Annotated in this window: 51 protein-coding genes and 2 pseudogenes (1 of these 53 running past the window's edge); 7 read left to right on the top strand and 46 right to left on the bottom strand. The window is 41.3% G+C overall.

The window, feature by feature from the left end; all coding sequences use genetic code 11:
• From HGD79_RS24590 to trhI, 22 genes are all read right to left on the bottom strand, one after another.
• Positions 1–84: the beginning of a DNA replication terminus site-binding protein gene (locus tag HGD79_RS24590; protein ID WP_000119427.1), read on the bottom strand. It extends 879 nt beyond the left edge of the window; the window shows 84 of its 963 coding nt (coding positions 1–84); it begins with the start codon at positions 82–84; its stop codon lies beyond the left edge, outside the window.
• Between the two features lie 90 nt (positions 85–174).
• Positions 175–621: a hypothetical protein gene (locus HGD79_RS24585; RefSeq protein WP_000549069.1), complete on the bottom strand. Its 447-nt coding sequence runs from the start codon at positions 619–621 to the stop codon at positions 175–177.
• 16 nt (positions 622–637) lie between these two features.
• Positions 638–1,174 carry a hypothetical protein gene (locus HGD79_RS24580; protein ID WP_000107168.1) on the bottom strand — a complete coding sequence of 179 codons (537 nt, stop codon included), beginning with the start codon at positions 1,172–1,174 and terminating at the stop codon, positions 638–640.
• Between the two features lie 73 nt (positions 1,175–1,247).
• The gene (locus HGD79_RS24575; protein ID WP_001371933.1) at positions 1,248–1,505 is read right to left on the bottom strand and encodes a hypothetical protein; all 258 of its coding nucleotides are present in this window, start codon (positions 1,503–1,505) and stop codon (positions 1,248–1,250) included.
• A gap of 7 nt (positions 1,506–1,512) precedes the next feature.
• Complete coding sequence (locus HGD79_RS24570; protein WP_000578892.1) at positions 1,513–2,103, bottom strand: hypothetical protein; 591 nt, start codon at positions 2,101–2,103, stop codon at positions 1,513–1,515.
• A 44-nt stretch (positions 2,104–2,147) separates the two neighbouring features.
• Positions 2,148–2,423 (bottom strand): hypothetical protein, encoded by a 276-nt coding sequence (locus HGD79_RS24565; protein ID WP_001004201.1) that lies wholly within the window; start codon positions 2,421–2,423, stop codon positions 2,148–2,150.
• Between the two features lie 263 nt (positions 2,424–2,686).
• The gene (locus HGD79_RS24560; protein WP_046788424.1) at positions 2,687–3,643 is read right to left on the bottom strand and encodes a hypothetical protein; all 957 of its coding nucleotides are present in this window, start codon (positions 3,641–3,643) and stop codon (positions 2,687–2,689) included.
• Positions 3,644–3,814: 171 nt separating this feature from the next.
• Positions 3,815–4,753: a hypothetical protein gene (locus tag HGD79_RS24555; RefSeq protein ID WP_000472043.1), complete on the bottom strand. Its 939-nt coding sequence runs from the start codon at positions 4,751–4,753 to the stop codon at positions 3,815–3,817.
• Between the two features lie 66 nt (positions 4,754–4,819).
• Positions 4,820–5,740: a hypothetical protein gene (locus HGD79_RS24550; protein WP_000991699.1), complete on the bottom strand. Its 921-nt coding sequence runs from the start codon at positions 5,738–5,740 to the stop codon at positions 4,820–4,822.
• Positions 5,741–5,808: 68 nt separating this feature from the next.
• Positions 5,809–6,744 carry a hypothetical protein gene (locus HGD79_RS24545; RefSeq protein WP_000691118.1) on the bottom strand — a complete coding sequence of 312 codons (936 nt, stop codon included), beginning with the start codon at positions 6,742–6,744 and terminating at the stop codon, positions 5,809–5,811.
• A 70-nt stretch (positions 6,745–6,814) separates the two neighbouring features.
• The gene (locus tag HGD79_RS24540; RefSeq protein ID WP_000762004.1) at positions 6,815–7,693 is read right to left on the bottom strand and encodes a hypothetical protein; all 879 of its coding nucleotides are present in this window, start codon (positions 7,691–7,693) and stop codon (positions 6,815–6,817) included.
• A gap of 78 nt (positions 7,694–7,771) precedes the next feature.
• Positions 7,772–8,293 carry a hypothetical protein gene (locus HGD79_RS24535; protein WP_001010933.1) on the bottom strand — a complete coding sequence of 174 codons (522 nt, stop codon included), beginning with the start codon at positions 8,291–8,293 and terminating at the stop codon, positions 7,772–7,774.
• A gap of 270 nt (positions 8,294–8,563) precedes the next feature.
• Positions 8,564–9,796 carry a toprim domain-containing protein gene (locus HGD79_RS24530; RefSeq protein WP_000220381.1) on the bottom strand — a complete coding sequence of 411 codons (1,233 nt, stop codon included), beginning with the start codon at positions 9,794–9,796 and terminating at the stop codon, positions 8,564–8,566.
• 113 nt (positions 9,797–9,909) lie between these two features.
• Positions 9,910–10,131: a hypothetical protein gene (locus HGD79_RS24525; protein WP_042634307.1), complete on the bottom strand. Its 222-nt coding sequence runs from the start codon at positions 10,129–10,131 to the stop codon at positions 9,910–9,912.
• Positions 10,132–10,202: 71 nt separating this feature from the next.
• Entirely contained in the window at positions 10,203–12,215 is a 2,013-nt protein-coding gene (locus HGD79_RS24520; RefSeq protein ID WP_046788423.1) for a VWA domain-containing protein, read from the bottom strand.
• Positions 12,216–12,292: 77 nt separating this feature from the next.
• Positions 12,293–13,420 carry a DUF3150 domain-containing protein gene (locus HGD79_RS24515; RefSeq protein WP_000174395.1) on the bottom strand — a complete coding sequence of 376 codons (1,128 nt, stop codon included), beginning with the start codon at positions 13,418–13,420 and terminating at the stop codon, positions 12,293–12,295.
• 63 nt (positions 13,421–13,483) lie between these two features.
• Positions 13,484–13,657 (bottom strand): hypothetical protein, encoded by a 174-nt coding sequence (locus HGD79_RS24510; RefSeq protein ID WP_001176647.1) that lies wholly within the window; start codon positions 13,655–13,657, stop codon positions 13,484–13,486.
• A gap of 131 nt (positions 13,658–13,788) precedes the next feature.
• A complete protein-coding gene (locus tag HGD79_RS24505) occupies positions 13,789–14,847 on the bottom strand; it encodes an AAA family ATPase (RefSeq protein WP_000063335.1) in 1,059 nt (352 codons plus the stop codon).
• 57 nt (positions 14,848–14,904) lie between these two features.
• Complete coding sequence (locus HGD79_RS24500; protein ID WP_042634278.1) at positions 14,905–15,882, bottom strand: hypothetical protein; 978 nt, start codon at positions 15,880–15,882, stop codon at positions 14,905–14,907.
• A 60-nt stretch (positions 15,883–15,942) separates the two neighbouring features.
• On the bottom strand, positions 15,943–16,320 hold the full coding sequence (locus HGD79_RS24495) for a hypothetical protein (RefSeq protein ID WP_000120822.1): 378 nt from the start codon (positions 16,318–16,320) through the stop codon (positions 15,943–15,945).
• A gap of 57 nt (positions 16,321–16,377) precedes the next feature.
• On the bottom strand, positions 16,378–17,250 hold the full coding sequence (locus HGD79_RS24490) for a hypothetical protein (RefSeq protein WP_000041927.1): 873 nt from the start codon (positions 17,248–17,250) through the stop codon (positions 16,378–16,380).
• 394 nt (positions 17,251–17,644) lie between these two features.
• On the bottom strand, positions 17,645–19,429 hold the full coding sequence (gene trhI, locus HGD79_RS24485; protein ID WP_042634277.1) for an IncHI-type conjugal transfer helicase TrhI: 1,785 nt from the start codon (positions 19,427–19,429) through the stop codon (positions 17,645–17,647).
• Between the two features lie 179 nt (positions 19,430–19,608).
• Here trhI and HGD79_RS24480 point away from each other — a divergent pair, with 179 nt between their 5' ends.
• Positions 19,609–20,481, top strand: a complete 873-nt coding sequence (locus HGD79_RS24480) for a hypothetical protein (RefSeq protein WP_000771832.1) — start codon at positions 19,609–19,611, stop codon at positions 20,479–20,481.
• A gap of 28 nt (positions 20,482–20,509) precedes the next feature.
• Here HGD79_RS24480 and trhN read toward each other — a convergent pair.
• The 10 genes and pseudogenes from trhN to parM form a co-directional block, all read right to left on the bottom strand.
• Positions 20,510–23,699, bottom strand: a pseudogene (trhN, locus tag HGD79_RS24475) (IncHI-type conjugal transfer protein TrhN).
• Between the two features lie 18 nt (positions 23,700–23,717).
• Entirely contained in the window at positions 23,718–24,773 is a 1,056-nt protein-coding gene (gene trhU, locus HGD79_RS24470) for an IncHI-type conjugal transfer protein TrhU (RefSeq protein WP_181196458.1), read from the bottom strand.
• A 144-nt stretch (positions 24,774–24,917) separates the two neighbouring features.
• A complete protein-coding gene (locus tag HGD79_RS24465; protein ID WP_001256133.1) occupies positions 24,918–26,429 on the bottom strand; it encodes a TrbC family F-type conjugative pilus assembly protein in 1,512 nt (503 codons plus the stop codon).
• Positions 26,416–26,928, bottom strand: a complete 513-nt coding sequence (gene trhF, locus HGD79_RS24460; protein ID WP_001286759.1) for an IncHI-type conjugal transfer protein TrhF — start codon at positions 26,926–26,928, stop codon at positions 26,416–26,418. Before trhF ends, HGD79_RS24465 begins: the two co-directional genes overlap by 14 nt.
• Positions 26,929–27,205: 277 nt before the next feature.
• Positions 27,206–31,510: an IncHI-type conjugal transfer protein RSP gene (rsp, locus tag HGD79_RS24455; RefSeq protein ID WP_001232107.1), complete on the bottom strand. Its 4,305-nt coding sequence runs from the start codon at positions 31,508–31,510 to the stop codon at positions 27,206–27,208.
• Positions 31,511–31,629: 119 nt separating this feature from the next.
• A complete protein-coding gene (locus HGD79_RS24450) occupies positions 31,630–32,184 on the bottom strand; it encodes a hypothetical protein (protein WP_000235777.1) in 555 nt (184 codons plus the stop codon).
• A gap of 8 nt (positions 32,185–32,192) precedes the next feature.
• Entirely contained in the window at positions 32,193–32,618 is a 426-nt protein-coding gene (locus HGD79_RS24445; protein WP_000836980.1) for a hypothetical protein, read from the bottom strand.
• Entirely contained in the window at positions 32,608–33,060 is a 453-nt protein-coding gene (hdtA, locus tag HGD79_RS24440; protein WP_000952689.1) for a H transfer determinant A, read from the bottom strand. The genes HGD79_RS24445 and hdtA overlap by 11 nt, the downstream gene beginning before the upstream one ends.
• Positions 33,061–33,463: 403 nt before the next feature.
• Entirely contained in the window at positions 33,464–34,102 is a 639-nt protein-coding gene (locus tag HGD79_RS24435; RefSeq protein ID WP_001107537.1) for a hypothetical protein, read from the bottom strand.
• A gap of 11 nt (positions 34,103–34,113) precedes the next feature.
• The gene (gene parM, locus HGD79_RS24430) at positions 34,114–35,151 is read right to left on the bottom strand and encodes a plasmid segregation protein ParM domain-containing protein (protein ID WP_000818955.1); all 1,038 of its coding nucleotides are present in this window, start codon (positions 35,149–35,151) and stop codon (positions 34,114–34,116) included.
• Between the two features lie 363 nt (positions 35,152–35,514).
• Here parM and HGD79_RS24425 point away from each other — a divergent pair, with 363 nt between their 5' ends.
• From HGD79_RS24425 to HGD79_RS24410, 4 genes are read left to right on the top strand one after another with little or no spacing between them, the layout of a single operon-like run.
• Positions 35,515–36,462, top strand: coding sequence for a metallophosphoesterase (locus tag HGD79_RS24425; protein WP_046788422.1), 948 nt, complete (start codon positions 35,515–35,517; stop codon positions 36,460–36,462).
• On the top strand, positions 36,459–37,295 hold the full coding sequence (locus tag HGD79_RS24420) for a hypothetical protein (protein WP_042634275.1): 837 nt from the start codon (positions 36,459–36,461) through the stop codon (positions 37,293–37,295). The genes HGD79_RS24425 and HGD79_RS24420 overlap by 4 nt, the downstream gene beginning before the upstream one ends.
• Positions 37,288–37,809 (top strand): hypothetical protein, encoded by a 522-nt coding sequence (locus HGD79_RS24415; protein ID WP_168848542.1) that lies wholly within the window; start codon positions 37,288–37,290, stop codon positions 37,807–37,809. The genes HGD79_RS24420 and HGD79_RS24415 overlap by 8 nt, the downstream gene beginning before the upstream one ends.
• Positions 37,806–38,195, top strand: coding sequence for a hypothetical protein (locus HGD79_RS24410; RefSeq protein ID WP_001572421.1), 390 nt, complete (start codon positions 37,806–37,808; stop codon positions 38,193–38,195). Before HGD79_RS24415 ends, HGD79_RS24410 begins: the two co-directional genes overlap by 4 nt.
• A gap of 61 nt (positions 38,196–38,256) precedes the next feature.
• Here HGD79_RS24410 and HGD79_RS24405 read toward each other — a convergent pair whose 3' ends face one another.
• The 3 genes and pseudogenes from HGD79_RS24405 to HGD79_RS24395 form a co-directional block, all read right to left on the bottom strand.
• The gene (locus HGD79_RS24405; protein ID WP_032192066.1) at positions 38,257–39,261 is read right to left on the bottom strand and encodes a ParB family protein; all 1,005 of its coding nucleotides are present in this window, start codon (positions 39,259–39,261) and stop codon (positions 38,257–38,259) included.
• Positions 39,258–40,511, bottom strand: a complete 1,254-nt coding sequence (locus HGD79_RS24400; RefSeq protein WP_032084678.1) for a ParA family protein — start codon at positions 40,509–40,511, stop codon at positions 39,258–39,260. The genes HGD79_RS24405 and HGD79_RS24400 overlap by 4 nt, the downstream gene beginning before the upstream one ends.
• A 3,836-nt stretch (positions 40,512–44,347) precedes the next feature.
• A pseudogene (locus tag HGD79_RS24395) lies at positions 44,348–45,145 on the bottom strand (AAA family ATPase); the annotation flags it as partial.
• A 114-nt stretch (positions 45,146–45,259) separates the two neighbouring features.
• Here HGD79_RS24395 and HGD79_RS24390 point away from each other — a divergent pair.
• The gene (locus tag HGD79_RS24390) at positions 45,260–45,448 is read left to right on the top strand and encodes a hypothetical protein (protein WP_000957857.1); all 189 of its coding nucleotides are present in this window, start codon (positions 45,260–45,262) and stop codon (positions 45,446–45,448) included.
• 9 nt (positions 45,449–45,457) lie between these two features.
• Positions 45,458–46,657, top strand: coding sequence for an IS91 family transposase (locus tag HGD79_RS24385; protein WP_000948429.1), 1,200 nt, complete (start codon positions 45,458–45,460; stop codon positions 46,655–46,657).
• A gap of 155 nt (positions 46,658–46,812) precedes the next feature.
• Here the strand turns inward: HGD79_RS24385 and HGD79_RS24380 are convergent, their stop codons facing one another.
• The 11 genes from HGD79_RS24380 to HGD79_RS24330 all read right to left on the bottom strand — a co-directional run bounded on the left by HGD79_RS24380 (position 46,813) and on the right by HGD79_RS24330 (position 57,671).
• Complete coding sequence (locus HGD79_RS24380) at positions 46,813–48,717, bottom strand: TraC family protein (RefSeq protein ID WP_282100596.1); 1,905 nt, start codon at positions 48,715–48,717, stop codon at positions 46,813–46,815.
• Between the two features lie 8 nt (positions 48,718–48,725).
• Positions 48,726–49,676, bottom strand: coding sequence for an IncHI-type conjugal transfer lipoprotein TrhV (gene trhV / locus HGD79_RS24375; protein ID WP_001022587.1), 951 nt, complete (start codon positions 49,674–49,676; stop codon positions 48,726–48,728).
• Positions 49,677–49,685: 9 nt separating this feature from the next.
• A complete protein-coding gene (htdT, locus tag HGD79_RS24370; protein ID WP_183079335.1) occupies positions 49,686–50,438 on the bottom strand; it encodes a protein-disulfide isomerase HtdT in 753 nt (250 codons plus the stop codon).
• Between the two features lie 118 nt (positions 50,439–50,556).
• Positions 50,557–51,039, bottom strand: a complete 483-nt coding sequence (locus HGD79_RS24365; protein WP_000377633.1) for a hypothetical protein — start codon at positions 51,037–51,039, stop codon at positions 50,557–50,559.
• A 7-nt stretch (positions 51,040–51,046) separates the two neighbouring features.
• Positions 51,047–52,402: an IncHI-type conjugal transfer protein TrhB gene (trhB, locus tag HGD79_RS24360; protein WP_000351841.1), complete on the bottom strand. Its 1,356-nt coding sequence runs from the start codon at positions 52,400–52,402 to the stop codon at positions 51,047–51,049.
• Entirely contained in the window at positions 52,392–52,853 is a 462-nt protein-coding gene (htdO, locus tag HGD79_RS24355) for a plasmid transfer protein HtdO (RefSeq protein ID WP_000521240.1), read from the bottom strand. Before htdO ends, trhB begins: the two co-directional genes overlap by 11 nt.
• Before the next feature lies 1 nt (position 52,854).
• Positions 52,855–54,126, bottom strand: coding sequence for a type-F conjugative transfer system secretin TraK (locus tag HGD79_RS24350; protein ID WP_000592090.1), 1,272 nt, complete (start codon positions 54,124–54,126; stop codon positions 52,855–52,857).
• Positions 54,126–54,914: a TraE/TraK family type IV conjugative transfer system protein gene (locus tag HGD79_RS24345; RefSeq protein ID WP_000783153.1), complete on the bottom strand. Its 789-nt coding sequence runs from the start codon at positions 54,912–54,914 to the stop codon at positions 54,126–54,128. The genes HGD79_RS24350 and HGD79_RS24345 overlap by 1 nt, the downstream gene beginning before the upstream one ends.
• Positions 54,915–54,925: 11 nt before the next feature.
• On the bottom strand, positions 54,926–55,243 hold the full coding sequence (locus tag HGD79_RS24340; RefSeq protein WP_000043357.1) for a type IV conjugative transfer system protein TraL: 318 nt from the start codon (positions 55,241–55,243) through the stop codon (positions 54,926–54,928).
• Positions 55,244–55,293: 50 nt separating this feature from the next.
• Positions 55,294–55,647 carry a hypothetical protein gene (locus HGD79_RS24335; protein ID WP_000423602.1) on the bottom strand — a complete coding sequence of 118 codons (354 nt, stop codon included), beginning with the start codon at positions 55,645–55,647 and terminating at the stop codon, positions 55,294–55,296.
• A 1,148-nt stretch (positions 55,648–56,795) separates the two neighbouring features.
• Positions 56,796–57,671, bottom strand: a complete 876-nt coding sequence (locus HGD79_RS24330; RefSeq protein WP_000594612.1) for a RepB family plasmid replication initiator protein — start codon at positions 57,669–57,671, stop codon at positions 56,796–56,798.

Genomic DNA, 57,671 nt, shown 5'->3' with positions numbered 1-57,671 from the left:
GGGGGTGTTCGAAAGAAAACACTTAAGCGAGTCGATACGTTCCAGAATCTGGTCACGAAAATAGGGCAAATCGTCATAACTCATACGTTTCTCCAGGCTCATGTTATTTCAAATCAATTTTGCTGCCCTGGCTGACCTTGCAGAACATAAATGTCATGTAAACCTCTAAAGAAGTCATTTTGAAACAGCTTTCACAGCATGCGATTTATGTTCGATAGGGCTCATGAACAAAGGATGATAATGGAGACGCCATGGATAGTGGATAGTCTTACCCACCTGGGTGATCCGATTGAGGCGAAAACGACCATTTATACAGTCAACTGACCAAAGCCCGGGAGAAACTAACCTCTTCCAGCGGTAAAAAGAGAAACCTGCAACACAGAGGTCATGCTCCAGGAAATGTTGAGTTTCGACGACGCGAACTTTTATCAAAAACCCCAGCATTGGCGAAAACCAGATCAACAACCATGTTGGCGGCAGGATGACTTTGTTCAGGAGATGATCTGTCATAAGCAAGGCAGATAACATCAGAAAACTGATAGTCAACCACAGGGCCATCCAACCGGCCCATACGCGGCTCTGACAGGGTTTCCATTCGAGAAGAAAAAGTTTTTTATGCATTCTGCCCCGCCTAATTTTAATGTATTGCCGAAGTATGCTGCATCATGATGGTGGTGCGGGGAAAGATTTCAAACTTCCACAATTCTGAAGCCGTGTTCCAACCATGAAAGATCCCGTCTCCACAGCGAGTGTTAAAAGCAAGAATTTCATCCCTGACCTGGTAAGCGAGCACTTCTGGCATATCAATAAATTCAGGTAAGGAAAGAAGAATCCCATGGATAACTTCTCCGGTTAACTTACTCATAACCTCTTCCTCAGACAGGGCAGCGTCCGGGAACAAACACGACGGAAGTGAAAAACAACATAGGTCAAGACCAAGAGCAGCCCTTCCTGCGTCGTAGCCTTCTTCATTAACGACAAAACGAAAGAATTTTTCAGCCTCACCCAGTAATGTTGACGGTCCTTCAGACGGAACTTCAATACCACTGAAGACTTTATCGGTCCAGTTGGTAAATGGACTGGTGAAAACCCAACAAATTAAGGATAACGCCAGCTCTTCCTTAAACATACGTTCAGTGCCGGTTGTTCTGGAAAGTTGCTTTTGAGTACTCATGTTTTACCTGTTGCATGAAATTATTGATGTTATATAAACACAACCGGCATTTTATCTAATAGGTTTGAAAACACTAAAAATCGCAAATGCTGGTACCTTTCTGTTTTAAGAGATTTTCAAGGTAAAGTGAGGCGAGATCAATTGGCTGGTTCTCTTCAAGACAGGCTCGCACAAGATCTTCAATAGAGACCGAATCAACCCCCCTTCCCTGTAAAATTTCTTTAGCAGATGCCAGCGTTTTATGAACGCTTCGACTTAGTTGTAATCTGACTTGTGTGCGGGTATCAAAAAGACAATCTTCTGTGACACTTTGTGAAACGGTTCTACTCATTGAAAAATCACTCCATTTCTGGGATCGAATGAAAATTAACAGCTATAGATGTATCAGGTTTCCCATTTTCTACGATACTCAACCACGTACGCGCTGAGATTTGTTGTTCACAGACGAGTATGTAACCTGTTCCCTGTTGATGATGTAGCTCAAGAGCTTTTAGGATAGGCCCTGAATGAGGTCCGAGAGCATCACGCGTGTGAATAAGCGTTTGCTCTGGCAATACGTTGCTAAGCATAGACAGCAGAACATTACGCTCATCCTCATTATCCGACAAAACAAGAATTATACGAAAACCCGTTTTTATACGAAATCTGATCTCTGAAACTAACTTTCTTAATCTTAATTTATATATGACCAGGCGGAATCGAGTCATCAGTAAAGAAACCACTGTGAAGATAACGATTACTGCGCCATATTTTGACCTGTAGAACCACCAGTTAAGGCCTCCAGCAACTATCAGGATTAACATTAAAATTAAACTCCCATAGAAAAAAAGTGCTGGGTAGCGAGTTGTCTTTCCTTCAATTAGTGCTGAGGCAAATATCAAAATGGATATTCCGTAAATTACCCAGTCAAAAATACTTTCTCCAATCATTCTTTAGTGAACATCCTTAAAAGTGGAAATGTAGGTTTATGGGTTTATGCATTTTCCTGATGGCCTTGACAACCAAGGATTTCACAGAAATTGTCACAGTGTGAAGCTGTAACAAAGCGCTCTCCACGTTCGAATCGCTCAACCAAATCCTTTCTTACTTCACTTCCAGGTTTCTGGAAGATGTACTCAAGCTGGAGATCCTCGGCCGTAGAAAGTAGTCGTTCTATGCTGAAATCAACATGGTAAAAGCAAAACTGATTATCAACCGGGGGAAAGTTGCTTTTGGTACTGTTCTCGTTTTTGGATTTTAGTTCATTCATGAGCTCTCCTTGGTTGAGAACAGTATACAAATCTCTTTAGGGATTTTTTTTCGTTAATAGCACTTTTTTGAGTTTAAAGAGTATGTTCATACCAGAGCATTAGAGGCTACGAAAAGGATAATGGAATTAGAAAGATAGATTTTAAGTGGTGATGTAAGGTGGGATAGGTAGAAGAGGAGTAGACGCTTGTAAGCGAGGCAAAAAAAAGGCACGGAAACCGTGCCATAAGAGTATGTGAGAAAAAATCAAAATCAGGGAAAGAATCAAGCAGCTTGTGAAACTGAATCTCCAACTGCAAGATTTAAATTTCTTAGGTTATCGAAAACTTCAGATACTAAGTCATTACGGTCGTGGATTTTAATCCGCCCACCGGTTAACTCTGAAACATAAACGGTATGGCAGAGGTCAGTAACCACTTCGCCGTATTCATCAACGACTTCCAAAGATGCAATCATCGGAATATAAGAAGCCGCAGCATAGCTCTCATAAATACTTATTATGGAGTCATTGTTGCGTCGAGAAATTACCCTACCAGAAGGTAAAGCCTCATCTTCCATATAGCAATCAGATAGGTCCTCACAGAAGTCATTTTCTTTAAGTGAAATATTAAGGGTCAATTCACTGTTGATAGAGCGTGAATAAGAATATTCACTCAGTTTATAGCAAGCCAAACTAATATCACTAAAAGTTTCATAAGCTTTATAGAGGCTCGATGTTATAGACTCAGATACAAATGTTATTAGTCCAATAAAATGAGTATCCCAGAACTGTTGCAAAGCAAAACGGGCAATCATAACCTGACCATCAACCTGCATCAGTCTGTTATATTCATCCCGGTCATAACCTTTCGACTGAGAAACATCATTAGACATGCTAAGAACTTCACTACAAACATCATCATATTCAAAACGACTAGTTGCAAAGTGTTTTCCTGAAATTTCAAGGTACTGACCAGAGACTGCGTCAAACACCTCAAGAAAGTAACAGAGTCGCGATTTTAAAGATTCTCTGTTTAAAGCTTCTATTTCATTCTCAGAGATACTATCGACATATAAATCAACAACATTCTTGAGTTCAATAGCTTTGATATTACAGGTAAAAGAAAGCTCGTCACTTTGACAATGGCAAACACTTAATACTATATCCGCCTCATCAAAATCTATGCCAAGATAACTCAGAACTGCTCGGACATAGTTTTTATCATCAGATGAATGTGTCATATACACTACCTCGAATTTGAGAGGAAGTGCCCCAGAAGGGAAGCGACTTCCCCACTGGGTTAGATAAAAATTTGGTTAAGCTAAAAGAAGATGCCAGCGACAGATTTTACATTGTCATAGACAAGTGTCTTCAGCCAACCAAAGTTACTTTTTTGGACTGAAGCAAAAGGATCATTGAGACGCGTTACGAAAATCGTCAAAAGCTTCAGTTATTAGTAATGTGCGATCAGTTACTCTGTATCGGTCATTACTTTCGAGAGATACGTAAGTTGAATGCGAAGAATCACAGACAACACGCCCTCTTTTATTGATCAATCTTACTTCCATCATCACCGGCACATTGATAATTGAAGCAACATCGGTATAGAGGGATATGAGGGCATCATTGTCACAATATAACGCCCCGTTCCCATCAAATGTATCGTTAAACTTAATATATATATCTGGCATATTTGCCGGATAATCATCAGTATTGAAATCAATGCATAACTTTAAGTCATCATTAATACGGCGATTAATCTTATGCTGCCCTACACGTACAAAGCCATGTTCAACAGCTTTGATAATCCTTAAAGTTTCATTAAGACAATCTGTAATTCTTTTCTCGACAAATGAGATAAAGTCACCAAAGTCGGAATGAAAAAACTGTTTAAGTGCAAATTTCGCAACTAACACTTTCCCATCCACCTTCATTTTATCGAGATAAAGATTTCTTATAGCATCAGTAGAAGAATTAGCTTTAGATAACTCTTCACAGTCATTAATAATCATTGAAACAATATCAATAACTTTAACTGGGCTTAAAGTATTACTATATCCGCGAATATCAAACGTAAAAAATCCGAAATTCTTAAATACTCCAAGAAAATAAATTATTTTTTGTTTCAAAAGAATAGAATCGGAGTAAGATGCGTTGTGCTTTATTAGCTCAGATATGTAGAGATCCAACATACAATTTAAATTATCGATATCTACATCGTAATCAAAGGTTACTTTGTCGAACGAAGTATCAGATAATTGAACGGTTATATCGTCAGCGGAAACATTAAGGCCTAAATTTTGATAAAGAAAGGCACTAACAAATTCCACGTGGTCAGATTCTTTAAACATTTACACTACCTCATGACTAAAAAGGAAGTGCTTCCCACCGGGAAGCAGGTTCCCGGATGGGTTAGATTAATTATAAAAGAGTTCTTCAGAAGGTACATGCATTTCTGGTTTGAACTGTTTTAAGGAGTTGTTTATAGCTTTTCGATATAACCCTGAAGAGTGTGGCTTAAACATTTGATATTCCGTAACGAGCAGAGGAGACGTAAAGCATCCTAAGTTCACTAGTGAAATACTTGATGTTTCTTCACAAACATCTAATTCAGCGTATATCCGCCTCTTCATTACCCTGCCTGCTAAATAGCGACGAACATGATTTATAAACTTGTCCGCATCTGATATAGAATTAACTATATAATCAGATGTGACTATCTGATTAGATACAGTTTCAGGTATAGCTTCGGCTATTATTTTTACGTTCATTTCATAATCAACACTATGGAAGCAAGCAAGAATTTGTGGCTTCGCGCTTTCTAAAATCTTTTCAAGAACAGAAAAAATCAGAGAGAACTCGTTTAAAATTCGCTTTTGTATAAGTCCATGTAGATGTTTTATGAAAGGAGAACCGTGTTCAACAAGGCCTAGTATAAGATCCTTAGAGGCCAAATCTGAGCGGTAATAAACGTATTCTAGATTATCCCGGTTAAATCCTTTGAAAAGCAAATCAGGCTGCTCTGAGACCAGTCGTAAATGAGTTGAAGCTATAGAAACTTCAAAACGAAAGTTCGCGAGATTTACAGGACCTGCTTTTAATGTAGCCGCTTCGGAAAAATAAATGAAAAGAGGATGCAAATCATCGTTACCACTGTAAAGATGGTCTGCACCCTTAAGATATTTCACCAAATGAGGTAGAAAAGATATTACTGGAATATCAGCCACAAATCGAATATGCCGAAATGGTTTTGAATCCAAATATATATTTTCCACTACAGCGCCAACAAAACCCATTTTAACAAGAATAGATTCAACTAACTTTTGTATAGCATTCATTTCAATACCCTCTTAATAGAGGGATTTCTCCCATAGGGAGAAATCCCTATGGGAGAAAATAATTTTAATTAATAATTATAGCGAAGCGCATGTTCTTTTTCACTAAGATGGTTTTCATATTCCGACTTACCAGAACTTAAACACTCTTTGAAAAAGACCTTTGAAAAATTCTTCAAGTCACTTCGGTTATTAATTTCTTTGTCAGACATCAACTTAGCTGAGTGTGAGGTATCAACAGGCCCCAACCACCATTCATATTTAATATAAACACAATTGGTTTGTGTATGTCCATTTAGAAATCGTTTTGCATTTCTAAGTATTTTTCTACAACCGTTAAGGTCTGAAAGTAAGATATCTGGAGCAATGAGCTCTTCCAGAATATGACCAGGTAAGCCTTTCCTAAAAAGCTCAACATCGTAACTACAATACCAGTCACGATAATTAAAAGCTTTAATAAGTCTTTCAGGTGTATCCAAAGATATCTTATTCAGGATTTTTAATGCAAAGCATACAGCATCTTTTAACAACTCGTGCACCTCAACATTGATAAATGAGAAAAACGAGCTTAATTCTTTCTCTAAGGAATTATACAACTTACCGTAAATATCCTGAGAAAAAAGATACTGCAATCTTTCTTTATTATAAGTGCAATTCGAAATTGAATAGACTTCTCCTCTTTCGATTTTGCACCCTTCCCTTAAAACTATAGGAAACCTCAAATGGTTAACAAAGAAAGAATGATTCTTTCTTTGCTTCAAAGCATCTAATTGAAATTTCGTAATTTCCTCCAGATTTGCATCTTCAAAACCTGGAAAGGGAATATCACAGAAACAAGAACTATATGCTTTTGCTGATTCATACATAAACTCCAGTGAAACATCAGCATCAAAAGACATACCAGAGAACATGCCCTGCCCATTGTCTAAAAATGTAATGTTTTTAACCTGTATTTTTTTATGTTGAACAACCAAAAAGGCATTAATGATTTTTTCGATAATTTTCATGTGATCCTCTCTCAATAAAAAAAGGGATCACTCCCATATGGGGTGTGATCCCCACATGGGTATAATTTAATTAAAAATCTGTAAGACCTAAATCTTTATTTCTACCACAAACTGTAGAAGATATAAGACGTTTTACTCGCTTTCGAGCACTTCGGCCTGACGTATCTTTCAAGTACATCGGTAATGACAATGATGAAATTTGATTACTTCGCTTATGATGGCAGACTATATAGCCCTGCCTCCACCCCGAACGCACAAACTCACGGATGCGGTTAATATATGCCGAAGCTTGAGATTTTGTACTTATCGATTCAGAACACTTTAAGTTCTGTTCGATAGAGTAAAGCTCAGCCGCCATGAATTTCACCTCATACAGCTCATCGCCATAACTTATAGTTTTCAACAGCTCTTCCTTTTCCCGAATGAAAAATACTTGCTGCATTCCAAGGATCAGGTCATAGGCCTCTCGAAAGAGGTCGATAAGCTTATTACGAACATAAATCATAAACTCCTCAAAGTGCTGAAGCCAGAAATAAGCCGCATTACTTATTTGTGAATTGTGAGAACAAACAAGCCCTTTAGCAAGCTCGACCTCTTCCTCCCGAAAAGTAAAGTTACTTTTCTTAAACCGACTTTGTTCAAAAATGCTTTGATGCATTTCTATCCATACAGAAACAAAACCGAGGGATTCAAATTCTTCGTTTAACAAATGTAAACTTTCGAAGATTTTCTGAATTTCGATCCCGATGTCATATGACAGTGGACATTCTTTTATAGAATAAACATAACCGGGTAGGAAGTGAGATAAATGCTCAGTTCGCAAATATAAACTGAATTTAAGTTCTGTCAGTGGTTGTTTCAAAGATAACTTAGATGATTCGCTTATATTTACTGGTTCAACGCCATTTCTAATCAAAATAGCTTTTACCAGGTCCGTAGCTAACTTCATACAGCCTCCATTCGTTATTGAGGCCTCCCTGATGCAGGTTGGCCATCAGGGAAAATATGTAAATCAATTAGCAATCAATCAGACCGTTGCCATGACATTGTCAATGTATCTGACAAGGGATGGGCGGTCGTCCTGTAAGGCAAAACGGCGAAGGTCATCAAGATTATACGCAGGAAGATAATCAGCGTAACCTCGAATACGAAGGTCCTCAACCACAACTTTTATATACTCAAATCGTCCAAGATTCCCTTTTAATGGGGGTTTTCCTGGACTAGACAGCATATCGTCTGCTTGCTCCCATGTGATTTCTTTAGCTTCACCACTATGTAGATCAAGATGGACATATATGAATGACTTATAATCTCCACGGCAACGAAGATAATATTTCGGATAGAAATATTTGTCACAACGCAACAAACACGTTCCTGAAGGACGAACTACGTACAACAGGTTTCTGTCATTTTCTAATATGCTATGTTTCAAAATCGTTATATCTATCTCATTATCATGCAGCAAATAGCATGACGATGGTTCATTGACGATGCGCGATTTTATAACAGCAGCAAATTTATTAAAAACTTCGTTAATTTGAAAATTCATTAAAATGCTCTCCGATGTAAAACGACGAGCATCACCATAACGGTAATACTCCCGTTATGGGTTTTAATAGTTTATGGAATAACCATGTCATACAACCGACCATAGCCAGTAGTACCGCACATTTATTTAACTGAGCAAGCATCTCAGCCGTGAAAAGACCTTAAAGGCAGGTAATTATCACGAAGGAAAGCGGTTATCTTATCAATACAATTTTAAAATATAATATTGATAAGATAACCCCCCCCGCAAAAAGCGGGGGAGTTATCGTTGTTACAGCTGATTAAGACATTCAGGAGCCCAGTGAATCGGGAATCCATCCTGCCCTGTTAACTGGAGAACATCGTTCCAGTCGATACCCTTTTTCCCATCAGGAATATCTTGTGCTGGTTCGAAGACTTCAATTGTCAGCTTTGATGCGGGATATCGTTTAGCCAAAAACTCAACCATGCGGCTTTGAAGTCGCTGAGCAGCTTCAATACCGGCACGAGTGCCTTGTGAGTTAGCAATATCCTTATCCGCCCAGATATAAAAGTTTATAGATTTTACATCCGGCGGAGGCAGTAAAAAATCAGGAACAGTAACGTTTTCAAGGCACCATGCGGAGCTGGCTGCCCAGCATGGTGTTGAAGTCGCTTCTACAACAGAAAGCGCGTTCTCGATCCCTTCAGCCACTCCCAGTGTCCAGGTCGAACTACCTGAATCATAGTGAGGGTCAAACAACTGAATTGAGCCACCTGTCATATCGGCAGGAGGCTTCATCATCAGCTTTGGATTTTCTACAGGTGCCTTATCACCATTTTTGTCTACGTATGTTCTATGAATAGTCAGAGGCCGACCTCGGGTGTCACGATAGATCGCAATCATTCCCGGATAGATAATCGATTTCTGCTTATCTTTATCCCAATAGTAGATCCGGTTATTAAAGCCTAAATCCTTTGGTAAGTGACTCAGTAAGCGGGAGATCCCACGATTACGGAGGTACAAAGCAACAGGAGTATTAGGCTTGATTTCACCGGTATAGTGATACATCACATCAAGTTTTCGCATTCGCTTTGCCACTTCCTCTCGGTCAAGAGTTTCTGTGGCACGAACTGCTGATTTATAGCGTCGTTCATTTTCAATGTCGGCGTCAGTTAACGGAGCATGCAGATCCATCCCGAAAAAATCTGAGAGAATCTTTTTGCAAGTCTGCGTTTTACTTAATTCATAATATTTCGCCAGAACATCAATTCCGTCGCAAAACTCATTTACCGGAAAGTCATTATGGATCGCACATCCGGTATAAAGGTCTTTTTGTCGGAAACGAAACTTCGATTTCCCTGCGCCAGTAAACGGGCAAGGAACCTGGCTCGGGGCTTTTGCACAAGCGTCTTTGAAAGCAGGTATTCTTTCGAATATATACTTCCAGCCAGACACTTCAGCAATTCGAGCATGAACGAGTTTAATAAAGTGTTCAGATACTTCCTGTGGATTACGACGAAGAGCCGGGGATGCATAAGTCATGATGATCTCTCTTATCTGGCATTGTGAGTTTCTCAATGCCTTCTGCGGTGCAGAAGACAGGGAGAAACCCACAACGCAGAATTTAAGAAAGAGGGCCCGGGGGCCCTCAACATTTATGCTTCAGTCGTGAAGCCATTATTCTCAAGACACTGTATGTAGTTATCTACAAGTAACGCAGCCTGCTGGCTATTACCCTCCGCTATAGTGACTTCGCGGAAGATTCTTTCCTGAGGGCTATCATTGCTTATAACTTCACCAACACGTCCGAAAATACGGACTTTATGCATCGCACCGACTTTTTCATGTTCTACACGGTAAGTTTTTATCTGAGTCATATTTTGCTCCTTATTCCTTCATGGAGCAAAAAGACCCACCGGGGCCTTTTGCCCCGATTGGGTAGAGTTTATTAAGAAAGTATTTGATGAACTAGCTTACTGACTTCAATAGACAATAAAGAAGTATCATCAACTGTTACGAAAGTGTCCGTTTCAAAACCAATTATTTCATCAGTCTTAATACCAACACCAACGATTTCTATTCCATTACATTTAGCCTTTTCCATAACTTCGCCGATAGTAAATTCCGATTTATTCGGATAACCATCAGTTATAAGAAAAATTATTTTCCTATCGAATTGGCTGTCAAGTAACAGATCAACAGCTGCCATTAAAGCCGATCCCGTAGGGGTATAATAACCCTTACATCCAAGAGTGAATTTCGATAGAGATTCCTCAACGCTTTGATCAAACGTTTTGATAATCTCAAATTCACTTTCCTTGAAGGGAAAGACTATATTGGAGACATGCATTTTTGACAAACTTTCAGCGGCCATCGATAAAGCAAGATCTGACTTAATGGCATGAATATATCTTTCATCATTAGCCATTGACGCTGAAATATCACGAACTAATACGAGGCCAACATGCCCTCTATTTTTAGATTCGCTTTGAGCTCTGAAGACATCACGAACTCCCATTGGTGACAGAATTAATCGATTTCCATCGAAGGTAATTCCACGCTCATGAGTTTTGTTTCGGCCACGCATTTTAACCTGCTGTAAAACAGACAAGTCGCTACCGATTGAATGACTCAGAGACAAAGCCTCATTGTAAACATTCAAATCGATAAGGAGATCAGGGATATCCCATTCAGAAGCACCGAATTCGGCTTTCACGTCATCGGATACTTTTGATGCAATACCTTCAATCTCTTTAGCCAAAGCATCGTGATAATCTTCGCTATCCTCATCACTGCCAAGAAAGGCATCCAACAAATCTGCCAGTATCTCCCATTGAGCCGATGAAAAGTTACTTTCATCTTCAACGTTAGTCGAACTGGCTTCATCTGATTCACTCTCGGAAGGGTTAATCGCATCAGTATCGTCTTCAATAATGTTATCACCTGTGGGATTGCCACCGGTGGGTTCATTATTTCCCTCGTTATCTTCAGCAAGTTCTGAAGGCTCAGAACATCCCTCTTGAGCAAGATCAGAGTTATCGGAAGTATCTGCCTGACCTTCACTATCGTCCTCAGAATCATCCTCACGACTATCAGTCGACTCAAGCGATTTATCTTCTGATTCGGTATCGGTATCGGTATCGGTCTCGGATTCATCATATGCCTCCTGCTCCTCCTGCTCTGTCTGCTGCTGTTGTTCCCTTGCCTCATCCCGCAGTCTCTCTAAAAGAGCCAGGGTCTTACGAGCAAGGGATTCACAGCCCTGAGTATTTTCACAACCAAGAGCATCATGAAAAATTTCCTCAACATCAGAAATTACTGGAGAAAGTATCTTTTGGGCATAGTCAAAAAACGGATCGAGTGTTTCTTTGTGACCTGCCTGCTGAAGGACTTTTACTCGCAATGAGTTAAGCAGATACCACTCAATAAATAGGACAGGATTTTCCGGACGAGAAGATATATCAGGAGTCATCCTTCCGGCTTTAACCATCAGTGCGTAAGTGGCTGCAAGCCGCCGCTTTGCATCCGGATAATCGTTACCAACCTTCTCTTCCATCTGTACATCATCGAACAGATTTATAAGCCCGGTAAGACGTTTTGCCCTGCTATAAGCTTTACGTTTCTCAGCGAGGCTCTCAAACTCTGCATTCATTCCGTCATCGAAGCGTGTAAACCCTTCAGATGACTTGAGAACACTATTAAAGGCGTCACTGTAAACCTCGCTGTCGGTATAGCGACCATGACCAGCTTCATGACAGGTAAAACCTTCAATCAGACTGACAAAGTCATCATCGCTATAATCGCCGTTTGGTAAAACACAAACTTTATTTACAGGATCAAAATACGGTCCTTTGGTATTGTCGTCTATTACAACTCTTACATCGCCTAAGCCGCTAATGACTTTTGCTATATTCTGTAAACGCTTAATATGGCGCGGTGATGATTTAAGATCTAATTTCATAGAATACCTCTTTATAAAAAAGGGGTACTCACCCAGATGGTGAAGTACCCATCTGGGGTTTTTAATAAAGCAAACAGTTACCAGCCTTTGAGCTCGATATCAAAACCATTTTCAACATTGTCTTCCTGTTGCGAAACTGATTTCTCAGGTTCAGCTACAGGATCAGTGTTTGAAAACGTGCTGTTATTTATATCGTTCTCTACGACAGGTTCAACCTGGAACACATTTGTTGAATCTAAAATAGCTTCAATACCTGTGTTCTGTAGCGCGTTCGGTTCTGTTTGTGAGCTTTGATTAAATGATCTGGTAATAGATTCCAACCAGTCAGTAACCTTTTGCTCTCCTGAAATAATACGCTTTAACATTGAAGCATCACTCATGAAATAAAACCACTGCTGTAACACCGCAACGTCGCGAGGTTCAGAAATGGCACCTTTAGGTAAATTATTCATTATGTGTTTTATAGCTTCTGCAAGTACTGCCGCCTCTTTATGTATAAACATGAAGCTAATGATCTTATTTTGCATTTGCTTCAGTCGGTCAATAGTACTTGAGCGCAAATTGTTATTTTTGCTAATTTTTTCATAAACCTTCATTGCTTCTTCTGCCAGATCTGTTATCAATTGTTCCTGATAGTAGTCCTGGGTTTCATCACCTTCAACGCTAATAGGCGTAAAAGGAATAAAGTGAGCAATATTAAATCTAAAGGATTTTATGAAATCATCTTTAGTTAATTTCAACTGATCAATCAAAGAAGACATTCTTGGGCTTCTATTTTTTTCAGCCTCAATATGCATCTCATAATTGTCTACAACGTTTTGAATACCTGCCTGAAACTCTCGTTCAATCTCTTGGGCCCCTTCCAGAAACTCTTCCATACTGGATACTGGTAAAATCCACATATTGCTATAGCGGATGCACAAGCGTGAGCAAAGAGTTGATATTCTGCTGGTAATCGTACTTTTGAAGCTAAGGGCTTTTATGTCAATCCAGCGTACTTCGCTTTTAGATACGCTTTTTTGATCCGTAATATCATCTCCATCATAAGACAAATCGATTTTATCGGTTCGACGCGATCCTTGACAGCCACTTATTTCAATTTTTGTTATAACTGCACCTTCCAGTAAATCTGGATATGATTTTGCAAAATTCTCAGAGATTTGTTTTGCAGATACTTTGTTAAGCATTGAAGTATTTAAAGTCATGGGTTTCTCCAAAAAAAAGGGGAAACCCTCCCCAACGGGAAAGATTTCCCGATAGGGTTGATATTAAAGCTTCTCTGGTGAAATTAAAAGAATACCGGGAAACTCAGCAACAACATCATCATTGCCCATTGCTCCCTGATACATATAACCTTTTAATTCCATTTGTTTAATCAGACCTTCCATATTTATTTTACCATCATGATAAAACAATAAAGAATAGTCGTTATTCAGTTGCATAAGTCCAGTAAAATTAGTTCCGTTTTTTGCTATAGCAATGGTAGCAGCACCATCCGTACTTAAAAACGCACTAAATTCAAGATGGGATAACTCTGAGATACAAATATCAGAGGTTTCATAACAAATCCCATCTAACTCGACTTTTTTGCTGTGAAATACTCCAGCGATTTATCCTTGTCTTCGCCAAGAGAAAGATCTATAGCTTGAAGAACAAGATCGACCACATGTAAAGGTAAAGCAGAAGCAAAAGCTATTTTGAAAGTGTCAAGAAGACTAAAGGTTTTTAACGTCATCGACGTGCCAACCCAAGCTACTAATTGACGAATATCCATCACACTGTCTTCTGTACCAGAGTCATTTACTGCAATCGCTACTCTTACGAACTTCTCAATGACCTGAAAAGGCAAAGAGCTATATCGTTTAGTAAGCACATTGGTTAAAGCAACTTTGTCGGGCTTCTCCATTTCAACTATCAAGAACCGCTTTATAAAAGCTGCATCTTGACGTTGAGAAGAAACGAACCGGCGAGCGCCTCCACTCATGTTTGTGTTTGCAGTACCAATAAATCGCGTGTAGCCATTAGCAGTTATAACCTCACCACCATTAGCACTGAGTGACCAGGGCTTACGTTCAATGGGCATGTGAAGTTTTGCTGCCGTATCAGGATCGATTTTGTCCACTTCATCCAGAAGAATGAGGTGACCATTACGAAATCCCGTTACCAAATCGCTGTGTACAAAACCTGTATTACCACCATTAAGACTGCGCTCACCTTCAAGCTCATCAACTCGAATATTGCTGTTGATCTGCTTAATTGTCAGCGGCCAATTCATCATGTGGCTAATGTACATTACCATTTCAGTCTTGCCAGAACCGGACTCACCTTTAAGACACACACTTAAATCTATATCCGGACTGATAAGCAGTTTAACCACTTGTTCAAGTATTCGGGGATTTGGTATGTAGTCTTTGTTCAGCGGAGCTCGATACGAGGTTTTAGTTTTGAAAACAGGCACAGCCATCTTTGGATCCATTTCTGGAATACCAAAAAGGTCCTTTGCTAGAACTAAAAGATACTCACCTTTATCCACATAATGTTTTAACTTTATAACATCCGGGGAAAGAAGAGCTTCTAATTTTTCATAAGCATCAGAAGATGTTTCATTTAACTTCATAGCGGCATTAGACATTTTTAACTCCGGTAAAATGCAAACACCGCCCTCTGGCAGATGTTTGCCAGTGGCATTTTATTTGAGATTCATTTGGCAAATAGTTGCCATCAGTTTCCTGATTTGAGGCACATTATAACCAAGATGATTTCCCACTATTTCAAAAGCTTCAGACATGATCCATTCAAAATGATTTTCGAATATTGGATTGATTTCTAACTTGCCAAAAGCGTTTCGTTTAGTTAACAGATCACATGAAACAAGCTCGTCAAACAACTCTAATGTGGATTTAAAAGCTTTTATGTAAACATCCATAATTTCCCTGTCAGTCCATTTAACAGCCAGTTTTTTTTCTGACATTAAATAATCCTGATCAAAGAAGATGTCCCAGCCCATATCGTCATTGCAATCATGCAAAATGATTTCATCATCATTCCTGCATTCAGCTAATTTCGTGTTTTCACTAATCGAACGATGCGAATGATAATAGAGCCATGATTTTAATTCCGCTCTAAATTCACATGCATCAAGTCCATGACATAAACAAGTGTATTCAAATGATTTTGACATATACCACCGTGTTTCAGCTTCTAAAAGTGGATTCACTGTGATATTACCATTGTCATCTTTGAAGAATAACTTTCTCCTCAACACTAGTTCTTTAATGATTTCCAAAGACTCTTCCATAGCGGATAGAAAAACAACATACACATCCTCAGGGGTCCATTCTATTACCAGACCACCCAAATCTGGGTTATATTCTTCAACCGTATATAGATAATCTGTTTCTGCTGCAAAATTAATTGTATGCAAAATCTGATTTTTAAGTAATTTGGATTTTTCATAAAGGTGATTTTCACGCCTTTCAGAATCATAATTTATCTCAGAAATGTTACTTTCTTCTGATTTAAAGTTTAATCCGGACGTGTAAGCATCATTTAAATGCTCTTTGGGTGAATCAACTATTTGCGTTATTTCATCTTCATCTATATCGAGTATAGAAAAAAAACTAAGTTGATTACTACTTATTGCAGTAGCCCTAAATTTTTGTTTCATGGGGACTCCAAAAGGAGAAATCCCATGAAGGGATTTCTCCCCTTTAGGGTGGGTTTAATGTCAGATCTGATTAAAGCTACTTTGTCCAAAACCTTTTAGAGGTTTAGGTATGTGAGCCAACTTACTTGTTGCTACCACTCTCATGTAGTCAAGAGGATGTTCTCTCCCTTCAATCATAATAGTATCGACAACAATATAACCGGAGACCATCAACTCATCACCCTGATTTATACCAGTGAAACAGGTTGAATACATTTCAGGCGACACCTTGATTTGAACTGAAAATTCTCTCTCAGTGATTTCACCATCAACTTCTGTCTTCATCCTATTTTTGAGCTTTATTAACAAACCTATACTCTGGTCAGTCATTTTTTTCTCCACAGCACTGATAACTATCCCGGACACTTTTACTTCATTGATATATTCAAGATATGACATTTTCCGCTCCTCGATTTGTTCAAAGAGAAGCCCCGTTAGGGTTCCCCCTTAACAGGATTAAATAAATTTATTAGTTACATACATGAACGTGCAGACTACCAAACAGGCAATTCCGGCAATATGTAACCAATTTCTTGTTGGTTTAGTTGGTGCAATCGCTAAAGAGTTCTCCAACTTCTCTGTTACAAGACGTCGATTCTCTGCTTTAGCCGCATCATCTAAATATTGAGTTTCACGCTTAGCGAGAGTCTCAATTTTCGATTTTATTGCATGGTCCCATCCTTTAGTTTCAAAAACGCTTAACTCACTAAAGGTGTGCGTCATGAGATCTTCTGGGAAACCCAGTTTTTTCATTAACGGACGAATGGTATCATACATTTTTTCTACATTTTCGTAGTGGGCCTTTACTGCGACATCAAAACGCTTACGTAAAGTTAATTTTTCACGTTTGCAAATGATGTCCGAAACCCAATTTATTAACTGCTCATTTTTGAGTTCACTGGCTTTTTCAAGTGAGTAATCCAGATTATCCACGTCAAGAAATGAATTTAATCCGTATTTTTCAAACTCCTCAACAAGATATTTATCCAGTTCAGTTAAGCTTTTAAAAAGTGGTACATCTGGGGAAGCTTTAAGAAGCTTATAAGCTCCTTCGAAATCAATTTTCTTGACCACGAGCTCCACAACATCCACATGATAATAGCTTGAATAAGCAGAAAGCTTTTCGGCCAACAAAGACACAGGCTTAAGAGACTTAAGTTCAATGATATTTGGGCCGTCCTCATTCAAAATAACAATCAGTTCATTATCACGTTCTGTATATTTCATCAGAACTTCTAAGAGCTGTTTGTTTAGCGCCTTATCCATCTCTGGAATAATTTCACTAAAGGTTTGATGAAGGGCTTTACTGCGAGCTTTATTTTTAGACATTTGGGGTCACCTATATATAGTAAGAAGGAAGAAACAATTTTTTGTTTCAACACGAAGGCAAAGCCTGTCATTCATCTCCCGTAAGCTATGAACCGCCTGATTTATACTATCTGGCATTAGAAGTACGCAACAAAAATAGCTCCAGGAGGAGCTAAATTAGTTACGGTTTGGTAAATTCAGATTGCCTTTTTCAGGCATGGGAAGTGCACCAGCGACAAAGGTGACATTTTGCCGGTGGTGTCTTACAGCTTGTTTAAGCTGGCCGCTTTTCACGGCTAAATCAACGCTTAACGCGAAAGTAACTTTAAGCAAAGTTACTCAAATTTGGGAGCTGATATTTAAGCTCATTGTTTTTATACTATAGCTTTAAGCATAAGTAAATGCCCATATCGAATTATTCTGTATAAACTGGAGAAATTCGAATATTAGCTGCTTCTTTTATCTTTTCTTCACTGCATTCTCTTAAAAAGAAAGAAGGGTCACCATACCACATTACAAAAAGTTGCTTTTCTGCACGCGTAAATCCAACATAAAGCAAACGTCTTTCTTCTTCTATTGCCTCCTCCCCAACTGATCTTTTACTTGGTATCTGATCCGCATTACAACTCATTATTATTACTTTATTCCACTCAAGACCCTTTGAACCATGCAAGGTTGATAGGACTACTTTCTCTGGGCTGTATTCCTCGTCCTTCTTCCTAGGGCCTAATGACATTGCAGCAGCACGATTGATCATATTCATCCAACCAGTCTTTTCTGCCCACTGTTTACAAGTGTCTAAAGCAATTTTTGTTAAGGTTGCTGTACCTTTATTACTCCTCATCTTGATTGACGACGATTCCATCCATTTCGTAAGGTTGGCGAAACGTTTTGCTATCTCAACTTTATCAGTACTTTCCTGGGTAAAGCGCACGAAGTTTGAATGTAATGTTTTTGTTTCGAGAGAACTGTCCTCCGGGATGGCAAGGTCGCCAAAAGTAACTTTTCTTCCTCTCATACTCAATGCCACATCATCCAAAACTGATTCCTGTTCTCCAAACAATGCCAATACTCTCTTCATTAAGCGAGGATCATTTGATTGTCGGAAAAAGGCCATAAGGCTTAACACATCGCTTGTTTCTTTTTCATCCCAGAATGATTTACCTCCGTAACGAATTACTGGCTGTTCGATCAAACTTTCTAGCTCATCCAAGTGAGCATTATTGCGGCTTAGAATTGCCCATCCATGTGGATCCTGATTTATAAGGCTTAAAATACCCTGTATCTGTTCCTCCATATCTACATATGAACGAAAAGTGACCTTTCCTCCTCCCTTTTTTGCCGAGCGTAACTCTTTGGCATAACGGTAAACATTCTTTCCTATCAGTGCTCCGGCCACCTCTAAAATTTCAGGTTCACACCTAAAGCATGTGTTTAAGTAAAATATGTTAGGTCTGAAGTGTTTTTCAAACTGTTGAAATATTTTGACTCCTCCTGAGGATCTGAAGGAGTAGATGGCCTGATCATCGTCTCCAACTATACTCGTATAGACTCCAGCTCTTGTATGCAATGCTATCCATGAGAATTGTATAGAGTCAGTATCCTGAACTTCGTCTACTATCAAATGTGTCAAATCTAACGTGCGCATTTTTCCCGAATGCATTTGACCGACAACAAATTTTGAAAGAGCATTGAGGTCCGCCACATGGTCTTTCTGGCATAACGCCTGATAGGTATTAAATAAATGGATCTGTTGTCTGTTATGCCGAACTGAAATCACATCCGTATCCATTTCTCTGCCGATAGCATCAATAACGAATTCAGCTTCAGCAAACTTCATCGTTACACCGGATTCTTTCAAAGCCCGGTGAATGACAGATCTCTGTGCTGGCCCTATCAACATCTTTCCCGGCCAGCGAATCATGTCCAGTTGCTTCTTAACGAGTCCGTGAAAAGTATCCACCAGCACCCGGTCAAGATCCTTCTTGCTCAATCGCTTTTGTAACTTTGCTGCAAGTGCGTTTGTTGCAGCGCGAGTAAAGGTCACCATCCCGATTCTTGCATATGGATACTTTTTGAGAATCGATATAACCGCTTCTATCATGGTGAATGATTTGCCTGATCCAGGCGCTGCTATCACCATATTGTTTGCGCTAGCATTCTCGATAACAGGTCTTTGCTCTTCTGTTGGCTTACCCATTTCAACCTCATTACTTCGTTTTAATAATTATACATTTTTATAAAAGCGCTTTTCTTGTGTACTGCTGGTTCTACTGGAAATCACTTTTTTTCCTTTTTTATGCAATCAGGTTGTTTGTGAAACGCGTGACTATGGAATAATGGTTCCATCTCCAAAAGACATTACAAAAAGGGCTTTAAATGAAACTTTTACGTTTAGTATCTCTGGTCTCTTCTGTCGTCATTGGTTTTTCCCTATCGGGTTGTGCCGGTGACACCGGCACTACGCCAGGCACCGCTCTGAATGCGTACAGTCACGGCCAGTACTGGCATGCTAAAGCAAATGATTCTGTCGCCAAGAATGCCTATTCGTTTGCTGGTTTCGACGTTAATTTTAAGGAGCAAGAGGTTACTCCTGGAGGGGATGCCGACAACTTTCTTTCTAAGTATCTCATCAATAGTTCGATGGGCTACGTAACAGGCGGTCTAAAAGGTTTTGGGATCATGAGCCTCGGCTCTTTGTACAGTTCTTCTGACGCCGAATACATCCAGGTCAATCAATACCTAGTGTTCGTCCCCAATCCAAAAAAATTGCCTTACAATGATGAAAGTTTGGTACGTGAAGGAGCTAAGTATGTTTTTGAGCATACAAAAGCAACTCAGGCCTCATTTGGATACAACCCTGAAAAACAGAAAGCAGCTCTGGCCACATGTAAAATTGATATGGCAGTCGTCAATAAATGGAGTACCTGTGATCTGCCCTCTAAGCCTGATGCTGATGTTTTCCCTACAGATTCAATGTACAGCTTTCAGGCGATTCGCCCCGCAACAGGAACCGAAATTCCTCAGCTAAACCTTCCCGCTGGTGATTACGCTGTAATTCGTTATGTGTTCATCCCATTTAAAGGAAACGAAACAAGCGCTGATTTTTCGGGTATCATTTTCCGTTCTGATAGCCCAAATACAACAACTCCAGGGGGTGTTGCAGCCTCCATCAACGGAAAAGATTATTACCTCTTTACCGGTGAATACGGTAAAAAAGGCTTCCCAGAAAAAACATTGAAAGCCAAGTAATTAAAAAAGGGGCCTAACGGCCCCTTCTTCAATATTTCGGCAACTGCTTGCCCGTAACCGGATCCAGCGTAGTTGAACCTACCTCACATATGGCCGGTCGAGGTAAATAGCTACAATCTACATTTTCCTCTTTCTATAGCCTGAGCATTTTCTTGTCTGGCCTTTATCATATTTTCTTCACCGCCCATTGCTTCCTTGGTACGTTCTGATGGAAGTTGATAGTTCTCATTCTGGAATGGTAAGTTTTCCACAATTGATTCTTCGGAGAATTTTGAATATTGATCAGGAACTTCTCCTACCTGAACTGCATCATTAATCCACTCCGTCAGATCAATTTTATCGAAATCCAGTTGCTGTATTTGCTTTATTGATAGCCCCACGCAATTAGAGGCGACAGGGTCTATTCCTAATTGCGGATAAGCTTGTTGCATAATAACGCGTGACAACATGGAATTATAACAGCACATGTCTGTTGCTTTTTTAACGCATTTCTTTGTGAAACCAACATTCAGATATTTGACGCATCGTTCCGTATCTAATGTAAAACAGGATTTTTGATTCTTATGAATAGAAGCTTCCATCTCTTTCTGGTCGCATGCTACCAACATTTCTAAAAGCATTTTAGTGACCTGATAGGCTGTATAAATCCAACCGATCACGTTTAATGCAAGCATAAAGTTTTGAACCGCAGCCGAGAAGACAACCTCTCCTCCGGTAGTAGCAACGTTCTTAAAGACAAAGTCTCGAACTGTATCTGGTAGCAATTCGTAGGCTTTCTTCATTGCCATCTGCTTAAGCTGACCTATACCGAAGCTGGACATTGTTTCCTGTGCCAACTGGCCAGCACCTCCTGCCCCTCCAGAAGTTGCGGAAGACCCAACTGCCCTGCTTAGATTACCAGCGACGTTTTCATATACGCTCGTTAAGGAGCTCGTGACATTGTTCCACATTTGCCCTACTGTTTTACCAGCTGATGCAGTCCACTCACCGACCGCATTGGACATAGAAGCCCATGTACCTGTATCACCGCCGGTCCATTTTATTAGCTGAGCATTAACTCTGGTCCAGTTAGTGTTTCTGATCATAGATCCGGCAAGCATGATACCTTCAAGTGCTCCTGCGGTTCCCTGCGGTGCTTCGCAGCAGTCCGTCTTTGCCAGGCCATTTACAAAGCCTACTGAACGACCACACCATTCAGGTTTTCCTTCAAAGACAGAACAGGAATTGGCATCGTTAGGGTCTTCGCATTTGGCTTCGCCCTGCATGTACTGAACCATGTTTGAATAAGCCGCAACTTTTCCAAAATCGTTGTTCTCTTCCTTTGGCCCAGTTTCGCATGTTCCTCCAGAACATGGGATCATGCCAACACAGGCATTTGTAGAAGATTCAACCTCACGAACTACATCCTTACCTCTGTCACAGGTGTATTTCTGTTCATACATGTAGCAGCTGTTAGTGCCCTCATCGAACCAACCCTCTGCACATGTTTGTTTATCGAGTACACATGCTGCATCATTTTTATAAGAACTACATGCATCAGGCATACTCTTAATTTCTTCGTAGTTGTAACAGAGGTCCTTTCCATTAGCGTCTTTCATAATTTTCCCACTGGCGTCATAAGAGCAAATCTTGTCTTTAGCCAATGGATCACAAAAATAGCCTTCAAGGTTAGTCTTCCAGGTAAGAAAGCCTTTATCGCCTTCATACAGCGGCTTTGCCATAGAAAGCACGCTTTCCGGAAGCCGCTTCGTGCCAACATCCATATCTTTAAACCGATCGAAACGGCAGAATGTATTTGGTGTTTGTACAGCATCGTAACAACCAGCTGGTTCCTGGACGTGCTTATCTTCGAGCTTCATATTTTCAAACGTCAGCTCAACCTCAAAGTACCCTTCACCTCCCCCACCAACCCAGACTCTGGATGCCATTGTCACTTCACGATCAGGTTCTTCATAAACTGATTTTCTGACCTTTTCAGTTACATCGTATACTTTGTCGAGTTTCCACGATTTTTTTAACTCCCAAGATCCCTTTGGAGCCGGATAGTCACTTTCTCGATATGCACCATCTATGTGAGCAAAAATCTGCGTGCCATCAAGTGTTACCCGCATGTGGTCATCCCACTCCGCGTTAACAATCTTTGCTGAGGCCAATTTTGCATCCGGATGGAATTTTAATGTCAGTTCGTTATCAAATACCCCGTCACTCCAGTAGTTGTCATCACGGCGACCAAACCATATACGCACACAATTATCGCCGCACATCGACATGTCTCCGTTTCCGCCTGAAATGTATACAGGAACAGAGAAGTCACGAGTTATCGTGCAGCTGCTGAAGTTATCTTGCTTAGGCGAGTTACAGTAGAACTCTTTGTAATCAGGATAGTGTGTGGTTACTGTTTTTTTGGAGGTCTCAACATTACAGTTCTGAAGCCAGTTTCCAGTACCAGCAACAGCATTGGTTATCTCATTTCTCCCCGCAGTAAACATGGGATCGTTAGGCTTTACAGACGATGCCGGGTTGTCCTTGTTAGCATTTACGAGGGTGCGGTAGGCAACGCCATCATAACTTTGAGCATCAAATAACTGGCTTTTCCGATTCTTTATATCGTTAACAAAGCCATCCTCATCCCCATAACGATCTGCGGCGTTGAACTTTATATCGCTGTGCTTTTGCTCTGAGCTGAAAATCTCTCCCGTATTTGTTTTGGTTCCAGGAGTAGTATTGGGATTACTGCTTATACCAATGTTGCCATTAGCATCACGAGAGAGCAGCTTTGCCCCTTCCTTGGTGTAGTTTGAATTGATTGTCCCTCCAGACATACTCGGCAGTTGTACGGCGCTACCAATAGACTTTCCATCGGATGCGGCATTTTTCATGACACTTTCATTAGAGTTCCCTGCCCCATACTTCCCGAGATTAAGATTAGCGGATTCGGCTTTACCCACGTATTTCTCGGTGATCTTCCCACTGACATTCTCGCCTGAATCCGCGTTCTTGTATTTCTCCACAATGTCCTGAGCACTGGTGGTTGCATTGCGATTTGCGTTAGGATTTGCAAGGTTAAAATTATTTTCGAGCTGGTCAAATATAGCGTCAGCAGCGTAAACACGTGGTGTCATTACCATGTTTATGAGTGTGACATAAAAAGCCCAACTCATAGTATTGGCAACCATTGATGCAATAATCGCTGAGGTGATTGTTTTTCTAAGTTTCACTTATTTTCTCCTTAGAAATCAAACGCCTGGAACGTAGCGAACACAACAGTCATTGTAACGCCACAACATATAGACATAATTATCGTTGCCTATTTTTTTGCGCCCACCTTTAAGGGTTGACCAGTCGTGTACCGAATCACCAAGACGATGACAGCAATCCGGTCCCTTCGCCTCAGGAGTAGGGAAAAGCATTGAAAGCCGATACTGGGAACGTGGTGTAAAGTATTCCCACGTTTTCTCACACATTGCGTCTGCTCCCATCGTTCGCATCAGCATGCCTTGGCGATGTAGTTTTGTCAGAAGACGCTGGGTAATCAGTGAACTCGTCCTTACAGCGTCATCATTTGCGTAAATGTGGCCGGTTAATGGGTAAAGGTTGCCATCGCATCCGGCACAAAAGTATGCAGCGAGATTATCCTTTCCTGCTGTTACTGCTACACAGTCAGCAGCGCACACCATTGAGGCAATTGGGTTTGCAAAAACTACTGCCTCGGGATTCAGGACGAGTGTAAGCAGATCACTTTCCCACATAGGGTCCACTTCGCTTATATAGGTCAGGCTGGCATCTATATAGGGTTCAGCAGTGCACTCGCCAATAATCAGTAATTTGAGCATTGTCATGATTGGGAACTCCCAAAGATGAACATCGTAAAATCCGGCTTCAGTTGCTGTCATTGGCTGATTAGTGTTGCTTTTACCAATATCAAACTGCGATTTTTGAAGCATCGTGCCTTCAAGAAAGGGGCTGCACCAGGGGCTCTTTACAACTTCTACAATCTTCACCGGCTGAAAGAAGCTCAATTGCCAACCTATTTCCGGTACGCCGTTCTGATCTGTGCAGTAGCAACCCGGACGTGAAGGTGCAGCGCCTTCTGGAGCAGCCCCTATGCCCATTATCCTCATGGGAAAAATGCAGCTCCAACAGATATTCTTAATCAAGCCCTGCCACACTCCAGCTGACTGACACATAGCCCCAGGGACTCCAGCATCTGCTGCCATAGCCATACCAGGTATAGAAAGCGAAAGCATAACTGCTACAATGAACTCTAAAAGTAACTTTTTGAATTTTTTCACCATCATGCTCACTTGGATGTAATAAATGTTGCAACACTTTCGATATAGTCGACGGCTTTGGTAAAATAACTTCTCATCTGGTCCGGATAATTTAGCGTCAGCCATGTTGCAAAGAGAGCGCCTATAATAAATCCGAGTTTCATATTATTTTTCCTCTGAAAGATTTGGGGCTCCGATTCCACGGACTTCTGCCTCGCTAAACAGGGTGATCCGGAATTTATCTTGGTCAGTAGTTATAAGCGCAGGTGTATTTTTAATCTGAAAGCGTGAGATAATCTGTTCGTTTACTTTAAACACCTTACCGTTAAATTTTTCACGTAAATCATTTAGGTGATCCCATCCATTATCTTTTTGGATACGGGTAAACATTGGCATTACTTTTCCACTACCCAGACGTTGTCGATACTGCTGCTCAGCCCATACCAGCTGGCCCGGATTGAGTGGATCGAAAATTATCATCGTCAGGTTTTGAGGAAATCTCGAAAGTGGATTAATCAACTCACCGGCGGAAGCTATTACACGGCCCTGCTTATCTTTTACGTCCTGAGTGACCCTCACTGTAGGGTCAATTAAAAATTCTTTGTGTTCCTGGGCAGGAGGGAGATCGACCATCCATTGATTTTTCCAGGTGTCCGCAACGGCCCTTTTTTTTGCACCTTCCCAGTCATATTTTTGTGCGCGTTCTTCCAGTTCTTTAATGATGCTCTTTTCTTCAACGGGATAAATCGTACCAGCAACAGGAAAAATGTCCTGATCGGGTTTTTTAGCAAGTTCTCGCTGAAAAAACTCAACGTTGAAGGACCCTACCATTTTTGCAAAACGAGCTTGCTCCCGAGAAATAATTGTCGGTACTTGAGTTACTTGATACTGACTGAAGCTATCAGGATCAATTGTAATCAAAGGAGATTCAAATTTTCCTTTGACAATCATTTGGTTTATTGCTGCCTGTGTCTCTGGTAGCCGAGTAGTTCCTTTCTTTAGACCATTGAAAACTACACGAGCTTTATGCTCTGAGGCCGTACGTAAAAGGTCTTCCAGTACATAATCCGGTAAGCTAAATGAAGCAAAGATCGTTATACCATTTTCAGTTGATAGTGCTTCTTCACGTGTGCTATCCATTTTTCTTTCGAAGTCAGCAGCTGTGATGCCCGAGGAACCAAACAATTTTTCGATATTTTTAGATTGTCCTCGCATGACTTCCGGCTTATTTTCCACAGCTTTCAGAGCCGCTTCATTAAGGCTGGCGTTTTCCTGAATTTCATCACGTCTTCTAATTATATCGTTGACAGCATCAGAGTTATTACTTTGGGCCCTTATAGCCTGGGTATGGTCTATAACTGCTTGAACACTATCCGCATTCATACCGGGCACGTAACCACGGTTTGTTTGCCTGCTCAGGTCCTGGTTTTTTTTGAGTGCTTCAGCTTGCGCAATGTACTTCTGCACATCTGGTGAATTTAGCGTAGCATCAAGGCTAAGAGCCCCATCTGGCTGCTGTGCACCTTTAGCCTGAGCGCCAAGCCCTTTTGCTTGCTGAGCGATTAGGTCAGCATCATGTTGATACTCAGTGCTTGCATTTGTATTACTTAAAACTGCACATAACGCAAGTCCAGGAAGTATTGGTAAATATTTTTTATTTACATTAAAAGATCGCATATGTTTTCCCAATTACTGAATTCAGCTTTACTGTTCCCCAAAAACGGGAATCCCATGAGTGATCGGTTTGCCCAATTAGGAAAACTTCGCCTTCAGGAATTATCAATTCTTTTTCAATCAAAATGGACGGAATACTGTATTTCTTTGAAATACGACGTGCATTAGCTTCAAAAAATTTGTCCCCGTTATAAACCCCATCCATTGTTACTTTGAGTTTGTCACCGCCCACACCGGCAACAATTTTTATGACTCGTTCATTTTCTGGGATAAAACGAACCGATTTCGGCATGTTGAAAGCTATGAGTTCACCAGTTTTAATAGTTTTATCCGAATGATCAATCATATAAAAATCAGCAGGCAGGCACCCATTCAATAAACCGTATCCAAATGTATAACGGGTGAAAAAGACACACATAACGAGAATCAGCAATAAAATATTAATGGGGACATACCAATCCAGTATAAGCAGCCCTCTCTTTTTAGGTATGTAGTCGCTCATATTTTTCTCACTAGCACTGAAGAATATTTTTACTAAGTAGATACACCTCTATCCAAGTAACTATTATCCATGTTTTTCAACGCTCGGAAGTCTGCAAACTAACCTAATATTAACCTATAAGGATGTTAATTTCTCAGCATGTAGACGCAGCCTTGTTAGCGGCCATGAAAGATACCTTTGTAGCAAAGTTACTTTCCGGTATTAATTTTTCAAAGGTCCAATTGTTGGGCATAAAAAAGCCGGGACAAAATGTCCCGGCTTTATATTTAAAAATTTATTACTCACTGCTTGGTATTGATACAGTGTTTTCAGACTTACTTGCCTCTTCAGCCGGTCCGAAAACTGTCACGTGCTGCGTTGCAAAGTCTCCACTATCATCATAAGCAATTACTTTTATGTCCTGCTTACCACGGTTAAGGTTTTTAGAAAGTGTAGCCGTACTACCGAAAACGTTCCTTAATTCGCCGTTGATGAACCATTCATATCTAACCATTTTTCCATCAGTATCATCACATTTATTGGTAAAGCTCCAGCTTAGGTTGGTTTCCGTGTAGCTCAATGTACAATTAGGCACTGCGTTTTTAACGACATCAAACTCAACAGATGCTGAACCTCTCTGTCCAAGTTTACTAACAACATCAATTGTGATCTCGTATTTCTTTTCTTTTAAACCCGAAATCAGTTGAGCCCAATAATTTTTGCCGCTGGGTATTACCTCACCGTTCACCTTGTATGTGACCGTATCTATCGAGTCCGCCGAATGAGATAGCTTGATGTTTGACCTTAAGGTTACATCGAGTGGAGCTCTCATATATTTGTTAGAGAACTTGGGTGTCATCTCAACGTTCATTGGCGTTTGTTCATCGACAACAAAGGTATTTTCGATACGCTGTTCATTGTTGCGGTTATCTTTGAAAACAACCATCAATGTATATTTGCCAGGATTTTCAATTGTAAATTCTTTGGTGTCACCTTCATCTTTAGTGATTACCAGATTCTCTTTGTCGTAAATCCATTCTCGGGAATAAGTAACACCAGGATAGTCTCCATCCTTAATACCGCTCAACGCAACGCGTAGGGTGGTCGGTGCCATGTCGTATTTAAGTTTGGAGCTTATTTTCATTTCGGGGAATTTATAAACCCACGATTTGACAGAAACTCTACGGGTAGAAACCGTATTCTCCTTATTGTCCGCTAACCATGCACTGTATTCAAAAGCAGCATATCCCTGTTTATCCAACATTTGCTCAGTAAGGGTAACAGACAGTGTAGAGCCTTTAAATGTCTGGCCATCCGGTGTTTTCCATTCTTCAACTACGTTATTACCATTCTGGTACTTACTGTTAGGGTTCGTGAACTTACCTTCCAAAGTAACTTTTTGACCAACCTCTACCTTAGAAACCCCCGTTACCGAGACAGAAAGGCGCTTGGGTTTTGCGGCTGCCAACCGAGCAGACGTTTCCTTCCATGAAGACTCCTCTGCCAGTTCATCGGAATCAAGGTAACGCATCCGGGCATAAATCGTAGACGGTAGGGTATCAGCTGAAGCCACAGTGTAAGTTGTATCTCCCTGCACCCAGTTGACTTTATCCTCTGACCAGAGAACCTCAGCGGTGCCTGCTGGTATAGGCTCATCGTTATCAAGCAGGGTTACAGGTACATCTGAGCCCTGAAGAATGTCTGTCACATCTATACTGAGCTTAGGCTGCTTGTAGGTAACTACCGTTAAGGCATCTGTGTAGGAAACCTTAGATGTGAATTTATTGGTCATTTTTGCCCTATAAAGCCACTTTCCTACTTCTGTCTTTTTGATACTTACACTTCTCTTTCCGGTCATGTCGGAAAGCATATTCCAGGTTTGACCATTATCAGAGGACTGCTGCCATTCGGTGGGGGCAAGTGCGTCAGAGTTAGCAGTACTGGCAGATTTGAAGCTTACCAGAGTACTAAGTGGGATCCTTCCGATAATAAGGCTTTTCGACAGGTTACCCTCCAGTTCCTCACCTTTATAGATTCGAATGCCTACAGCACTGGTCTCACGTTTCATTTCAAAATCAGAGAATGGCGATCTGACCTTAGCCACACCAACCAGACGCATATTACCCAGATCCATATTTTCAATTTTAATCTTGGTTTCGACAATGCCCGCATCATTGACCGGCAATGCTTCAGTCAGCGCAGTTCTTTCGTATGTAGTTTTATAACGGCCTGTTTCTGGATCTTTGCCGTATACACTTTTTTGCGAGTATATCGTGACGTCCCATTCTCCCATTGTTTTACGGTCAAATGCACTTTTACGTGTGGAGTTGTTATAACGCCCCACTGTTACCTTTAAGGGCACTTCAAGAGATGTGGCTGTTTTTCTGTCATCCACTTCCATCGATGCTCGAATATTGAAATCAGGCACCGTATATACGTTGAGTGTGTCTGTAGTTCTTAATTCTGGATCCTTTGAGTATTCTACAGCTATGTCAAAGACGTTCTTTGTCCACAATGGTGCAGCAGCAACCTTAACCCTTTGTACAAAGGTCGTTGCATCGTTGTTTGAGGAACGATTTTTAAATGACGTTTTGACAGCCTCAGAGCCGTTTTGAGAGACGATCATCGTAACGTCAGCTGGTACCACCTTCGCTAATATTCGAGCGGCCTCCCCCCCGGTCGTATAAGCCAGAGCAGTGTTCGGATTGATGCCAGCTATGACTTTATTCTTTTTGTAAGAGATGATCGGGTTGTATGGTAATTGTGTGGTCAGAGTACGGCGATTCCTTGCGGATACCGCTTTAGAGCCCTTCCCGTTAATCATATAGACTTGATAGTCGAGCAGATTCTCACCTGTTTTATTAAAGAATCCAGTTAGACCCGGGGTACGTCCTTTAAAATAGAACTCCAACCCATCAGGGACATTGTTCCACTGAGGGTAGCATGCTGTAACATCTGATTTTTCCCCATACCAGGCGAGGTAAGCATTCGCATTTTCCTCTGTGGTAAACAGAGTGCATTTATCACCAGCTGTTTGACTAAGCAGGTCCGTATACTGACGTACACGCGAGTAAAGAGTTACGTTTTTTTCCAGATTCTTGAGAGTGAATCCAGTAGGTTGATAAGTGAAAACGGTACTGAAATTAACGTTTTTTCCATAAAGGTTTTCAGCCACCACAGTAATCTCGTGATCCGAATTAACTGCTAAATCGTCTCCAACCGGCAGGTAGTAAATACCTCTATAATTTGTAGGTGTTAACGAAACTACTTTGTTGTCTATTGTTACTGATTTTATGTCAGCAACCCCAGCCTGCCCCTGGAAAGCTGCAACGATAATCTCGTTCAGGAAGTATACGGGTGCTCGTTTAGTTAATACCTGCCCATCTTTGAGAACCATAAGCGTTGGGTTATCAGACAGCATCAGTTTGCTTTCAGGCTCAGTGTACGTAGAAGAGTTTTTGCTCGTATTTTCTACTGTAAAAGTCGCTGCGTAGGACCCGTTTATAAGATCCGTTAAGTCGAAGATATAGAGGTACTCATCACCGACTTTTTGAGGTCCACTTACCGGCTGTAAAGTTCTACGTAAAGGGGTTGCCCAGGACTGTTTGAAATCAATCTCAGTGCCATCATCTAAAGTCACTTTAGTCGTCGGTTTAAACACGCCATCCGGAGTCATAGTGAGCGACATAGCTGTTGGGAGCCACCATTCACCTTCTGTTTCTTGCTGGGGTACCTTAACGGCCACAGCAACGGTTTTGGCTCCGGTATAGATGTCCTGGCCACCTACTTTGATTGTTTTAGCCTCATCGGTAAAATTCCAAAGTGTATGGTCTACTACAGGAGGCCGATAATCCCAGTTAACAACAAGCTTTTTGGATTCAGGAGGTGCGAAATAATTATTCTTAGAGTTTGCTGTAATTGTGATATCACGTGAACCCAAAAGTTCATCTGTATCACTGGCCTTAATGCTTCCAACTTCAATGGTACAGGAAGTTCCGCCAATAGGAACTTCACAGGCGGAGCCTGAACCTATTGAGATGTATTGAATATAATTGCGGGGCTCAACAGAAACAGCGATATCTTTGATCGCTTCATCCTTTAAATACGATTTGAAAGAAAAGCCGTCATAGACTAATCCGTTCAGGGATGATTTAAGACCGGTGATAGTAGGTTTTACCGGTGCCACACTTTTGATTGAATATTCACCTTTTACTATTTCAACTTTTTTCCGTTCAGAACCAGAGAAGTAAGAAATCTTGTAAGGTAGTTTTAAATCACCGGTGGTGTTGGGAACGCCTGAAAGAGTGAAACCGTTAGAAGTAAATCCCAAGGTATTGGGTAACCACTCAAAAAAACAAACGAGGTTATCAACAGAGGAAGTCGCTCGATCATCAACCGTTACATTACAGGCTGTGCCTGCACCTGAGGCAGTGATAGTGTTAGAATTAACGTATGCAACAAAGTCGCCCGGCCCCGGGTCAAAGGATACGGCTGGCAAATCAGCCTGTAGCTTTCCTGAAATCATAATCGCTTCGGCATAGACCGCTTTAATCGGAGCAATTAAAGAAAACAACAGGGCTAAACCTAAACCTGATTTTCTCATGACGAATACCTGTTTTTCTGAGCAAAATTAAACTCACTTTACGATGAAAAACAGAAATATCCGTTCGTATAATATTTAAAAAAACCTGTATTTTTCCATGTATTCCGTATGTTAATACGCTATTTTGAATTCTTGGCTTCAGATAAGCGAAGCGCGGTAATTATAGACTCGGAGCTTACCCAAGGCGTTTTTTGAGCAAGATATCCAAGTATGTAGAGGCCAATTTTAACGCAGTCCATTTGTGAGACGGGGACCATGTGCATGAAGGGTTTTAAGCCGTCTTTATCGACTGGAACTATCCCTGCTGATAACAACAAACCGCCCCTCTCGTTTGGGGTAACGCTTATATTTTTGTATACGACGTGGCCATGATGTGAGGTTTTCCTCTTATCAATTTTTAAAGTATGCATGATTCTAAGAAATACAGATGCCATCTGCATAACTTCATTCGTCGACAATTTTAGAAGTACAGAACGGTTTGAGCCCCAGTCATAATCTTTTTTGGCGTTCCTCGGAGCGACGTGCAATGTAAGATAATAATTATCAATCTCATTTGAAAAAGGTGAAGGTTTTGATGAGCTAACATCTTCATTGTTCATCTCAATGACAAGTGCTGCATCCTGACCAAAAGCTTTTACATTATGGTTTTTAAGAGAGAAGTCTGAAGTTGCCATATAAAAAGTCACTTTTGATAAAACCACATACCACCTAATGATTCATCATCGGCAAGATGCTTGAAATTTGAGAGTGTATATCCTGTTTTGGTTTCAGAAATCACCATGCTGTAAGATGCCGTATGTACAAGGCGAGAATTGTTTAGATCAAGATCATCACAAAAACCAGGGCTTTTGACGGGGTCAGCCTTTTCAACAAAAGTTACTTTTGAAGCGATGCCGTTGATCACGATTTTCTCGTTATCAGCAATTTTAATGTTTAAAGAAGGCGAGCTTTTATCACATGGCAGGAAGAGTGATGTCTTTTTAAATGTGTTTCCAGTGAAGTCCAAAAGGTCAGGTTTAACCGGAACATTGTTTAGGATTTTATAAACTCCAGCAAATGCACATATCACAACAAAACCAGATAAAACATATCTAATCTTAGACTTCATCCCCCAGTTCCTCTCCTAAAAGTTTTAACGCACTTACGCACATAAGCCTCAACTGATACAGTAAGTTATCAGCGGTTATTCCACCAACGAAGGTAACTGTACGTCGTATTGATGCTCCGCCAGGCTCGCACTGGATATGGCCGATACCAGAATCACGGAGGAAGTCATTTTCTGCACTTACAAGGTCTGACTCTACAGGTGGAATGATAACTTCAATGAGTATTGTATCAACTGGGGCCCACTCCCAATCGAACTTAAGAGAGGAAATTGGGGATATAGAAACAAGAAGCTCATCAATATTAAAAATTACGGGTTTTATTCCCATAACCTCAGACTGAATGAAGTGGCTTTCTACCATAACTACCGGAAACTCTGAAATAGTCAGAACTCCGATTAACTGGTCTCGGCGTAAACCATGTATTAGTGAGTTGCGAGATAGCATTCGATCAGCCTTTATTATAATAATCAAACATTTGGGACAAGAACAAAAGGGATTACAGAAACGAAGATTCTACATGAACATCGTTGTCAGTGACCTTAGGTCCATCGGGTATAAGGGTATCAAAAAATCCTTACATAACCATTAAAGCACAGAGACTTTATAAGTAAAATAATAATTAAGTACCAGATTTATTAAGATAATTCTTAGGTTTTTTACAAATTTAGGAAAAATCCGCACTTCCTGTAACAGCACCCAAATTAACCTAAAATACCGTTTCATTAACAGTAATTTTACATACCCAGGTGAAGCCTGAAATTATTATAACAAAAAAAAGGCCAGCAAGTATGCTGGCTTTCCTGGTAAGACAAGTTGGAACTCAGAAGTCGATTGTACTGTCTCTCACCTATCTTGCCAAAGTTGCCAGTCGCTTGTTTGCCTTAGCTTTAGATTTTATGCTTATGGAGGCGGTTTGATTTTCATCCGATACTTTTTCTAGCACTGGCACCACAGCGGAAATGGACTTTTCTTTTGAAATTTTGGATGCATCTGAAGAAAGTGGGCTTTCAGATGGTATAGAGGTATCGCTTCCCTCATTTTCAATCTTCACACCAAAGCAGGCATGTTCCTTTTGTACAAGGAAGGTTTCTTTTACAGAAACAGAATCCTGCTTTGAATTATCTAATTGTAGAGGTGTTAAATACTCCTTAAACTTTTGATCTAAGACATTCTCTAGCAATACATTAATAGGAGGCTTAGGTTCAGTATCTATAGTATTTCCATCATTCAGAAACCTATTAAGATCTGCAAGTGTTAATCTTTCGTTTAAACCATTTATAAAATTTGCCAAGTCAGGAAATAAATTATTCAATACCAACCCGGTACTAATAGCCGACCTAATTAAATCCAGTTGGTCACCCCTATGAGAAAGTTCTGTTTTTTTCAAGAAACTATAAACATAGGGTGCTTTTCTTTCGGATATCCAGAAAGACCGGATCTGAATCCGGTCGTTATCTGCCTTATTTGAGATAGGGTTTTTAGCCATGTTCTAGCTCATTATTCTGAATAAATAGTATCAGCAATTGCCAAAGATAATGCGAACTGCGGATTGTCTACCATGATAACTTTAGCCGTTTCAAAATGTTTACGAATAGCTGTTTCGATGAGATATGAACCTCCCCCAACAAGGAAAACATTATGAGGCCTCTCTTCGACTTGTGTAACCGCTCTGATTACTTTACTTTGCAACTTCTGTACCGCAGAGTTTACCGCATCAAAAACACCGTCACGCTTGTCCTCTGCAACCTTCAAAGCTGATTTATCATGACGATTATCAACAAGATGATGAATGTAAGCATTACTCGTATTCAGTTTCTCAGATTCAAGATACCTGCTGATCTCATCGTAAACAATAGAACAACCAATACGGTCAAAACCTTTTACTTTCGAAATCTGTTCTAATTGCCCAGTAATACTTGCAACATCAAGAGTAGTACCACCAAGATCAATTACCAAACTTGATTCAAATGAAGCAATATCCTCAATTTCATCTGCCCGGGTCACAGCTGGTAAAGATTCAGGGAAAACAGTCACAGACAAAACGTTGAAAGAATAGCGTTTACCGTCAAGATAACGCTCAACTGGTTTCATCAGGTTATCTTTTTTTCTCTGAATATTTTCAATATTCGTTTCCCCTAAAGCAGTATAGAACTGGCTAAGAGGTAAAGTAACAAAGAGGTGAACATCCTGAGGAACTAAACCAGAAGCATGAAGTGCATGGTGAACATTTAACCGGCTAATTTCATCGTATTGGTGAGATACATCAGTCGATTCCAGTGAGTTACTAGATTCGCTGTGATGCGAAAACCTTTCCAGCCCATCAATAAGATAGTTAAAAGGATTGAGACCCTCATGGCGAACACGGAAATCTGGAACAAAACTATTTTGTGTGAGCAAGGGAACTAATTCGTTTCTTTCATTAAGACAAACCAGTTTTGCAGCTTTACTTCCATCATCGACAACGATTTTTAAAGCTTCAGTGATATCCTGCAATGATTGTGAAACAGGACTTTCAGATTTTAATAGTTCAGCCATAAAAACTCTCTTTTATTAATAGGACCATATTAGATATTAACTTTATACATTAATGGTGACCTATTATCAACATCAACACTATTAAAAAAATACGTAACTCTATGTTATTTCAGCATCCTTCCATTTTAAATACATTACCGTTAAATATCCTGTATTCATGAAGTAAACATGTTTATAAAGGAGCCAATTATAATCAGAAAGTTACTTTGCATCCTAAGTATGAACTGTTTGAGAGCCAGGACTGGAGCCTTTACCAGTAAGTAACAAAGGTCCTTAGGCTTAGAATCCAAAATGACGCCTTTATGTAAAAAAATCATAGCTCGAAATACCGTATCATCGATGTAAACATACGTAGAGGAATTTATGGCAGCTGAGCACGTCCAAACTATAGACCTTACAAACTTCTCGGGAAGGATTTTCTTTCTGGCAGATCCTCATGGACATTACTCTGCGCTGTGCAACTTGATTCAATCAGTTACAAAGCCAGAAGAAGAGATAGTAATTTTCTCTACTGGAAATTTGTTTGACTATGGGCCGGAACCCATAGAGTTGATGAAGGCGATAAACAGTGGCTTTTTCGATGGACGTTTTGTGAGGCATTTCTCAGCTGCCGGAGCCGGAGAAGAAATGTTAAAAAAATTGTTACCATTAAACAAAGACCGGAGAACATTTTACCCCAGCACATACCTCAATGAGAGATGGTGTGTAATGGGCGGAAAGTGGCATAAAGCTGTAAATCGTTACTATTTAGAGGAAGAGATAAAAAAACTTCTTAATACCCAGCTTGGTACGATGATGCAGATTTTACTCAAAGGCGATATAAAAATTGGGGTTTGCCCTTCTGATTACGCCCCTATCCGCACATCATTCACTGATACTTATAATGCGCTTCAAGCATTCAACTATGCCAATGTGAATATTTTTCAGAGCCAGTTTCTATTCGGTATGGACCATGCCGTAATACCAATGATGATAAATGACGTCAACCTTATGGTCCTAGGTAGGAATCCTGTAAACAGCATTCGAAAAGCCCATGGTCGTACTCAAAACAATCTTCCAGTACTGATCGGTAATTGTTTACATATAAATACTGGATCACTCTATATGTCAAAATTAGAAGACCAGGTAATAGTTGCTCCGGGTATACCGCCAACTGACTCACCAGCACTTACATTAGTAGAAATAATCATGAAGAACAATCCAGTTTTATTGTGTCATCAGCTAATACAAACAACAAACAAGTTTTATTCACTTAAAACCTATCCGTTAGAACTCGATTCGATTGAAAACAACATTGAGGTAACAAGATGAAGATAAAATGGAAGATTATCTCAATTTCAACATTACTTTTGCATCTTCACGCAGCAGCTGCACCACATCAAGAGAAAGAGCAAAGAAAAGATGCTTTTTCTTCTGCCGCTCAGAAAAGTGATTCACTTATATCTGCTAAAGCGGAGCTTATAAACGGAAGGTGGTTTATAAATGGTAAATATAGGCCTGTTCTAAAGACCAGCATGACCAAAACCAATTTCTTAGAAATCATGAATGTTTCAAATAAAGAATCACTTTTTATGGTGATACCGAAACTTGAGTATAATATCATTGCCAAAAATAAAATCTTACTAAATGAAAAAATTGCATTAAGCGAAGGCACATCCGGAAAAAGCATTATTTGGGTCGAGCCTAAATCAAGTATAACTATATCGTTTATAAATGACCTTGCTAATACGCCCCTTCAGGCTATCGTTTCGATCACAAGAAACAACAAAGATGTAATTGCCATCTTTGGACCGGATCAGGGTAAAGGGTTTACTCTTCCCGGAAAGACATCTAATGATCAAGTGTCCGTTCCTGACGATTCTGATCTAAATATAAAAAAACTTAACATACCTCAAAGTGTTGGTAATTCAGTAACCATCAATCCTAAAGAGAAGAATTACCTCTTAGTTGGACAAGTAAAATATAAAATCTTATCTCTTCCGAAATATCAACATTTAGAATTTTCTGAACCGGTTTATATTGAGAAAAGAAAAGATATCCTCGGTGGTTATCGTTATTGGACGAAAGAAACAATTCTCTACCCCGGTGAATCATTATCTTTTATAACCAGCGCCAAAAACAATCTAAGGAAGCGGGATGATTAAAGTTATCACACTTTTATTGTTTGCATTACTGACTGGTTGTCAGTCAGTAGAAAGTAAAATCGAAGAACTCCCGACAGTTGGTTTTGACCCTATTCTATACAATAAAAGTGAGGCCTTTACTGACGGAAAAGTTACTTTACGTGTCGAAAGTTCAGGAACTGATGTTTGGCTTGTCGCCAAGAATGGAACCAGAAGTTTTATTGAGCTTTCAGGCCTAACGCTAGGTGGTAGTCGTTGTGCTTACAATGCCCGTAGTAAGCAACTTTTGCCCCCAGGCAGCGTAAGCACATTCGTAGTTCCTACGGTTGGAATGCTTGGACTTTGCTTCAACAATGAAGATCAACTTATGTTTATTAACCGTGCTTTTAGCAGAATCTCTCCCAAAGCAAAAGGAAAAGATACTCTTTCTCTTTTATTTTCTGTTAGTTACGATTTTCCCGGAAAAGCGGACCTAATTAATAACCACGATTTTCAAGAGTTATATCTTTTATTTTTGAATGAGGATAATCTATGAAAAAAACATTAATTGTTATTTTATTATGTTTTTGTCACTCAGTTTTAGCATATCCATACCGTATCTATACTGTCCCGGAAGGGGCATTAGTAAAAAACATACTAACTAATGAATATCTAGGAAAAACCCCTGTGGTTGTGGACGTGAGCAATACCGAAGCTGGTTCTACTTTTGGGATTTCTTTATTTAGACATGAAAATGTTGCTATAAAGATTTTTACAGTAATGCCTTCAGCAGAAAATAATTTTGCTGTTTCTGGACCTGACGTTGCAACTATGTCATTGCCGGGCAAAGCACCTTTAAACGTAGTAAATGATGGGAATGGCGCTTCTGTTCATATAGAACTAAGACCTTATATGTCTGAACCTGCGCACACCCCATATTAATATAACAAGAAATTAAAAATATAAATCATATGAACTGCATCATAAAGATGCAGTTCAATATTTATTCTGATACTTTTAATTTTTCTTTTATGAACTCCTCTAGCTCCTTAATAAAACCCGCACTTATCCTATTGAATTCAATGCGAATTTTTCTTCCAGTATTGTTTTTACTGATTCTTGCATACTTATCTTTGTTATCAAAAGTAATAAGATCACTTGTTTCCCATTTTGTGGAATAAGATTTTTCACAAACACTTTCCACAGATTGTGTGATTTTCTCCATTACAACTTTTTGGGCAACTTGGAGATCTCCAATGTCTAAATCTTTTGTTTCCTCTTTAACATTATCTATTACTTCATCTAAAGGAAATAGATTTTTTTGCACATATTTCTGTAAACGAGACAAGCGACTATAATAGGAGTTCGGTATTCCTTCATAATCCGGGAATAAAGAGATCAATGTTTCGTCAATACGTGCCGCCTGGATTCTTTTGGCTACCGATACATGACTAATCCCAAGATATGCTGCGAGTTCTTCATTAGTAGAAAATCCCTTTTCTTCCATTTTCTTGATAAATTGAAACCCAACTTCTCTATATGAAAATTTTCGAGATGTTTGTGCTGCGGATATAATTGAATTTATATCATCTTCGGTTAGTTCATCCGGTAGTACCCACAGGGGGAGATCCTTTTCTGCCTTTATACAGCAGAAACGTCTGCGACTTCCTTCTATTAATAAATAAACCCCATCTCTTTTTACAGCGATCCCTTCGGTATCGACCCCTCTTTCTTCAATCTGCTTAAGAATATCTCTAACAGAATAATCTGTAAGGGCTTCTTGATTTCGTGGGTTTGCTGGATGGACTAAGGTCTCCTTCTCCACTCTCTGGGCTGGAACAATCACATGTTCCGCTTCAAGTCTTCGGCCCTTATGAAGAGTGAATAACTTTTTTATGCGAGGTGCTGTTTTCAAACCCGCAAGACCTGAACGGTGACCGACTTCTGTCCGCTTTGGTGCGTTTAAATATCGAGATTTATCATTCCCGATATGTTGCTCATCGCTCATGCGTTAACTCCTTGCTTAGCTGAAAAACTTTTTATTTCATTTATAAATTGTTGATATACCTGTAATACAGATTCTTCTGCGACATCAAGTTGCTTTGCGGAACAAAGTTCCTCTGATTTTTTGATATCAAGCACTGTACGCCCTTTGGAAGCAGCTGCCTTAAATGCTTCAGAATTTTTTATGTTAGCGGACATCAAAAGGTCCTGAACAGTTCTGATTAATTTATCCAAAACTATTCTTTCATATGGACTTTTGTCATCAACATTGACAGCAAGAACTTTGAACCATTTTAAATTATCGCCCTTACTTGGTGATTGTTTAAACCTTTCACTTATTGTAAGCATGAAGTCTGTAGTAGAGGCGTAATCATATTCACGTGGTGACACTGCGACAAGAATCCCATCGGCCGCTTCGTCAGCAGCCCAGATCAAAGGTGAATCTTCAGGTGGAGTGTCTATAATAATCAAATCATAGTTCTGCTTCAGTACCGGTAAGATAACTTCCTTGAAACGTAGTAACAAAGACGTTCGTTCTTCTCTAGAACATTGCCAGTATTTATCTTTAAAACGAGCATCTGTCGGAAATGCCGTTATCACGTCCAAGTTTGGCAGATGCGTTGAAAAAGGCATATTAGTGATGATTTCTTCTTCAGAGAATCCTGAATCTAAATATTTTTTATACTCAGAATTTTCTTCATAAATTCCAAGGATTGCATCAATTGCTGTAAGGAAGACATCATCTTCTGAGACACTTTGAATCATGCTGCTTCCAATCGAACCTTGTGGGTCCCATTCGATCATTAATACACGTGCATTCAGTTGTAGATCTAAAGCAGCTGCTACTGCTAAAGCTACAGATGTAGTGCTTTTCCCTGTACCGCCTTTATGATTCTGAGTAACAATAGCTCTGCTAAAGTAATGATCGCGGTACTTGGGATAACCCAGGGCATCCATTATTTTTTGAACATCCCAGCGGGTGTAAAGATGATTTTTGTTTTGATAAATAGGTGCACCAACAACTTCTTTTTCTTCTAAGTCCGAAAGTATTTTATTGAACGTTACTCGTGACTTCCCAAAAAAATCAGAGAGATTTTTTTTATTTAAACAGTGGTTGTAGATCAGTCTATCAACACCATCAACACTATCATCAGAAACAGATACTCTTGATGAAGCCATCAGAGATTCCTTAAGAGAAATCTGCTCGCTTTTCATGCGCTGACCAACGAGGGCGATCTTTTCAAGTAAATTCATGGTTATGACCTTTTTGCACTGAAAACCGACTTTTACGCATATATGTAAACTTTACGCATAATGCGTCCATTTCATTGTTATACGTACAATTCTATCCTTTGTTTCAATCCTAAGCTAATGTTTGTTTACTTTTTTATGATTTTTTGTGAGCTTAACTTGCAGATGAGAGCTCAGACTCTCTAGTCCATACCTAATGCTCATTCTTTTTAAACCACGATTCTTGTCGACTTCTCTACGCTTTGACGTTATGAGCTCCATTAATGAATCTTCACGCCTACCCTATTTCTTGCTTAGACCCTAAAATCTATCTCACCGGTGTGCTGATTTACGTTTCCTAACTGTGAATCGTTGTCGTCAGTCCAGTCTAAAGATATGAGGTGTTAATCTCTTGAGTAGGCCCACTACGAATTATGGGAGCAGAGTTAGCAACCTAGCCCAGAACTGAAACCCAACTTCAGGAGGCAACCCCAGTGTGGCGATTAAGGGGGTTAAATCTGCCAGCGGCTGACAGTGTCCTAGCTGCTGCTCAGTCACACCACGCCCTGATTAAATCTCCTGCCCGGTATTGTAAGGACCGAAAAAAGCCCGTGCATTTGTGTCGGCAGACCGGCATGAAGGAATATGACGTTAATCTGTATCAGCAGGCACTTTTCGCATGATGGGAGCAAGTGATAGCAACCCCGCCCAGAACGGAAGGCCAGCATCAGGACAAAACCCAAGTTTGGCGATTAAGGGGGTTAAATTTGCAAGCGGATGACAGTGCCCCAGCTGCTGCTCAGTCACACCACGCCCTGAGTAAATCTCTCGCCAGGTCTTGTTATGACCGAAAATAGCCAAAGCACTGGTGTCGGCAGACCGGCATACAGGAATATGACGTTAATCTGTATCAGCAGATACATTTCGCATTATGGGAGCAAGAGATAGCAACCCAGCCCAGAACTGAAGGCCAGCATGAGGACAGAACACCAGTTTGGCGATTAAGGGAGTTAAATATGCAAGCTGCTGATAGTGCCCCAGCTCCTGCTCAGTAACACCACGCCCTGATAAAATCTCCTGCCCGGTAATGTAATGACCGAAAAAAGGCCGTGCACTGGTGTCGGCAGACCGGCACGCAGGAAAATGACGTTAATCTGTATTAACAGACACATTTCGCATTAGGGGAGCAAGTGATAGCCACCCAGCCCAGAACTGAAGGCCAGCATCAGGACAGTACCCCAGTTTGGCGATTAAGGGGGTTAAATCCGCCAGTGGCTGTAAGTGCCCGAGCGGTGTATAAGAAATATTTCCCGAAGGACAATCTTTCGCTCGTACGATGAATAAAGTGTTCAACCCGGGAGCGGGGATCACTTAACCTGCTTAGCCTAAATCTTACGTCATTCTCTAAACGGAGTTTAAGCTTAATGGTCCTTAGAAAGTTAAAAGGACTACCCATAATGACGTCTTGAGATGGCGAATAAAGGGTTTTAATCTGCCAGCGGCTGACAGTGCCCCAGCTTCTGCTCAGTCACACCACGCCTGATTAAATCTCCCGCCAGGTCTTATTATGACCGAAAATAGTCCCCGTGCACTAGAGTCGTAAGACCGGCATACAGGAATGAAGCTTAAATCTTTATCAGGTTGCAAGGTTCGCATCATGGGAGCAAGGGCCTTGAACTGTAGGTTAACATCAGAAAATCCCAGATTGGCGATTAAGGGGGTTAAATCTGACAGCGACTGAAAGTGCCTTCAGATGCTGCTCAGGTATATTACAACCTGAAAAAATCAAGCGTCTGTTCATGCGAATATCGAAAAAAGCTATGCACCAGTTTCGGCAGACCGGCATGGAGTAATGAGACGTTAATCTGTATCAGCTGGCGCATTTCGTATCATGGGAGCAAGTGTTAGCAACCCTGCCCAGGACGGAAGGACACTATCAGGACTGATCCCAGTTTGGAGATTAAGGGGGTTAAATCTGCCAGTGGCTGACAGAGCCTTCTGATGCTGCTCAGACATACTATGCAACGATAAAATCACCCGTCCGTCCTTGTGATTATCGGAAAAAGCCATGCACCGGAGTCGGCAGATCGGTATGCAGTAATGTGACTTTAATCTGTATCAGCAGGCGCAATGGGAGCAAGTGTTAGCAACCGAGCCCAGGACGGAAGGACACTATCAGGACTGAACCCCAGTGTGGCGATTAAGGGGGTTAAATCTGCAAGCGGATAACAGTGCCCCAGCTGCTGCTCAGTCACACCACGCCCTGATTAAATCTCTCGCCAGGTCTTGTTAGGACCGAAAATAGCCCGAGCACTGGTGTCGGCAGACCGGCATACAGGAATACGACGTTAATTTGTATCAGCAGGTACATTTCGCATTATGGGAGCAAGTGATAGCAACCCAGCTCAGAACTGAAGGCCTGCATGAGGACAGAACACCAGTTTGGCGATTAAGGGGGTTAAATCTGACAGCGGCTGACAGTGCCTTCAGATGCTGCTCAGGCATACTACTCTCCCTGATATAATCTCCCATATGTTCTTGAGATCGTCGGAAATCGCCCATGCACCGGTGTCGGCAGACCGGTATGCAGTAATGTGATTTTAATCTGTATCAGCAGGCACATTTCGTATCATGGGAGTAAGTGTTAGCAAACCGAACCCCGCCCAGCACGGAAGGTCAATATCAGACCAGAATCCCAGTTTGGCGATTAAGGGGGTTAAATCTGCAAGCTGCTGACAGTGCCCCAGCTTCTGCTCAGTCACACCACGCCCTGATAAAATCTCCTGCCCGGTAATGTGATGACCGAAAAAAGCCCGTGCACTGGTGTTGGCAGACCGGCACGCAGGAATATGACGTTAATCTGTATCAGCAGTTACATTTCGCATTATGGGAGGAAGTGATAGCCACCCAGCCCAGAACTGAAGGCCAGCATCAGGACAGTACCCCAGTTTGGCGATTAAGGGGGTTAAATCCGGCAGCGGCAGTAAGTGCCCGTGCTGTGTTAAAGGAATATTTCCCTAAGGACAATCTTCCGATCGGCCTTTTGTATAAAGTGGTCACCCCGGGAGCGGGGATCACTTTACCTGCTTAGCCTAAATCTTACGTCAATCACTATCCGGAATTTTAGCTTAATGGTCCTGAGCAAGTTAAAAGGGGTACCCCTAATGACGTCCCCAGATGGCGATAAAGGAGTTAATTCCGCCTTCGGCTTACAGTGCCGCAGCTGCTGCTAAGGAACACCACGCCCTGATTAAATCTCCCGCCTGGCCTTGTGATGACCAAAAATTGTCCGTGCACTGGCGTCGTAAGACCGGCATACAGGAATGAGGCGTTAATCTTTATTAGGTGGAAGGATTCGCATCATGGGAGCAAGGGCCCTAGAACTGTAGGCTAACATTAGAAAATCACAGATTGGCGATAAAGGGGGTTAAATAAGTTAAAAGTCTTCGGTGAGCAAATTGGATAAATTTTCATAAACCAAAGCGTTAATATTAAACTTTTAGAAGAATGATTAAAGGATATTAAGTTTTGTATGCAATATGACACCAGTGATCTGTTTTCACTAATAATGCCGCGCTCCTTTGATTACCTTTGGTAAACAAAAATGTAATTTACGTGAATTTCATCTTATAAAGTCAGTATTGATGTTATAAATTTTGTTTACTTAATGCGTACACAACCTAAATGCGATTTGTAATTATGTCACTGTTTTTAAGCCATATTAATTATAAAACCAAAATTTGCAGCACAGTGATGAACTCATTAAGTCATAACCTCATTTGTTTACTTAAGGCATACAATAAAAAACCAGATTCTTATGAGACATCTGGTTTAATTGTTTTTGCTTGAAGATATTTACTCTACGCGGCCAAACCCGCTGCTACTTCTTGAGCATAGAGAATTTCTATTGCCTCGCCATAGCTACAATTCTCGCGGCTTTGAATTTCCCATAATTTACTCCTGTCAGCACTATCCGTAGTAAAACAAAGCTCCATTTTCCGGTCTACGTATAACCGACAGATCTCTTGGAAGTTTTCGAACCTGACTAACATCTCTGAAAACACCTTTTTGACTGTACGAATATTTTTCATTCGTTCATATTCTGCATCTGAAGTAGAAAAATATTTATTAGCCTTCATTGCTTCAATGCTTTCTTTTTCTTGTTTCATGATTATCTTCCAAGGCGAGTTAGCAGTCAGGGCCCGGCCAACAGAAGAAGTAAAATAATCTTCAAACGACTGTGTGATACAGATGCCAGCGCAGTTTGTTTTCCTGAACCTACGCCATGCCGCTTCGAGGAAGGAAGAGAAGAATTGGTTTGATTGATTTCCGGCACCTGATGAATTATCAGGACGAATGTACTCCCAAGCTTCATCTAGGATGAACAAGCGACGACGCCCATCTTTTTTGATGAACATTGCATGCTGAGCAGCCTGAATGATAGACATTAAAACAACTGTCTGAAGGTGGGGGGTGCCTTTTAGCTCCTCCAGTTCCAAAACAATAAATCTGCTGTCGAAGTTGATTGGAGGCAACGTATCGGTAAACCGGTGCCCATAAATTCCACCTTCGCACCATGCTCCGAGTTGCTCCCCAATATCCTTTATACGTTTGTCTTCATGCTTCTTGCAACGCAGAGCAAAGCCGGTTATTGAACCACGGCAGCCTGGCGGCTGCAAATTGAAAACCGCCCCGGTTCGTCCTGTTGTTGCCGCACGCCCCGCAGAATATGTATGCTCTGAGGACCTGTTTTATTAAGGACTCATCCCCTTATGTTGACCCGCAAAAGTATCGATACAGTTCTGCTCTCTGTTGGTGCTGAGAAGCTCTCACAACGAGAATGGGACTGGATGAAAATGCTCAAACCCATGGACCCACCACCTGCGATGGTGACGACCTCCATCCTGAAGCGCCGTGGCGATACAGCAGCCCTTACCCTGCTACAGGATACCGGGGTTTAATCCATCCTCATGTTGTCCGGTTTTACTCCCCGCCCTCTGAAACGTCTGTTCACAGCCAACCAGTGCTGGACGTCCTTCCTGGATGCGGGCGGTCTGCGCGATATCGAGGTTGAAGCCGTCACCAAAATGCTGGCCTGCGGCACACGGATACTGGGTGTAAAAGAGTTCGGGTGTGATAACCCGGACTGTCAGCACGTAAAGTACCTGACCAACTCATGCGGCAGCCGTGCCTGCCCGTCCTGCGGAAAGAAGGCCACAGACCTGTGGACAGCAACACAGCTGAATCGTCTTCCTGACTGCGACTGGGTACATCTGGTCTTCACCCTGCCGGACACGCTGTGGCCGGTGTTCGAAAGCAACCGCTGGCTGCTGAATGACGTGTGCCGTCTGGCGGTGGAGAATCTGCTGTATGCCGCCCGAAAACGGGGGCTGGAACCCGGTATCTTCTGCGCCATCCACACGTATGGCCGTCGTCTCAACTGGCATCCGCATGTACATGTGTCTGTAACCTGTGGAGGTCTGAATAAGCATGGTCAGTGGAAAAAGCTGAGCTTCCTGAAAGACGCGATGCGTTCACGGTGGATGTGGAATATGCGGCAGCTGCTTCTGAAAGCGTGGTCAGAGGGGATGGCAATGCCGGAGTCGTTGTCACATATCACGACGGAATCACAGTGGAGAAGCCTGGTGCTGAAATCCGGCGGAAAATACTGGCATGTGTACATGTCGAAGAAGACAGCCGGAGGGCGGAATACGGCACGCTACCTGGGTCGTTATCTGAAGAAGCCACCAATAGCGGCTTCCCGACTGGCTCATTACAACGGAGGGGCAAGCCTGAGCTTCCGTTACCTGGACCACAAAACGGGAGAAACGGCGACGGAAACGCTGACACAGCGTGAGCTGGTCGCGAGGCTGAAACAGCACATCCCGGAGAAGTTTTTTAAGATGGTGAGGTACTTCGGGTTCCTTGCCAACCGTGTGTGTGGAGAGAAGCTGCCGCAGGTGTACCGTGCACTGGGGATGGATAAACCGGAACCAGTGGCGAAAGTGTGCTATGCACAAATGGTGAAACAGTTCCTGAGTCGTGACCCGTTCGAATGCGTGCTGTGTGGCTGCCGGATGGTATACCGCCGGGCCATTGCGGGGCTGAATGTATCAGGGCTGAAGAAAAACGCGCGGGATATCAGTCTACTGAGGTATATGCCGGCCTGACACAGGCTAAGTGTGCCCGGGAATCGGTGAAAGTATAAAAAACAGCCTGTTACGGTATAAAAATCGACCATAGAGAGAGGGAAACCACCGGAGTGGTGGGAAAAGCAGAAAGGCTCACGTGGCATAAGGCGTGGACAATGGTATCGACTGGTTTTTCAATTTCCTATACGTGAACCGGTCCGACCTGATTTTCTGGATTCCTGGTACTCTTCTGCAATAAGCTGAAGCATCACTGATTGTTGATAATCATCGATAAGGCCTTTCTCTGAAGCCATAATTTTTAGCTGATTCAGAACCATTATGGTCTGAGCAACTTTGTCTTTTTCTGCATCGTTTGAAGTTGATTCACCGGTAAATTCAGGTGCTTCGTTAAATACATCGTCGTTAACAGTGATGTCAGTTAGGAAGGCAAAGGGATTTAGGGTGAAGTCAGGGGTTTTACCGAAATCAATAAATTGACTGTTTGTATATTGTTCCGCAATCCCCTGGTAAGAACGCCCCACGTCCACTACAAAAACTTGAGCACCATCAGGATCATCATCTGGGTATTCGTTTTCTAAAAAATGCTTAAATGTTGAGCGATAATGAACGAGGTTATTAGATCGCGGTCCAGCTCCAAGATAGTTATTGATTAGATATGCTGTCCAGAATGACTTGCCTGCACCTGACGTTGCACCAATAACCATGTTATAGCTTGCAGAAGTCTTGAAAATATCAAGTCCCATGAGTTGACCTTCACGAGAAACTAAACTCAGTACTGGTCTATCTGTATTACCTTTCCAGGGCCCAAAGATCGGCGTCATATGAGCCGCTCCGGTGTTGCTCACTACTTCGGATCGGTCAAGGTCGAAAATTGTCTTTGGGTCATTGCACATTGGCAGACATGACATAAATGACGGGAAAACGATAAAGGAATCATCTGCTACTTTGACCCGGCTTTCGAGGTAAAAGGATTTGAGATCGTTAGCTGCTGTCTGCACAGAATTGGCATTACTACCCATAACAGTGAAAGTAAGATACCCTCTTAAAAGCTTTGCGCCATCCTCAAGCTCGCGAGTTACGGCCATGTAGTCATTATCCATATCCCGCAGGCGAGGGCAGAATGTGACAACTGAAGGTATACTTGCCTGTTTATTAGTGATTGCTTTGTAGCGGACGTTTTCTTTTGACAACTTGAGCGGATCGGCAAACTGAACAGTCTGAGTGATCATAAATGGGCTGAAAATTGTCTTACGTCCATGCATCCAGTTAACTACTAACTCATACATACAACCGAAATTGACGTATTCAGGAAACTTTACAACGGAAAGTTGTTTGAAGTAACGATGCTCAGATTCGTCGTCACTTTGTGTGACTGATGAGAAATGATTTTCTGTGACTGTATACTTACGGCCGGGAACGTTAACTTGTTCATTAAGCCTTTTCATAGTGTTAACGTCTATAAAACCTTCAGCCCACCGAGAGTTCTTTCCGGGGTTTACGACCTTATCTATACAATAGAGCCAGTTTTCTGCATCGACCTTAAACGGATGCAGTCCAATCGTAATTAACTTACTTACAAGTTCAGAGTAAAGTGAATCGATACGCGAATGTTCCAGCTCGGTAGGAAGGGCAGACTGTAAAGGAATCGATAGCGAGATCCATACCTGAAAATCCCTCAACATAAGGTTATCATGATCAGGTTTTAAAGGCTTATGCATACTTCTGTCGTAGTAGTCCAACTGATAACCATTAAGCAGATCTGCTTTAAGCTTATCGTTCCCAGTCATACGCCCACCTCGCACAGCTGACCAAGCACTAAGCTGTAAAGTCAAGTCTGGCAATGCAGTCAGAGATATTTGACAGACAGTATCTGTAGGAAAATCCATTTTGAACATTTCAGCAAGAACATCTTGCTGATTATCAAAAACTCCAGGTGATGGATTACAGATAAACATAAACCCTAATCTGTTGCCATCAATCAAAAAATAGTGAGTCCCTGCTAATTGATCGTAAACAGGGATAAACCCACCTAATTGATGGCGATTTAAACCGCTATTGTAATTATTGATAGCTTCCATATTTGACCTTACAGTTGTCTAACAATGCCGTTCGAAGAGACAGCTTTAGTTGCTTTTTGTTGCTGCTGCATATTTTCCCGGGCCGCATCCTGTACTTCTAAAGGAACTATGCGAGCTGGGTTTGAGGTCGAATTCTTGCCAGCAATCCATGTTTGCGGTTTTACGTTGACATAAACGTAGCCGGGAAGATTAAGCGCATCGTTATCATCGGTATAAGGTGCAAAAGTAATTCTCATTACTTTCCCCTGTTGCAGAACAGCAAGTGGTTCAGGAGCCACTACAGCTTGTTTATAACCTTGCGAACGGTATTGCTGGATCTGCCCAGTGTTGAGAGTAGGGTTAACGGGCTGGCCATTGTAAAGAGAGTACATATCCTTGCCAGGGCTGATATCAGAATTAGGTGCAACGTAGCGTGGTGCATTTCCAGCAGAAACCGGATAGCTTGTTTGTTTAACGACTTCCGCAGCCGGATGAACGAAAGGGTTACCAGCTGAAGAGGCAGTGCTATAACTGCTAGTCATCCTTACGTTTGAATTAACCGGTACACCAGAAATAGGCCGTGGTCCAATGGATGAAGTAGGGGCACCCATTTTTAAAGTTTTATCGTACATGACAGGTAACTGACCAACTGGCTTAATTTCGGTTTTTGAATAAGCCACAGGCTGATTTTTAAGGGTTGTAGACTGTGGATATTTGACTTCCCCTGGAGGGCTAATTTCAGTTGGATAACGGCTGTCATTGACAGCCGATTTCTCCTTTCCCGATTCCGACTCTTCCCCCGCAAGTGCAGACAGATCATCTCGATTATTAGTTAACTCCATAACTTCGCGAGGACCTTTACAGATAACGCCCTTTTCAATGCCTGGACATTCGGATTCGGAACTCCCGATGGAGCACCCCGTAAGATATGAGGATGTACCTACAACCAGAGCACTGAGTACCAATCTTTTGATGTTCATAAACTAGCCTTAATTTGTCTCAAATGGATTTTTTAAGAGAGGTTCAACGCTTTGGTTCAACCAGTAGTCGAAATCTTTTGGAATGCCATTACCAGCCAAACCATCCTGTCTGACAACTGAAGGTACACCCTGCAATTTATAAATTCCTGCGAGCATCAATGACGCTACCAAAGGTTCCGCCGGACATTCTTCTGCTTCTTTTTGAGAGAGCAATCTTTTTTCAATGTCGGATTTGCTTCCCATTAGCCAACGAAGAATATCGAGGTTGTTTATTTTTCCTTTTTCTTTACTACACCAGAGCCTTCTAAGCTCTTCTTTTGGCTCACCGGGTGAGGGAACTAAAACAATATCTATCCGATACTTGTCCCGATCTGCATAAAATTTCTTAACAAGTTCCATGCAACCGTCACAATCAAGTGTTAAGAAAATGGCTGCTTGTCTCTTAAGCTTTGAATTTCCCAGATGAATGGACGCTACAGTTTCCAGAGGGAAGGGGGCCTCATCAAGACTAATAAAATAGGAATTTCTGATTTCTTCTACAGTCAGAACAGGTTTACGTTTAATTACATCAACAAGGCTTCCCCCAGTAAGGGAGTATCGGCCATCGGTCGTTACTGCCATTAGCTGCGAACGCTCGTCCTGAAAGAGGTATAGCCCACCAGAAGGAATGTATATGGCATCCTTAGGTTTATATCCTTTCATTTTTGATAACGCACCCGAGATCTGACTGGGTGAAACGCCGCCTTCCTTTGCCTTTGCCATTAACGCAGCAGCATCACTATTAGTTAGGACCTGCTCTGAAGCATAAGTGACCGTATTCGCCATAATGGCGAAAGCCGCCATTAAAGGGAAAAGTAACTTTTTCACTATTGGGTGCCCTCTACTTCTTTGCATTATAAGAACTTGATTGTACCGCTTCAGAGCTATCTTCAAGTTCCATATAAGTGACGATTTCAACACTATCCGGTACAGTAACGGCAAGCGTTGCATCAATAATTAAATAGCCACGGTCACGGTAGATCTTCATTAATGTTCTGAAATATTCTTCGAATTGAGTTCTATCATTGTCAGCAGTACGGCCTCCGTGATGCTTGAAAAATTCCTTACGTAATTCAGGCATGTCAAGCACTGCAATCTTGTACGAAGGCTGTGATTGTTTATTGAAGTAATCGTAAACATTCATAAAGCCTTTATAACCATAAATAATGACCAAAACGGCAAAGGCGAAGAAAAATAAATACTTCAATATTTTTTCAATATCAATTTCGAAGGTAATTTTTTTTGTTGTCCTTTCTCGCACCATTTTTTTAGTGATTTCAGGTCCAGCTGATTCAGTCGATTCTTTTTTTTCTAAACTATCCATTTAAACCTCAGCGACTGGTCAGATTCGTTGGAATTGTAGTTCCGGTCTGAACGACAAATGTAATAGCTCGGCCAGGGCTAATTTCTACGATTGGCCACTGTTGTTCTGCAATTGCGGTGTAGTAATCGACGAGTCGATTAAGGCCACCTTGAGCTGCACCAGCCCCGGCTAATGCCCCAAGTGCACCAAAATTAGGGGACTGATACTGAGCCTGTGAATTAGGGTCGATGTTAAGTGAAGATACCTTACTGGGGCTTAAGCTACCGGCAAGTGAAGAAAGTCCACCGGCAAATGCAGCTCCTGCAATTGCGTTACCATTTCGGCTGATAAGCGTGCCTCGGATCCCATTTTTTCCGTCATTTTCACTTACAGCATATGCTTCCAGTTTTACGTCAAAAGCTTTCCCTTTTGAATTAACACAAGAGATAGAAGTGGCACGTATGTAAGCACGCTGTGACGCCAAATCACCAACAGCTGAACCCAGAAGGTTACAGTCACGCAAATCCATGGTGAAATTATTGGGCATGATGACATCTTTTTTAATACGCATTGTTACTGGCATTGGTTCTGATTTGGAAGAAAGGCTTGTAGGCGCTTCAAGCCCGGTAATCAGAACACCAGTGATAATAGATGTTGCCGGAAGAAACATTTCATCTTTTCGGGCAGCATGCCGCGCTTTGCTATCAACTGGCGCAGTACCATCACCTCGTACAGTCCGAGTAGGCGCTTTATCTCCTGCAATGACCTCTCTGCCTTCCTTGATTCTGTTTTCAGACACGGGCATAACCTGAATGACACCATCGGTACCATTAGTCTTAATGGAACTTTGTGTGATTGTTCTCATCGGGCTATTACGCGTAGGTGTGATAGACGCGTAATTAGGGTTTACGCCATTAATCGGCGCATTAGCATTAAGCTGATAAGGAGCTGCCGGTGCCTGCTCATTAATCGTTTTACGCGAACTACCAGCATCCAAGTTACGATTGCCGTTTCGATTAGTCTGCATATCATTAATTTGCTGAGACAGTTGCTGAAGTTGAGAAGTTAAACTTGCAACTTGGGCTTTAGTTTCCTGTTGGGCTTTTTCTGCTTTTTCGCGGTCCTCTTTCGCCGCATTTTGATCAAGTCGGTTTTGCTTAACCATTTCCTTATATACTTTCTGGCTTTCTTCATTACTCAATTTGTTCATTTGCGAATCATCTAACAACAAATTGGTCTGCATGTCTTTTTTCTGTGTTTTCTTTTCTTTCTTAACTGGTGTGGAAAAAATAGACTGGCTAATAATATAAACAATCACTACCAGCAGAGCGCCAATAACAGAAAGTCTGACGGTCTTATTTTCCCAGGCCTTTTTAATGTCCATGATTAGCTCCACTTGTAGGTTTCTGGAATCGTTTAATTTTTAGATTTCGTTCGCTGTCAGACATCTGAGGAACGATATAGGGATCACCTGCTCTGGCCCAGTTTTCACGAACAGATGGATGATTCATTTCAGCTTTATCTATCTGGCTCGTTCTAGATATTTCATGTTTGTAATTAGGTTCCAAAACGTTACTTTTGTGATAGTCAAAAGCATTCTCCTCATTAATATTGTCCTCTCCTACAAATTTATCAATAAGAGTTGGATCGTTCATTATTACTGTCTGAACGGGAAAAGCGTTACTGCCATCTTCGATACTAATGGGTGCGTCCGGAACGATTAATACACTCCTTTTTGGTATATATTCTGACCTGTAGTAAAAGCTGGTTAAAGCAAATACGACAAAACCAATCACGGTGGCCCCAAGCAGAGCAGGCAAAGTAACTTTTCCCATATTATTTTCTGATTAGACTTGGTCTGGTTGTAACCCGGGCCTCGCGTTCCTTGAACAATTTATCCCGGACTATGTAAAGCTCTGTTTCTTCTCCCGGTTGCAGGTATGCTTTATCAAATAAAGCACTTGCAATAACGCCTTCTGCCATACACTGCTGATCAGCAACGATTTGACCGTATGGTTTATCGTTTTTCACAAGAATTACATCAATAAGTTCACGTGAGCCAACCAGTCTCTGACCGAGCTTTGCATACATATTAAAGTTACATGGGGACTGCTCTGACGCAGGAATACGAGAAAGTCGGTCCTGTTGTAAACTGAATCCTGAAGGGACCTCACCAAGAGCCACAGGAGTCAATAAATCAATGATTCTTTGTTTATGATCGTCTTGTTTTGGATCCGATGGAGCCAGTTCTTCTGACTGGGAGCGGGCCAACATTTCCTCATAGTTTTGCTTATCCAATGAGGTTTCACGTTTGGCTTGCATAGATGGGCTTAAAGATGTAGTAACTGAAATCATCGCACCGGGAACATCAAGCGGTACCAGGGTCAGGTTATAGGTCGATTCAGGTACCTGATCTTCCGACAACATAATCCCGATTGGTTTATCGGTATTAGTTGAAATAAAGACATCGCCACCATTAACAAATATGCTTGCCTCTTCAGCAGGGGTAGAAGTGCTGACAGAAGCATTCTTGAAGCTGGTCGATATTCTGTTTTGAAGTCCTCGTGAAACTGGCAGTACCACATTCCCACCAGGCGGCACATTTACACGCTGAACTTCTTTATATCGGTTACGAGCTTCGACATAAAGTTCATCGGCTTTTGACGTGGCGGTCGCATTGGTTGCATTCTGCTGGGAAGAGGTACCTGTTGGTCTCCCATAGCTATCAATTGCACCAGAGCGGGTCTGTGCGTCAAATCCGGGGAGACTAGGATTATTTGATAATGCTCCAGTAATAGCGCTTACCGCAGGCGAAGCATTGCTGGCTGGGGAAAGTTGCACGGTAGGGAGATCAGTTGTAGGTTTTTGTCCCTGCGCATTACCGGCTTCACTAAGGTTTGTTTGTGCACCTGACTGTTCAGAACCAGCTTGACCCGGAATAATGGCTTTTGCAGCTCCATTCTGAAATCCGTCAGCACCAACTGGCATTACAACCGGGTTATTAATTGTTGCTGGCAATTGGTATTCTTCAGCGATTACGCAGTTCGAAGTCGTGAGCATGATCAATGCGGTAATTGCGTTGAACCCTAAGCCCTTTTTTTTAATCATCACTTGTTACCTGTAGACGGTGGCGGATTATCCAGCGTTGCCAGTTGCTCTTTGCCGTTTATCGTAATTTTTTTAATATTCGGTGTTCCGGAATATTGATTTACATATGCAATTCTTGGGCGACCATTTTTCATCCCGAGAACCCATTCATAAGTCCATTTCGATGATTCAGTTTTGTCCGGAACATTTACAAGTCGAGTCGTTTTGGTACCCCAGACATAGACCATGTCATTTTTTGGATCAAAGTAAATATCATTAGGCTTAAAGGTCTGCTCAACACCACGAGCCTGCATGATATTTATCTGCTCCTGTAAAGACTCACTCGTTTTAGCCTGTAGTTCAGGTGAAAGGGCATCGAGGACATAGGCCGTCACAAAGGAAATATTAGTTGGATTAATATTCCCTAAAAGGGTACTAAAAAAGAGAGCCCATTGTGTTTTATAAGATTCCGATGCTTTGTTACCAACAACCGTGATCTCTTCATTCATGTTTGGAGGGGTAACAATCGTCACTGGGTCAGTGAAAAAAAGAATCTTTGCAACCAATAACCCAATGACGGCTATTGAAACAGTATTAATGCGGATAAGTTTTGTATCACGATTAATCAGGGCGCTGTATGTAATTCCAGCACCTGACGCTTCAGCTTGTGGGCTAAATCGTTTTTTAATGTCCAAAAAACGTCCCTTAGCACTTTCATCTTTCTTTACGTATGACTGTTCAAGATCACCGTTTTCATCCTTTTTAGATTTTTTGAAAAAAGGGATGTTAATGCCACTTAGCATTTTCATTCATAGCTCCATCAAGAATACAAATCTCTGATAAATGGATCGTTGAAATAACGGCTACTAAAAACTGCTTTACCTGGCAAAAAACCGAGCCACCAGAGTCTGTGTTTTAGCAATCCTCTTATTCCTGACTCAGCTGCTTTGTTATACGCAATCCAATATACAACCGCTACTACAACAGAAAACCCGAAGCATTCGAAGATATTCCCAAATGCAACCAGAATGAATGCAAGCCCTATTTTTTTTGCATCCCAAAACAAAATCAGTAGAGGCATGTTGATCCTGAAAGGGAATCTATAGGTATGCTGAGGAACGTCGTTCTGCTTACTCATTAAAAATCCAGAGAGGGGGATGAACCCCCTCATGCATGATTAACAATAAATTACAGCGGTACGCCAGCATCCATAAAGGTGCTGATAATTTTCTCGCCGTTGGCCATTACCAGCATCATGAATAATGAAACCAGTGCCAGGCCCGGGTTAGGCTTAAGGACAGAGAAATATACGCTTGAGATCAACATCGCGGCTGCCAGAATTTTGCCCGGAGCTCCAGTCATACTTTCACTCATGTATGACCAAATATCTCCCAGTGCCCCATCATCTGAACCCGCATATGCCAGACCGCAAAAAAGCACGGTCAGCAGAACAAACAAAATCACTTTTGCGCTTTTTGTTTTAAAAAGTGCAGCCGTGTTAGATTTCTTTTCACTAAGGCCAATATTTAAAGAAAGTTCCATAATTACTCCGTGTAGATTTGAGTTCACGTAAACGCGAATGAATAATACTTTTTTATTCCGATCCTTCCGTTCGCATAAACCCCCTTTTTTTAACGTTTAGCGATTGGTGAATTTTTAAGCAAAGGGGCCTAAAGCATAATCTTTGAAAAGTACCAGTGAACGCTTAGTAAAAGTTTGAAAGAGGGGAGGGGGTAAGATTACGTTAAGCTCAATCCTGAAGCTGATGAGACTCCTCAAGCATAAAAGTCACTTTTGATGGTTTGAAAAGCTCTAACTAGATATCGGGCAGGTAACTAAGCTTCATATCTAATCTTTTTTGTTCCCTTAATATCTATCTCTTGATTCTGAGAAGGCCGCATATCACTGTGCTCCCTGGTTCGGCAACTATCAGTTGGAGAAACTACATACAATCCTCGGCCGGTGCGTCATTCATCTAAATGCCTTTTACACCTCTGGGCGTGAGTGGGACTTTGTCTTGTCCATATGAACATCATTCATTCGAATGCTTTTGGCCAATGCTATTTAAGCAAATGCTTTCTGGCTGAGTCCTTTTGCGAATGAGTCTTTGATATAACTGCATGAATTTTGGGTTGTTTGGTGTACTAACAAAACAAAGGCATTTCTTTGAATGCCATTGGAGTTGTGATGCTTCTGATATTTTTTTGATCTCATATCAAACACATAGTCCTTCTGATGCCCAATGTCATAGATGTCTTGGACCATTCTCGCTCTTAACAAAGCTGTACTGTGTGTCATTCGACCTAATGCCATTCACCAAAATGCCTTTTTATACCACTGCATAGCTATGCTCGGGATACAGTGGCAAACAAAAGCATTTCAATGAATGATTTTTTGGGATACCGACATCAAAAGCATTTGTATGAATGTAAGAGGCGTAATCCACAAAAGGCATTCACGTGAATAGAGTGCGCACGAAACCATCTTGCTCCACGGCATTTAATGAATGGGCTAGCATGTACGCTTGAGCCAGAAAGGCATACAGATGAATAGTCAGGAGTTCGTTTGAAAAGTTACTTTTTTGCACATTAAGCCGAGATGTAAGACCAGTAGTAAAAGAAGCACTAAGCATAGCACTGATAAATAACTTATTTTTCAGCATGTTATAACCAGTGCATACCTGGTAGCTTTCAACCTTGTTTGGCGAGGGCCAGCTTAGGGCTTCTTTTGAAGATCTGAAATTGTATGTCGCGACCTTTCTTAACTTCTTGATAATCGAGATATCCGATAGATTCAAGTTCCCGCATTGCTTTACGAATTATCTGGTTTTGCGTACGAATAGGGGTTGTAAGAAGCAACCTTTCCCTCAACCGTTTCATATTAACGAACAACGTACCAGCTGGCATTGCTTCAAAATAAATATAGAGAGATTGCGCAGCTTCTTTTTTAGCCAAAATGTATAGAACCTGAAGGCTTAACAATGTCTTATGGTCGTAACGATACAGTTCCCACATAGAAGGATCCCCAACCAACTCAACAGTATCGCTTTTTGGATCAATCATAGCCTTCTGCACCAGATGCGTTACTGTGAACCGACCACTCCGAGAGTCTGAGAAGGCAAGCACTACCGATGCAAGGTTCATTAATGACTCTTTAAAGCGCGCACGAGTTCGTTTGTTGATGTTTGTTGAACTGATACCACACATCTTCGCAAACTCGTTAAAAGTCAGGGTAATCTTCTCGGAAGTAAAACCATATTTACTGAAAGCCATGATGATCCCGAGCCAGCACTTAAAGTCGGTAGACATAGATAGTTTGACACCAGTTATCTTGATGTCGTCATAACCCTCCGATCTTGCAATTTCCATACACGAAAGCTCATCAGAGGCATCAACTTCAAAGTTTCGGTCGCGGTTTTCTTTTGTGCCGACAGGGGTAAATACACTCAATCTCAACAGGGCCACGGGCTGAACCGACTTGGACGAGTTAGGCGTCAGTTGATAAGTCTTACCTGATTCATTACTGGTTACGTCAAAAGGATGGATTAACTCGTTGTTTTTAATCAT

Source organism: Escherichia sp. SCLE84 (genome assembly GCF_012584495.1).
Lineage (GTDB): Bacteria > Pseudomonadota > Gammaproteobacteria > Enterobacterales > Enterobacteriaceae > ECMA0423.
Note: the sequence above shows the minus strand (reverse complement) of the source record. Positions and strands in the feature narration are given on the sequence as shown.

Excerpts from the sequence above, each read along its gene's own strand:
- HGD79_RS24585 (WP_000549069.1), bottom strand. The coding sequence starts at position 621 with ATGCATAAAAAACTTTTTCTTCTCGAATGGAAACCCTGTCAGAGCCGC.
- HGD79_RS24580 (WP_000107168.1), bottom strand. The coding sequence starts at position 1,174 with ATGAGTACTCAAAAGCAACTTTCCAGAACAACCGGCACTGAACGTATG.
- HGD79_RS24575 (WP_001371933.1), bottom strand. The coding sequence starts at position 1,505 with ATGAGTAGAACCGTTTCACAAAGTGTCACAGAAGATTGTCTTTTTGAT.
- HGD79_RS24570 (WP_000578892.1), bottom strand. The coding sequence starts at position 2,103 with ATGATTGGAGAAAGTATTTTTGACTGGGTAATTTACGGAATATCCATT.
- HGD79_RS24565 (WP_001004201.1), bottom strand. The coding sequence starts at position 2,423 with ATGAATGAACTAAAATCCAAAAACGAGAACAGTACCAAAAGCAACTTT.
- HGD79_RS24560 (WP_046788424.1), bottom strand. The coding sequence starts at position 3,643 with ATGACACATTCATCTGATGATAAAAACTATGTCCGAGCAGTTCTGAGT.
- HGD79_RS24555 (WP_000472043.1), bottom strand. The coding sequence starts at position 4,753 with ATGTTTAAAGAATCTGACCACGTGGAATTTGTTAGTGCCTTTCTTTAT.
- HGD79_RS24550 (WP_000991699.1), bottom strand. The coding sequence starts at position 5,740 with ATGAATGCTATACAAAAGTTAGTTGAATCTATTCTTGTTAAAATGGGT.
- HGD79_RS24545 (WP_000691118.1), bottom strand. The coding sequence starts at position 6,744 with ATGAAAATTATCGAAAAAATCATTAATGCCTTTTTGGTTGTTCAACAT.
- HGD79_RS24540 (WP_000762004.1), bottom strand. The coding sequence starts at position 7,693 with ATGAAGTTAGCTACGGACCTGGTAAAAGCTATTTTGATTAGAAATGGC.
- HGD79_RS24535 (WP_001010933.1), bottom strand. The coding sequence starts at position 8,293 with ATGAATTTTCAAATTAACGAAGTTTTTAATAAATTTGCTGCTGTTATA.
- HGD79_RS24530 (WP_000220381.1), bottom strand. The coding sequence starts at position 9,796 with ATGACTTATGCATCCCCGGCTCTTCGTCGTAATCCACAGGAAGTATCT.
- HGD79_RS24525 (WP_042634307.1), bottom strand. The coding sequence starts at position 10,131 with ATGACTCAGATAAAAACTTACCGTGTAGAACATGAAAAAGTCGGTGCG.
- HGD79_RS24520 (WP_046788423.1), bottom strand. The coding sequence starts at position 12,215 with ATGAAATTAGATCTTAAATCATCACCGCGCCATATTAAGCGTTTACAG.
- HGD79_RS24515 (WP_000174395.1), bottom strand. The coding sequence starts at position 13,420 with ATGACTTTAAATACTTCAATGCTTAACAAAGTATCTGCAAAACAAATC.
- HGD79_RS24510 (WP_001176647.1), bottom strand. The coding sequence starts at position 13,657 with ATGCAACTGAATAACGACTATTCTTTATTGTTTTATCATGATGGTAAA.
- HGD79_RS24505 (WP_000063335.1), bottom strand. The coding sequence starts at position 14,847 with ATGTCTAATGCCGCTATGAAGTTAAATGAAACATCTTCTGATGCTTAT.
- HGD79_RS24500 (WP_042634278.1), bottom strand. The coding sequence starts at position 15,882 with ATGAAACAAAAATTTAGGGCTACTGCAATAAGTAGTAATCAACTTAGT.
- HGD79_RS24495 (WP_000120822.1), bottom strand. The coding sequence starts at position 16,320 with ATGTCATATCTTGAATATATCAATGAAGTAAAAGTGTCCGGGATAGTT.
- HGD79_RS24490 (WP_000041927.1), bottom strand. The coding sequence starts at position 17,250 with ATGTCTAAAAATAAAGCTCGCAGTAAAGCCCTTCATCAAACCTTTAGT.
- trhI (WP_042634277.1), bottom strand. The coding sequence starts at position 19,429 with ATGGGTAAGCCAACAGAAGAGCAAAGACCTGTTATCGAGAATGCTAGC.
- HGD79_RS24480 (WP_000771832.1), top strand. The coding sequence starts at position 19,609 with ATGAAACTTTTACGTTTAGTATCTCTGGTCTCTTCTGTCGTCATTGGT.
- HGD79_RS24465 (WP_001256133.1), bottom strand. The coding sequence starts at position 26,429 with ATGCGATCTTTTAATGTAAATAAAAAATATTTACCAATACTTCCTGGA.
- trhF (WP_001286759.1), bottom strand. The coding sequence starts at position 26,928 with ATGAGCGACTACATACCTAAAAAGAGAGGGCTGCTTATACTGGATTGG.
- rsp (WP_001232107.1), bottom strand. The coding sequence starts at position 31,510 with ATGAGAAAATCAGGTTTAGGTTTAGCCCTGTTGTTTTCTTTAATTGCT.
- HGD79_RS24450 (WP_000235777.1), bottom strand. The coding sequence starts at position 32,184 with ATGGCAACTTCAGACTTCTCTCTTAAAAACCATAATGTAAAAGCTTTT.
- HGD79_RS24445 (WP_000836980.1), bottom strand. The coding sequence starts at position 32,618 with ATGAAGTCTAAGATTAGATATGTTTTATCTGGTTTTGTTGTGATATGT.
- hdtA (WP_000952689.1), bottom strand. The coding sequence starts at position 33,060 with ATGCTATCTCGCAACTCACTAATACATGGTTTACGCCGAGACCAGTTA.
- HGD79_RS24435 (WP_001107537.1), bottom strand. The coding sequence starts at position 34,102 with ATGGCTAAAAACCCTATCTCAAATAAGGCAGATAACGACCGGATTCAG.
- parM (WP_000818955.1), bottom strand. The coding sequence starts at position 35,151 with ATGGCTGAACTATTAAAATCTGAAAGTCCTGTTTCACAATCATTGCAG.
- HGD79_RS24425 (WP_046788422.1), top strand. The coding sequence starts at position 35,515 with ATGGCAGCTGAGCACGTCCAAACTATAGACCTTACAAACTTCTCGGGA.
- HGD79_RS24420 (WP_042634275.1), top strand. The coding sequence starts at position 36,459 with ATGAAGATAAAATGGAAGATTATCTCAATTTCAACATTACTTTTGCAT.
- HGD79_RS24415 (WP_168848542.1), top strand. The coding sequence starts at position 37,288 with ATGATTAAAGTTATCACACTTTTATTGTTTGCATTACTGACTGGTTGT.
- HGD79_RS24410 (WP_001572421.1), top strand. The coding sequence starts at position 37,806 with ATGAAAAAAACATTAATTGTTATTTTATTATGTTTTTGTCACTCAGTT.
- HGD79_RS24405 (WP_032192066.1), bottom strand. The coding sequence starts at position 39,261 with ATGAGCGATGAGCAACATATCGGGAATGATAAATCTCGATATTTAAAC.
- HGD79_RS24400 (WP_032084678.1), bottom strand. The coding sequence starts at position 40,511 with ATGAATTTACTTGAAAAGATCGCCCTCGTTGGTCAGCGCATGAAAAGC.
- HGD79_RS24390 (WP_000957857.1), top strand. The coding sequence starts at position 45,260 with ATGTTGACCCGCAAAAGTATCGATACAGTTCTGCTCTCTGTTGGTGCT.
- HGD79_RS24385 (WP_000948429.1), top strand. The coding sequence starts at position 45,458 with ATGTTGTCCGGTTTTACTCCCCGCCCTCTGAAACGTCTGTTCACAGCC.
- HGD79_RS24380 (WP_282100596.1), bottom strand. The coding sequence starts at position 48,717 with ATGGAAGCTATCAATAATTACAATAGCGGTTTAAATCGCCATCAATTA.
- trhV (WP_001022587.1), bottom strand. The coding sequence starts at position 49,676 with ATGAACATCAAAAGATTGGTACTCAGTGCTCTGGTTGTAGGTACATCC.
- htdT (WP_183079335.1), bottom strand. The coding sequence starts at position 50,438 with ATGGCAAAGGCAAAGGAAGGCGGCGTTTCACCCAGTCAGATCTCGGGT.
- HGD79_RS24365 (WP_000377633.1), bottom strand. The coding sequence starts at position 51,039 with ATGGATAGTTTAGAAAAAAAAGAATCGACTGAATCAGCTGGACCTGAA.
- trhB (WP_000351841.1), bottom strand. The coding sequence starts at position 52,402 with ATGGACATTAAAAAGGCCTGGGAAAATAAGACCGTCAGACTTTCTGTT.
- htdO (WP_000521240.1), bottom strand. The coding sequence starts at position 52,853 with ATGGGAAAAGTTACTTTGCCTGCTCTGCTTGGGGCCACCGTGATTGGT.
- HGD79_RS24350 (WP_000592090.1), bottom strand. The coding sequence starts at position 54,126 with ATGATTAAAAAAAAGGGCTTAGGGTTCAACGCAATTACCGCATTGATC.
- HGD79_RS24345 (WP_000783153.1), bottom strand. The coding sequence starts at position 54,914 with ATGAAAATGCTAAGTGGCATTAACATCCCTTTTTTCAAAAAATCTAAA.
- HGD79_RS24340 (WP_000043357.1), bottom strand. The coding sequence starts at position 55,243 with ATGAGTAAGCAGAACGACGTTCCTCAGCATACCTATAGATTCCCTTTC.
- HGD79_RS24335 (WP_000423602.1), bottom strand. The coding sequence starts at position 55,647 with ATGGAACTTTCTTTAAATATTGGCCTTAGTGAAAAGAAATCTAACACG.
- HGD79_RS24330 (WP_000594612.1), bottom strand. The coding sequence starts at position 57,671 with ATGATTAAAAACAACGAGTTAATCCATCCTTTTGACGTAACCAGTAAT.